Here is a 55,746-nt window from a genome sequence, read left to right as displayed (position 1 = left end):
GCGCCTCGCACCAGGTGCAGGTGATCGGGCTTGATGCCGTAGTGGCCGCCGAACGTCGCCATGCGCTCCCGCGCACGACCGGATATTTCCTCGACCAGTTTGTCAGTCCAGGCCACGGGGGCGGCGGCATAGGCGACGAAGCTGGCGCTGGGCTCGTAGGCCTGCAGTAGATGCAGTTGGGCCTTGCATCGCTGCGCCAGGGCTTGTGCCGACTGCAGGATGTGGTCATTGAGCTTGTCGATCACCGGGTCGTTCTCGACCAGATCCGCTGCGACAAGTATGCGCGCCGGCAACTTCGCTTCAGCCTGGGCCACCAGGTGCAGCGGGATCGGGCAACGGCGTAGCAATTGCCAGTCCAATGGCGTGAGCAGAGCACGGCTCAAGGCGGTTTCGTGCTTGATGTCCTTGATCACCATCTCCACCCGGTGCAGTTGGGCCAGCCGGATCAAGTCGTTGAGCGGGTCTTCATCGTCCAGCGTCTCGGCGTAGGCGGTAATGCCCAGTTCGCCCAGCGCCTTTACCTGGTCCGCGAGCCAGGCCTTGCGGTGCTCGGCGTCCTGCTTGCGGGCATTGCTGCGCAGTACCTGGTCGAGGGTGGCCAGGCGTGATGGCAGCTGGCTGAGCACCACCAGGTGCAAGGTGGCACCTGTCGCGCTGGCCAGCGCCTGTGCACGCGTCTGGGCAGGCGAGGGGTGCAGGTCTGGATGGCAGATCAGTAGCAGTCGCGAGTAAGCGTTCATGATGGCCTCCACGGCGATGGTAGCCTCGATGAAGGCCCACCGGTTCAGGCCAAGGGTGACGCAGTGGGGCTTGACGGCCTTGATATTTATCAAGATCGGCTGAGCGTCAGCTTCGATAATGACAGCGGTGCGGCACACCACATTCGTGCCCGGAGGTGGCTGATGAGCCTGTACCGACGAATTCTTCTGGTCATGACCAGGGTCGAAGCCCATGCCGCGCTGCGTCGGGCTATGGCATTGGCTCAAGCCTCAGGTGCTTCGTTACACGTACTGGGCATCCACACGCCCGCCGAACGTGGCTTGCCCGATCAAGGGCAGAAAGCTTCACAACCGTCAGCCGCTTTTGGGCATTTCAGTACCGGGCTCAAGGCATTGCTCGACGAGCAGGCCCCCACAGGGATGCACGCCACCTTCGAGGCGGTGGAAACCGCCACGGCGCGTGACCTCATACCGGCCTGTATCGCACGCTTTGCGCCTGACTTGGTGATCAAGGGGTGTTCCGCCAGTCCGGTACTTGGCCTGGTCGACAAGTCCTCGATCGAACATGTGTTGCTGCATACGTGCCAGGCGCCATTGCAGTTCGTGCCTGCCGACGCCCCGACCATGCCCGCGAACATTCTGGTCGCCGTGGATGTGGCCAGGGCGGAGCTTGCTCAGAAAACGCTGAACCATGCGCTGGTGGAGGCGGCGCGGCAACTGGCGAGCGCATGCAACGGCCAGGTCCACCTGCTGTCGGTCTACGATTTGCCCATCCCCATGCTGGCCAATCCCGACCTCGCAGCACCTTGGGTAGAGCAAGTGCGCGAGTCGCTCCAGGTACCGTTCGATGAACTGGCCGATATCCATGGCATCCCCTACGCCCAGCGCTACTTCATCGAAGGTGCGCCGCTGCGCATCATCCAGTCCCTCGTCGCCACGTTGAAGATGGATGTGGTGGTGGTAGGTGTAGTTCAGCCCAGACGCTGGGCCAAGCTTATCGGTGATACCACCGAACGGCTTGTCAACCATGCGCCGTGCAGCATTCTGGCGGTCAGGTGCGCGCCCGCAGACTGATTCAGGCGGTATCGCCGGCTCGGTCGTGGCGAAACGCTCGACAATTTCCTGTGCCGCGACTTGCACCACCAACGCGGTCCTACAGGTTAATTACCTCGACTGTTGACCTAGGATAACTTCTGCCGCCTTTCGGATCGCCACGCCACGAATGCAGTGGTAGCGTTTTTATACAGTCGTGTCGATCACGGTGGGTTGTCATGTATCAGAATCTGGCTGTTCTGGCTGCCTTGCTGGTGCTTTACGCCAACCTGGCCGGCGCGCTCGAGTCCAAACCCATCAACGGGCCCCTGTTGTTCCTGCTGGCGGGCCTGATAGCCGGGCCGGCTGGGTTCGGGTTGCTGAACCTTTCTTTGGATCGCCATGATCTTCGCCTACTGGCCGAGCTTACCCTGGCGATCGTGTTGTTCAGCGATGCTGCCCAGGCTGATCTGGCTCAGTTGCGCCTTCACCGCAGCCTGCCACTGCGTCTGCTGACGATTGGCTTGCCGCTGACCCTGATCGCCGGCTGGCTTGCGGCGTGGCTGATGTTCCCACGCATGCCCTGGCTGGAAATGGCCCTGTTGTCGACGATACTGGCCCCCACCGATGCCGCCCTTGGCAAGGCGGTTGTGACCAACCCCGGCGTGCCGGCCAATGTGCGTGAAAGCCTGAATGTCGAAAGCGGGCTGAACGATGGTATCTGCGTGCCGGTTCTGCTCCTGCTGCTGGTATTGCTGATGGAAAGCCGCTCGACGGTACCCTTTGCCTTGGCGGGTTATTTATTTTTGGAGGAACTGGGTATCGGCGTCCTGACGGGGGCTGTACTGGCGCTGATAGTGGGGAGACTGTTGCGTCTTTCCCAACGCCGCTGCCTGCAGATGGACTCATGGCAACAACTGGTGATGCCCGCCCTGGCGTTGCTGAGTTTCGCCAGCGCCCAGGCATTGGGCGGTAGCGGCTTTATCGCTGCGTTCTGCGCAGGTCTGCTGACGGGTTACCTGTTCAATCGGGAAACACAGCCGCTGCTCAAGACCGGCGAATCCTGCGGCGAAGCGCTTTCGCTGCTGACCTGGGTGGTGTTCGGTGCCTACGTGGCACCCAAGGCCACGCAAATCCTGTCGCCTTCGGTATGGTTCTATGCACTGCTGAGTCTGTCACTGGTGCGTATGGTGCCTGTCTGGGTCAGCCTGGCCGGGAGCGAGCTGGCTGCCGAGAGCCGTCTGTTCATTGGCTGGTTCGGGCCACGTGGTCTAGCTTCTATCGTTTTCGCTGTGCTGGTACTCGATGCGCCGTTGCAAGAGGGCAGCACGATCATCGCCACGACCATCGCTTGCGTCGTGCTAAGCGTGGTATTGCACGGCGTCAGCGCTGCACCGGGGGCTCGCCGGCTAGGGCGCAGCGTTTGAAAGTGAAGGCCTGGCTCGAACCGCTCGTGATACTCAGCTCTTCTTCAAAGGTCGATTGCTGCCGCTGCATCAGAAGAGTACAGATGTGCTCCTTGGTTGAGCAAAAACTCAGTTTAAAAAGACGCTTGTCGCTGCCAAGTCTGCGGCGACATCCCCTCGGCCTTCACGAATGCTCGACAGAAGTGGGACTGGTCGCAGAAACCGCACTCCAGTGCGATCTCCGCGAGCATCATTCCCGAGCCCCCCAGTAGCTCTTTGCTTTTGCGCAACCGTTGTTCACGCATCCACTGCTGCGGGGGCACATGCATGGTATCCCTGAACATTCGAGTGAAATGGCTGCGCGACAGCGAGCAGGCTTGGGCGAGTTCCGTAACCGTTATGCCGGTGTCCAGGTTCTCCAGCATCAACCGCTTGGCAGTCGTGACCTGCCAGGGCTTGAGGAGCCCGGTTGTTTTCAGTGCGACAGTCGCAAGAACAGTGCAGTGATCGCTGTTCATAAAAAATCCATTAATCAATGAAGTGGGCACGCACGTTTCGAGTGGGCAGAGCAGGCCACTGCAGCCTCGGCGCGGGCTACAGACGATAAACACTCGATTTGATGGCCTGGCTCAGCTAGCCGGCGTACCCATCAGCGGGTCAATGAACAGCCCCTGGAGGCAGGGGCTGGCAATGGTCAGACAGCGGCAGCAACCGGGGCCAGGGTTGGGCCGTGCTGAACGCGCTCTGGTGCTTTGTGCACCATGGTGTAGGCATAGTCGACCCCCATGCCGTAGGCACCGGAGTGTTCTTTCACCAGTTCCATGACGGCATCGTAGGTGTCGCGGTTTTTCCAGTCGCGCTGCCATTCCAGCAGTACTTGCTGCCAGGTCACCGGAATTACGCCTGCCTGAATCATGCGTTGCATGGCGTAGTCGTGGGCTTCCTTGGTGGTGCCACCGGATGCGTCAGCAACCATGTAGATTTCATAGCCGGCATCGTTCATCGCCGACAGAGCGAAGGTGGTGTTGCACACCTCCGTCCACAGGCCGGATACGATGATCTTGTTGCGACCGTTTTTCTTGAGTGCGTCTCGAACCTTCTGGTCATCCCAGGAGTTCATGGAGGTTCGCTCCAGCAGCGGAGCGTCGGGGAAGACGGCGAGCAGCTCGGGGTAGGTGTGCCCAGAGAAGCTTTCAGTCTCGACGGTCGTGATGATGGTGGGCACATTGAAGATCCTGGCTGCCTTGGCCAGGCCTACGGTGTTGTTTTTCAGCGTCTGGCGATCAATGCTCTGAACGCCGAAGGCCATCTGTGGCTGCTGATCGATGAAGATCAGTTGGCTGTTGAATGGGGTCAGGACTTCAGTTTTTGGATTGTTCATTTTGGTTCCCTGTCAGCTGGATGATGGTCATCGCACAAGTCACGGCGCCTGCCTTCTGCAGACTGTGCTGAGGCACTGGATGACGTCCTCAGTGATGCCCGTTGCTTGAGTTCGAGCACAAGATAGCGAAACGCAGAGCGAAGCGGTGGCTCACTTTTGCGCTCTCAGGGACGCATTAATGCGCCATTTGCTTGTTCATCCTGCTGCTAGGATTCGCACGCAAACGCGGATCTACCTGATCCGGTTTGCGCCAGGAGAAAGCGATGGCAGCTTCACAACCACTCAACAAACAAACCGCCTATTGGGGCGTTCCGTGGGAGAAGGCTTACGGGTATACGCAGGCACGGCGGGTAGGGAACGAGATCTACGTATCGGGCCAGTTCAATCATGACGAAGAAGGGAACCTGGTCGCGCCGGCACCCTTGGATCGTGACGGCAGGCCGTGTGATTTCTCTTCGATGGGGGATCAGATGCGCGCCTGCTACGACAATATCTCCAAGCTGCTCGCGCTGTACGGAGCGACGCTTGAAGATGTGGTGGAAGAGACGCTCTACGTACTGGACATGGACGCGGCCTTTGCCGTGGTCGGCACGGTTCGCAAGGCCGCTTACGGCACAGAGCGGCCTCAATGCGCCAGTAACATCATCGGCGTATCGAGGCTTGCCCAGCGCCCTCAGTTGATCGAAATCGCCTGCAAGGCGGTACTTGGCTCACGCGCTGAGTGACCCGCACTCCCGGTTTCGCTCTACGTGACCGGGAGTACCAATTGGCCCTCGATCAACGGCTTCTGGTTGGCAACGGCAGCTGCACAGAACGTCATGAAGGCCTTGACCCGCCACGATTTGCGGATGTCCTGGTGCGTCAGCAGCCACAGCTCATCCTGCAGCTCCGGCACCACCGGGCCGACGCGTACAAGCCCAGGCGTGATATCACCCAACATACAGGGCAAAAAACCCACCCCCAGGCCAGCCGCGATTGCAGCACTTGCCGCCGCAACCGAATCGGTGCGGTACGAGATGCACTCGGCAGCGACCCTGTTTTCGACATAGCTCGTTGCTTTGAGCCCGCGCAGCGCTGCGGAATAGGAAACCCATGCCTGGCCTTCAGTGAACAGAGGAGTGGGCGCTATGTGGTTGCTGCTACCGTAGGGAGCCCAGGCGATTGTGGCCAGTTTGCGACCCACCAGGCTTTCGGCGGGTTTCCTGGTCGCTCGAACCGCAATATCCGATTCGTCTCGCGCAAGGCTCAGTGATTCGTTGCCCACCAGCACCTCAATCGTGATGCCTTCGTTGAGGGCCTTGAAGTCCGCGATGATGGGGGTGAGGAAGTAAAGAAGCAGTGAGTCGCTGGTGGTGATACGAAGCTTGCCGAGCGGCCCTTGGCCGGCACGTGAGACACGCCGCGTCACGCTGACAATGTCCAGCTCCACGCGCTCGGCGAGTGCACGTAATTCCGCGCCCTCGATGGTGAGCAAATAGCCTGATTTGCGGTGATCAAACAAGGCTACGCCAAGTGTTTTTTCAACCTGGGAAACCCTGCGGGAGACGGTGGACACGTTGATGCCGAGCTTCTTGGCCGTGGCAGCGCGATTGCCACACTCACTGAGCGTTTTGATGATCCGCAGGTCGTCCCATGAGAGCTGGTTGGCAGCCTCACTCGCGTTCCATTTCACGTCCTTGGGGGCAGCGGGGGCAGTTGGGACATTTCCAGGTAACGACTTCACGAAATCCGTTCCAAATCAGATTGCGACGATCATACGAGAAGGGGCTGCATGAACCAAGCATGAGCATGAAGCCGAACGAGGGGCTTCGGCCGTCCCTTCATGCGCCCATCAACACTTGTCGGCGGTATCCTGAATAGTGAGCCCAGGAGCCTTTGGGGAACTACCATGCGCAAGCTGACACTGTTGCTCGCGATCGCTGCAATTGCTGGTTGTCAGGCGCCGATGCCCACTGCCAACCCACAGATGGCTTGGGTCGATCTCTCGATGCCATTCCCGAATGACCGTGTGCTGTTGGCCGAACGCCTGGATAAACAACGCCTGCGCGACGGTCGCTTCTTTGAGGTCAGCCCCGGCAGCCATGAATTGGTCGTCAGGTTCGACTACGAAGTCAATGGTGGTGGTGGCATCAGCCTGATGGGGGGCAGCACGGTAAGGCAATGCTACCTGACCATCGACTACGCGCATTTCGAGGCAGGGCACCGCTATGTACTCGAGGCCCGCTCCATGGCCATGACGCCAGAGGCGAGGCTCTATGATGCGAAGGGAGAGATTGTGGCGCAGGTCACCGAACTCTATTGCCTGATGTGATGGCGCTAAATACATCAATTCTCTGATTGCCTCGAAAAATCAGATTTTTTCGCTTTGATCTGGGCTGCGCATTACCTGAGCGCATTGGCCAAGGCGCTGATGGATGATGCCGAGCTGGGTATGATGCGCTGAGCTCATTCCACCCGTGGCGGTCCGCGAAACGCGGCCGCCTTCGCATCAGCTGCCGCCGTTCAGCGCTTGAAGAGTATTTATCCGCAACGGAAATCCGTACGATTCGAAAAGCTCCCAAACGTCCTCGCGATCGAAGAGCCGCCACCCCAGTGTCGTGAACTGCATCAGGTCATCCTCGCTGGGAAAGGAGTAGTAGGCCCCGGCAGATGGATCTTGAGACGTCCCCGGCATAGGCTCATTGCGCTCCAGGCGCCTGATTGCGTTCATGATGAGACGCGCGCCTGGTTGATAAAGTGAAAGGATGTGCCACAGCAAGGAGTGCTCCTTGTCGACTGCCACCCGGGCAGTCTCGATGATGCGACCAACATCGATGCCGGGACTGTCAATCCAGTGGAGAGTACAGCCGATCTCCGGGGCCCCGTTCAGCAGCGCCCGGAAGGTCGCGAGAACACCTCGATACTGAGGCAAGAGGCCAGAGTGAAGATTGAGGACGCCGCGTGACGGAATTGCCAACGCTTCATTCTTCAGGATTTGACCAAAGCGGATTGAGATGAACAGATCCGCTCCCGCATCCTGCAGCATTTGCAGGCCCGCAGGATCCCTCAAGCTGGGCAATACCTGTACAGGAACCCCAAAGCGTTGCTGCAGTTCTGCAAAACCGAATCGAAGCCCGCTGCTGACCTGGTCGCTCGATCTGGTTGACCCAGGGGGCAAGGCATTGAAGAAGTCCTGCTCGATCAATGCCAGTTGTCCGAGCATGCGTGGCACCTTCTTGCCCGATCCCACTCTCTCCGAGAGGAATATTCCCACTGTGCTCTCGTGAATCTCGGGTAACAGGTAATTGAGAGTGAGATTGCTCTCAACGTCCCGGTTCACCAGAAAAGCGATTCGCACTTTTAACCTCCGGCAGACCTGCCTTGAGAGGCAGCAATGGCCAATTCAACCCAAGCGGATCAATCCCATTACCATTGTTTTGCCATGACGTATGGACGGAAGGCTCGATCTGCTCAGTCCGTTCGGGTAGCAGACCTAGCATAGTTGCATTTATGCAAAAGGCTTGAGGAAGGCGGCAGATATCGAGGCTACCGGCAATGGCGGAGTGGGGTGCCTCGATCAGTGTGGTTGAGGTCAACCGTATTTTGTTCTGTGGGCGAGCAGCGAAGGCTGTGATAATGGAGGGGAATCACAAGGGCCATGCCATGCTGAGCATCTCTAATAACGTGCACCTGCCAGATGCCGACATCGAACTGACATACATCCGTGCGCAAGGCGCAGGTGGGCAGAATGTCAACAAGGTGTCCAGCGCCGTGCACCTGCGCTTCGACATTCCCGCCTCGTCGCTGCCCGAGTTTTACAAGGAGCGGCTGTTGGCGCTGCGTGACAGTCGCATCACCGGCGACGGCGTGTTGATCATCAAGGCACAACAATACCGCACACAGGAGCAGAACCGCGCTGATGCACTGGCGCGTCTTGCCGAGTTGATCATCGCCGCCGGCAAGACCGAGAAGAAACGCCGACCCACCAAGCCGACCCTCGGCTCGAAGACCCGCCGCCTTGAAGGCAAAGCCAGGCGCAGCACTGTCAAGGCGGGTCGGGGCAAGGTGGAGTTCTAGGCTCTGCGGTTCATTGATCAGGCTTGTACCGCGCTGACCCCGCCAGTAGGCATGGATTTTTTGCGCACCGCTTGATAGAGAAGGCTGGACACCATGAAGCCCGCAATGGCCAGCATGCTCATCAGGATGAACACATAGTTGTAGCCCTGTTGACCAGGGAAGTGGTCCAGGATCGCGCCATAAATGACGTAGGCAAACATGCCGGGTGCATAGCCGATCAGGCAACCGATGCCGAAGGCCGAGCCGGTGATGTGCTGCGGAATGCCGACTTCGCCCATGGGCGCCCAGAACACGCCGCGCATCGAGAACACAATCAGGGCGAAGGAGAGGGTGGCCGCCATCCCCGCATAGATGAAGCCCGGGCTTTTAGGAATCAGCATGATCACGCCCATCAGCGGCAATAGCGCCAGAAAGGCCCACTTCAGGTAACGGCTGGTGCTCTTGAACTGCTTGTCGGCAATGAAACCGCCGGCAGGCCCGCCGAGGATTTTCAGGAAGTATTGGTTGATGATGCCGTAGGCGCCTACCAACGCCACGGGCAACCCGTACATTTCCTTGAGGTAGGGAATGAAATAGGTCAGGCCGCAGTAGACGATGTAGACCATGAACACGTTGAGACTGACCAACCAGATACCGGGTACCTTGATCGCTTCCATCAGGTTCGCCAGACCGTTTTTCGGCCTGGCGGCCGATTGCACATTACCACCCTTGAGCAGGAGCCAGGTCAGGGTGCCCGCCACAATGTCGATGACCGAGTAGAACAGGATCGCCGACTTCAGGCCGGTTTCCCCCGAACCCATGGCGACGAACACGCCCAGTGCGGAAAAGGCCACCAGCGTATCAACCACGCCACGTCCGCCTTCCAGCAGGCCGAACAACCGGCCTTGTTCCTGATCGTCACCCAGATTACGGATGGCTTTGAGCAGCGATGGCCAAAACAGGCAGTCGGCACAGACGGCCAACAGACTGAACACGATCAGCAGGCTGCTGAAGGGCGGAAAGGTTGCCAGGTACAACCCAAGGCTTCCGGTCCCGATCAGCCCGAGGGGGATCAATTTGCGCGTGTCGTAGCGATCGGCGAGCAGGCCGCCAACCACAAACAGTGCAGTCGCGATGATCGCGTTGGCACTCAATAGCATGCCGATTTCAGTGTGATTGAGGCCCATGAATTCCTGCATGGGGACATAGAAGGCGTCCTTGAGGTTCGCCAACTTGTAAATGGTGCCGCCACCGAGGATGAGAATAAGGAATCTGAGCCATTTGGCCCTGTTTTGAGTTGTCATTATTGTTCTCCGGGCGTAATCGGGTCGTTAGGTTCAGGCGTTGGAAGGGGTGGCCAGGGTCAGTTCAGCCAAGATGCGCAGTTCGCCCAGCAAGCGTCGGACATAGGCCACCTGATTGTTCGCCCAGCGGGGTTCGTCGGCCAGCATGCGCTCGAGCGAGTAGCCTTTCGGGAGCGGCGTTTCGCTCATCTCCCGGTAGGCAATGAATGGATCGGCCGCTTCAAGGCGCTGGCGGAAGGCCGGGGCCACGTAGTGGTTTTCCTGCTCAAGAATGAACGCGATCACCTGTGGGGTTGCTTCGCCCAGCATCAGCAGCTCGAACAGCATGCGGGCGCTGGGCAAATCGTCTTCGTCGCTGCCTTGCAATACGCCGTAATGGCCGAAGCCGTTTTGTTCGGGGACGATGCGCACGCCCTTGAGGTGAACCTGGCGGATGTGCGGCGCCAGGTTGTGCAGGGCCTGCAGGGGCTGTTCGCAGGCATTGATCATGTTGCCGAAATCGAACAGGGCATGCAGGCGAGGGTGGTTGAGACGGTTGAGCAGTTGCGCGATCTCGCTGCTCTTGAGTTCTTCATGCTGCTCGAAGTCAAAGTACAGATCGTTGGCGTCGGCCTGTTGTGCGAGGTAGTGCAGGTCGCTCTCAATCACGTCCATGACCCGCGACAGCGTGCCCTCGTAACGTGAGTAGACACGGATGTTGCGTACCCCCAGGGCCTTGGCGATGGCGATCACTTGGTCGACATCCTTTTTCAGCGTGCTGCTGATTTCCAGGTGCACATCCAGCCCCAGCGCCTTGGCCTTGCTGGCAAACGCCTGGAGCTGCTCTGGCGACATCTGGCTCAGGCTGTTTTCCTCGCCGTCGAGCAAGTGCAGGCTCAGTCCTTGCAGCTCGTGGCGATAGGCGAAGTCCAGCAGGTCGGCGGGGGTGACACGACCGTGGGTGAGGTTGGTCAGTAGCGGGTAGGCGTGGGCAAACAGGCGCAATTGCCCGAGACGTTCAAGCAACCGCTGGGCCAGTGCCGCTGTCAGCACTGGAGCCGCCTCGTGTTCGACCACCTTATGGCTGAGCAAGGCGTTGAATCGTTCCTGGATCTTGTTGTTCATTAGCGTCGTTCCTGGTTCAGACACCGGGTCTACCGGCGCAGCCTTTATCGCGCCAGTCAGGAACGCTCGATAGATCCATTATCAATTAATTGATAAGGCCACTTGCCTCGCATCAAGTGGTCGGCGGGAGATAACCCAGCGTGCGCAAGGCCTGGGCCAGCTCCTCGACACGCTGCCGGGCCTGCTTTTCTGGCGTGCCAGCAAAGCCGATCAACAGGGCAGGCGGCAGGTCATGCTTGATGCGGTAGTCGCTCAAGGCATAGGTATGAATGTTGTGTTGGGCCAGTTGCCGGGCGATGTCCGTGTCACTGAGTTCGGGGGGCAGCCAGGCGATCAGGTGCATGCCAGCGTCGGTCGGAGTGATCCTGAAAAAGCTGCCGATCTGCTTTTCAAATTGTTCGATCAATGCCTGCTGGCGCGCCTTGTACAGTGCACGCATGCGGCGGATGTGCCCCAGGAAGTGGCCTTCGCGCATGAAGTCCGCCGTTGTGGCCTGAAGCAGTGTGGGCGGGCTGCGATCCATGACCGCGCGCAGGGTGCAAAAGGGCTCGACCAGAGCCTGCGGCAGGATCACGTAACCCAGCCGCAGTGACGGAAAGAGCACTTTGCTGAACGTGCCGACGTAGATCACCCGGGCCGCCTGGTCCAAGGCGTACAGTGCCGGGAGCAGTCGCCCTCTGTAACGAAACTCGCTGTCGCAATCGTCTTCGATGATCCAGCTCTGATGCTGCGTAGCCCAGTCGATGAGTGCCTGGCGCCGCTCATAACTCAGGGTGCCCCCCAAAGGATGCTGACGCGAAGGCGTACAAAATACCAGGCGCGCATCAGGGCACTCGGCAAGGCCTTGCTGCACATCGATCCCCTGTTCATCAACCCGCAATGGAATTATCCGAGCCCCCTGGGCTTGCAACGCAATCCGCGCGGCGATGTGCCCAGGGTCTTCCATCCAGGCACTGTCCTGCGGATTGAGCAGCAGCATGGCCAGCAGGTTGAACGCTTGCTGCGCGCCGGAAACGACCACCACTTGCCCGGCATCGCAGTCGATACCTCGCGCATCGAAGACGTATTCGGCAATCGCTGTGCGAAACGCCTGCAAGCCTTGTAGCTCGCCATAACCCAGAATCGCCTTGGTTGGCTTGAGCAAATGACGGTTCATCAGGCGCCGCCAGATGGCCTGCGGAAATTCTTCATAGGTGCTTTGACTAGGCAGGAAGGAGGTCGGCGTCGCCGGATCCCAGTCGGCATACGACACCCCGCGAAAATGATCGCTGCGCAGCGACAGCATCGACTGGCTCAGTTCGGAAAGCCGCGGTGGCTGGCGCGGTTGCTCGTCCTCGATACTCCGGCTTTCCCACTCAGTACCGACATACGTACCTGCACCCGTGCGCGAGGCCAGGAAACCTTCGGCAATCAACTGATCGAAAGCATTGAGAATGGTGATCCGCGACAGCCCCAACTCAATGCTCAAGGTTCGGGTCGACGGCAGGCGCACGCCCCCCTGAATTCTGCCGTTGAGTATCTGTTTGCGAATCTGCAGATACAGCTGGCGGTACAGGGGTATGGCACTGGCACGGTCCAGTTCGATAGCCGACAGCAGCAAACCTGTGGGGGATTTCATGACATGCTCGTCTGGGTGAAAGGGGATTTGAGCTGGAAACCATCAGGCGACGGGGAGGTCAGGGTAGCGAGCGATACCCGATAAGTCATCCGTTCGGCGTTTGTTGTCCAGCGAAGTTCAGTGGCTGGATACTCCAACCTGGCTTCCGATACAACAAGGCAGAAGTGCTGCTGATGGACCTACGGCAACCAGGGGATGTTTCGGAGGATCTGTTCGCGCTCAAACAGTCGGCGGTTTGTGGCCGATGTCGAGCTGCTCAACCAGGCCCGGGCATCAAACATCCCGTGCTTGATCTCCGCGGTGGGGTTCAATTGGCAACTCCAGCTCGCTTATCCATACTAGGGGTCTGTCCGGGGCGCTGCTGCCCATTCGGTCGAAAGTGACAGATTCGAGCATGTTTTTCGTCTGCGCGCCCAACCGTAATAGGTGTTCGGTAAAGCCGTCGCTGACGTCGCCGGTGTCCTCCAGGCAAACTCCACTCTGGTTGTGCTGGATGGCCAGATGGTAATGGCTGATCCCTTCACCTTTGCCGCTGCCGCCCAGTATCACGGTAAAGCGTGGGCCTAGCAGGCTGGCCAGGCGTTGCTGAACGAGGTCAAGCAGCGCAACCGGAACTTCATCATGGCGCAGCGTGGTGGGAAAGCATGGCGTGAACGGAGGCATTGGCGTGTCCTGCAGGTCGGGTTTGAGTGCCGGCCAGCTTAGGCAAGGCGACTGTCAACTTGGGTTAAGCGGGGGTAAAAGCGGGTAATACCTGGCTACGAGTTTCCATCTGGCGCGGCTGTCAGGTGCATTGATCCGCGATCAGAACGTTTGCCCCAACGAGAACTGGAAAATTTGAGTCTCAGCGTTATCCGGCTTCTTCAGGGGCGCCGCCAGGCTGAAACTCAGTGGTCCGATCGGGCTGTACCAGGTGACACCAATCCCAAGAGAGACGGCCATCTGCGTGAGGTCTACGCTGCCGCAGCCTTGGGTAGTCGACAGGTAGCAGGTGTCGGCATAGACGTTGCCCGCATCCAGGAATACCGAACTGCGCAGCTGGCTCTGGTTCTTGATGAAGGGCAGCGGAAAAATGTACTCGGCGCCACCGGTTAGCAGGAGGTTGCCGCCCAGCACGTCGGTATCGCGGTCGGAATAGTAGGCTTGCCCGGCGCTGGCATACGTGCCGGTGGCCGGCGTGCTGCGTGGGCCAAGGGTGCCGTCCTTGAAGCCGCGCACCGACCCTTGTCCCCCTGCGGTGTAGCTTTCATAGAAGGGCAGACTGTCGGTTGAGCCGTAACCGTCGCCGTATCCGAGGTTGGCGTGCAGCCGCAAGGTAGTGGTGTTGCTTACCGGGAGGAAAGTCTGGCCGTTGTAGTCGAGCTTGTAGAACGACAGATCGCTGCCCGGGGTTGTGGCCATCAGGGTCAGGCTTTGCGCGTGGCCGCGGGTCGCCAGCACGCCCTTGTTCAGTGTCGACTCCGACCAGCCGATCGAGGCCTTGAGGTTGTTGAAGCTTTTACCCTCACGCTGGATGAAGTCGTAGATCTCGTCGGCACTGTAAGTCCCAGGCGAAATGTCGTCGTGCTGCAGGGTCAGGCCGTAGGTCAGGCGCGAGGTCTCGTTGATCGGGTAGCCGAAGTTGACGCCCGCGCCGTAGCTGTTAATGGCGTAATAGGATACGCCGTCATCGTAATAGTCGCTGTAGTCGGTACTGCTGTAGAACAGGTTGTAACCCAGGCTGACGCCATCTTCGGTGAAATAGGGGTTGGTGAAGCCGAAGTTGTATTTGGTCTGGTATTCCGAACGGGTCAGGCCGATCGATACCTTGTTGCCGGTACCGAGGAAGTTGCTCTGGCTGATCGAACCACCGAGGATCAGGCCCGAGCTCTGGGCGAAACCGATGCTGGCGTTGATCGAACCGGAGGCCTGCTCCTCGACGCTGTAGTTGACGTCCACCTGGTCGTCGGTGCCTGGCACAGGCGGGGTCTCGACGTTGACTTCCTTGAAGAAGCCCAGGCGCTCCAGGCGGGCCTTGGACTGGTCGATCAGGTAGGTCGAGGCCCAGCCACCTTCCATCTGGCGCATCTCGCGGCGCAGCACCTGGTCTTCGGTCTTGGTGTTGCCGCGGTAGTTGATGCGGTTGACGTAGGCGCGCTTGCCCGGGTCGACCACGAACATGATGTCGACGGTGTGGTCCTGGTCGTTGGGCTGCGGCACACCGTTGACGTTGGCGAATGTGTAGCCCTCGTTGCCCAGGCGACGGGTGATCAGTTCGGACGTGGTGGTCATCACCTTGCGCGAGAACACCTGGCCAGGCTGCACCAATAGCAGCGACTTGACCTGGTCTTCCGGTACCTTCAGGTCACCGGACAGCTTCACGTCGCGAACGGTGTACTTCTCGCCTTCGTTGACGTTGACGGTGATGAAGACGTGCTTCTTGTCCGGGGTGATGGACACCTGGGTAGAAGCGATATCCATGTTGATGTAGCCGCGATCCAGGTAGTAGGAACGCAGGCGCTCCAGGTCACCGGACAGTTTTTCGCGGGCGTACTTGTCATCGTTCTTGAAGAACGACAGCCAGTTGGTGGTCTTCAGCTCGAACAGCTGCTGCAATTCTCCATCGCTGAACACGGTGTTGCCGACGATGTTGATGTGCTGGATGGCGGCGACGGTACCTTCGTTGATCTTGATCTTCAGGGCCACGCGGTTGCGCGGTTGCGGCACCACTTCGGCGTTGACCTCGGCCGAGTAGCGGCCCTGGGCCACGTACTGGCGCTGCAACTCGTTACGCACACCTTCGAGGGTGGCACGCTGGAAGATCTCGCCTTCGGCCAGGCCCGATTGCTTCAGGCCCTTCATCAGGTCTTCGGTGCTGATCGCCTTGTTGCCTTCGATCTCGATGCTCGACACCGACGGGCGCTCGACCACGTTGATGATCAGGACATTGCCATCGCGGTTCAGCTGGATGTCCTGGAAGAAGCCAGTCTTGAACAGCGAACGGGTCGACTCCACCAGGCGGCGGTCATCAGCCTGGTCGCCGACGTTCAGCGGCAAGGCGCCGAACACGCTGCCGGCGGATACCCGCTGCAGGCCGTTGACGCGTATGTCGGCGATCCTGAACGGTGTGGCCTGAGCCAGCGTGGCTTTGAGCAACAAGATGGAGATCAACAGGCGCGGGTAGTTCATCAGGGGTTCCAGACAAGCGGTTTCAAAGAAGCAAGCGCGGGCAACCCGCATGCTGCGGGCGATGAGGATACGGGCGGGCTGTGTTTGGCGCGGTTAGCCGAGGGTAAAGATGTGTAAAGTCTGACCGGTCGGCAGTGACAGTGTCGGCCCGCGAGGCGATCATTGGCGCCTCAGATATTGCAATAGATGGCCCTGATGATCCCTGTGCTGCTGGTCGACGATGATCGTGACCTCACCGAAATGCTCGCTCTCTACCTGGCGCGCGAAGGCTTCCAGGCTACCGCCGTCGGCACTGGCGAAGAAGGCGAGGACCAGGCGTTGTCCGGGCATTATCAGGTGGTGATACTGGACGTCATGCTGCCGGGCATTTCCGGTATCGAGGTGTTGCGCCGGGTGCGGGCGCGCAGCCAGGTACCGGTTTTATTGCTGACCGCCCGTGGCGACAACATCGATCGCATCGCCGGGCTGGAGCTGGGGGCCGATGACTATGTGCCCAAGCCGAGCTCTCCTGGCGAACTGGTGGCACGCCTGCGGGCGATATTGCGCCGTGTGCAGCCGCAACTGATGGGCGAGAGCACTGCGTCCGAACAGGTATCAAGCGGCGCCTTGAGACTGTGGCCCCGGCGCCGAGAAGCACACTGGGGTGCAGCAAACCTCGAGCTGACCGGCTCCGAGTTCAGCCTGCTCGAGGCGCTGGCCCGGCAGGCTGGCCACCTGGTCAGCAAGCAGGATCTGTCGCTTGAAGCGCTGGGCCGGCCTCTTGCTCGTTACGACCGGCGTGTCGATGTACATATCAGCAGCATCCGGCAGAAGCTCGGGCCACGCGCCGATGGCAGCAGCTGGATCCAGAGCGTGCGCGGCATGGGCTACATGCTGATCGTCGAATGATGCGCCGGCGCCTGTTCTGGAAGCTGTTCCTGGCCTTCTGGCTGGCCAACACCCTGACCTTCCTGGTGGGGGCGGGCGCCTTCATGCTCAATGACCTGCGCGGTGATACCCCCGCGCTGCGTTCGTTGCTGGCCAACGAAATGCAATTATTGCAACGTTACGGCGAGCAGGCTGGCCGACAGTTGCTGGAGGTGTCACCCCAGCCCCCGGATGTGCAGGTAGGCCTTTACGATAGCCGGGGCCAGTTACTGGGCGGCAGTGTTGTGCCAGTAGCGCGGTTCGAGCAGGCGCTGAGCGACAGCGACGGCCGCCAAATGGTGTTGCGTGCTTCGGTGGCTACCTCCATTGGCGAGCCACTGCGCCCGCTCGGCATGGGCCCGCTGTTGACCGGGACACTGCTGAGTGCGCTGTTCGCTTTCCTGTGCAGCCTGTACCTGACCCGCCCGCTGGCCTGGTTGCGCGAAGCCATGGGCCAGGTTGCTCAGGGCCGTTTCGAGGTGAGGGTCAAACCCCTGCTGGGCAATCGCCGCGACGAAATCGTCGAACTGGCTGAAGACTGCGACCGTATGACCGGGCAGCTTGAGGCGTTGGTGCAGGCGCAGCAGAATCTGCTGCATGACATATCCCATGAACTGCGGTCGCCATTGGCCCGCATGCATGCCGCCATCGGTCTGATGCGACAGCAACCGGACCGGCACGACATGCTGGAACGGGTGGAGCGTGAGTCGCGACGCATGGACGACCTGATCGAGCAGTTGCTGACGCTGGCTCGTGCCCAGTCCCGGCAGGGCAATAACGAATTGGTCACTTTCGATGTGGTCGAGCTGTTGGCGCAGATTGTCGGAGACGCCCGGTTCGAGGCCAGGATGAAACACTGCGTGGTAACCCTGCGAGGCCAGGTCAGATTTATCATGCTTGGCCATGAAGAGCTGCTGTACCGGGCGTTCGAGAACATCATTCGTAACGCCGTGCGCTACACCGCAACGGGTACCGAAGTGCTGGTAGAGGTCGCGCTGGCACCAGTTCAGCAATGGTTGCACGTCAGCATCAGTGATCATGGCCCAGGCGTCGAGCCGACGCGGCTGGAGCGTATTTTCGATCCGTTTGACCGCGGTACAGACAGTAACGGCGACGGCTTTGGTCTTGGCTTGGCAATCGCCCAGCGTTCCGTTGCGCTTCATGGCGGCGTCATTACCGCGCTGCCTGCGGCGAGCGGCGGCTTGCGGGTCCGCATCGAACTACCGCAAGCCAGAGCCACCTGAAACTTCTCGCGTGGCTTCGCTTAGCAATCGGAGAGGGCGCCCGATGCCATCGGGGCGTTGGGCAAGAGTGGCATCGATGACCAACCGCGAGTACGCACGGTAGGCGCACCAAACGCACTTCACAGTTATAAGCGTTGAAAGGGCTGCATTTCCTCCATTGGATGTTTCAGCGCTGGGCCCATTCGCCGCCAAGTGCCTTGTACAAGGTCACCCGGTTGGTCTGTTCGGTCAGCTTCAGGCTGATCAGCGACTGCTGCGCCGAATACAGCGAGCGCTGAGCGTCGAGCACATCCAGGAAGCTGTCCGAGCCCTGCTTGTAAAGCGCCAGCGAGAGCTGATAAGCAGTGTCGGTAGCTTCGGTCAGGCTGCGCTGGGCATCGAGCCGCTCATTGATATGGGCACGCACTGACAGCGCATCGGCCACTTCGCTGAACGCGGTCTGGATCGTCTTCTCGTAGGTCGCCACTTCGATTTCGCTGTTGACTTTGGTTGCATCCAGGCTGGCTCGATTGCTCCCTGCGTTGAAGATTGGCAGGTTGATCGAGGGGGCGAAGCTCCAGGCGCCACTGCCACCCTTGAATAGGCCGGACAGCTCGCTACTGGCGCTGCCACCGCTGGCGGTAAGGGTGATGCTCGGGAAGAATGCAGCCCGGGCCGCGCCGACGTCAGCATTGGCCGCCTTCAGGGTATGTTCGGCGGCCTGCACGTCCGGGCGACGCTGAAGCAGGCTGGATGGCAGGCCCTGCGGCACACTCACCAGCAGTGTGGTATCGAATGGCTGGTCGCCTGGCAGCAGAGAGTCGCTCAGACGTTGGCCTACCAGCAGTTCCAGGGCGTTACGGTCCTGCTCGACCTGGCTGGCATAATTGGCCGCATCGGCACGGGCGGACTCGACGGTGCTGCGCGCTTGCGCCAGGCTTACCCCGGACTCGCCGCCCAGCCCATGACTCTGTTGCACCAAGGTGTAGGTTTTCTGCTGGCTGGCATAGGTGTCATTGGCCAGCTTCAGCAATTGCTGGTCGGCGGCCAGGGTCATCCAGGCCGTGGCGACCTCGGCCACCAGGCTGAGCTGCGTGCTACGGCGGGTTTGTTCCAGCGAAAGGTACTGCTCCAGCGCAGCGTCTTTTAGGTTGCCCAGGCGACCAAACAAGTCCAGCTCGTAATTGCTGACGCCGAGGCCTACGCTGTACTGGCTGCTCACCGCTGAGCTGCCGTTGGTCACGCTGCGCTGCCGGGTGCCGTCGGCAGTTGCCGATACGGCCGGAAACAACTCGGCGCGCTGGATGCGGTACTGCGCCCGCTGGTACTCGACATTCAATGCCGCCACCCGCAGGTCGCGGTTGTTGGCCAACGCCAGCGCCACGGTGTCGCGCAGGCGGGCATCGGTGAACAGTGATTTCCAGCTTATATCGGCGCTCGTGGTGCTTGCGCCGCTGGTGGTTGGCCACTGCTCAGCTACCGGCGCTGCCGGGCGCTGGTAGTCAGGCGCGAGGTTGACGCAGCCGGCCAGGGCCAGCGCCAGCAAGAGGGGGGACAGACGCATCAGGCTTCTCCTGCAACAGTATCGACAGTGCTGGCATGTCGGCCGGCCAAGCGCTGCACCAGTACATAAAACAACGGGATGAAAAACAGGCCGAGCAGGGTGGCGGCGAGCATGCCACCCAGCACGCCGGTGCCGATCGCCTGTCGTCCACCGGCCCCGGCACCGCTACTCAAGGCCAGTGGCAGCACACCTAGGATGAACGCCAGCGACGTCATCAGTACCGGCCGCAAGCGGATGCGCACGACTTCCAAGGTAGCGGTAATCAGGTCCTGGCCACGCTCATATCCTTCTTTGGCGAATTCAACGATCAGGATCGCGTTCTTCGCCGCCAAACCCACCGTGGTCAGTAACCCGACCTGGAAGTACACGTCGTTGGCCAGCCCGCGAACGCCGGTCAGCAGCAGCGCGCCGAGGAGACCCACCGGCACAACCAGCATTACCGCAAATGGCACCGACCAGCTTTCGTACAGGGCCGCCAGGCACAAGAACACGAACAGAATCGAGATGGCGTACAGCAACGGTGCCTGGTTGCCAGCCAGGCGCTCCTGGTACGACTGACCAGCCCAGGCATAGCCGATACCTTCAGGCAATTGCGCCATGATCTGCTCGACCGCAGCCATCGCGTTGCCGGAGCTCACGCCGCGGGCAGGCTCACCCACCAGTTCGTAGGAGCCGAAGCCATTGAAGCGCTCCAGCAACGGCGAGGCGGTGCTCCAGGAGGTACTGGTGAACGCCGACATCGGCACCATGGCATCGCTGTCGTTGCGCACGTACCAGGCACCGATGTCCTCAGCCAGCATGCGCTTGTCGACCTCACCCTGCAGGTAGACTTTCTTCACCCGGCCGGCGTCAACGAAGTCGTTGACGTAGCTGCCGCCCATTACGGTGCTCAAAGTGTCATTGACGTCGCTGGCGGCAATACCCATTGCACCGGCCTTGCGGTCATCGATGGCGACGTTGAGCTGTGGCGTGTCCTCCAGGCCTTGGGCGCGCACATAGGCCAGCCGCGGGTCCTTGGCGGCAAGGGCGATGAACTGATTCCGCGCCTTCAGCAGCTCGGCGTGGCCGAGGCCAGCCAGGTCCTGCAACTGCACATCGAAGCCTGAGCTCTGGCCCAGGCCCTGGATAGCCGGTGGGGCGATGACGAACACATTGGCATCGAGGATCTTCGACAGCGCCATGTTGGCCCGACGTGCCACCGCTATGGCGCTGTGCTCGTCGCCCTGGCGTTCGCTCCAGTCCTTGAGCTTGATGAAACCGCGCCCCGAATTCTGTGCGTTACCACCGGTACCCAGGCCACGCACGGTGAGGATCGACGCCACCTCCGGTTGTTGCAGCATGTACTCCTGCACCTGGCGGTTGACCGCTTGCAAGCGCGCGTCGGTGCCGCCCACCGGCAGGGTCATCTGCATCATCAGCATGCCCTGGTCTTCCTCAGGAAGAAACGCCGTGGGAAGTTTCTCGAACATCAGCACCACGCCGCCCAGCACCAGCACGTACACCAGCAAGCCGCGCAGCGGACGCGTCAGTACCTTGCCGACACCACGTTGGTAGCGCTGCGAGGTACGTTCGAAGTGGCGGTTGAACCAGCCGAAAAAGCCGCGCTGGGGTGCGCCGTGGTTCGCTACCGGTTTGAGCAGGCTGGCGCACAATGCAGGCGTCAGGGTCATGGCCACCAGCACAGACAGGGCCATGGCTGCGACCAGGGTCACCGAGAACTGACGGTAGATCACCCCGGTGGAACCGCCGAAGAATGCCATGGGGATGAACACCGCCGAGAGCACCACCGCGATACCAATCAGCGCGCCGCTGATTTCTCCCATCGACTGACGGGTCGCTTCGCGGGGCGTCAGGCCTTTTTCGGCCATGATCCGCTCCACGTTCTCCACGACCACGATGGCATCGTCCACCAGCAAGCCGATGGCCAGCACCATGCCAAACATGGTCAGGGTATTGATCGAGTAGCCGAGCAGGGCCAGCACGCCGAAGGTACCGAGCAACACCACGGGCACTGCGATTGCCGGGATCAGGGTGGCGCGCAGGTTCTGCATGAACAGGTACATGATCAATACCACCAGGGCGATGGCCTCGAACAATGTCTTGACCACTTCCTCGATGGAAATCTTCACGAAGGGCGCGGTGTTGTAGGCTACCTCGCTGCGCAATTGCAGCTTGCTGGGGAAAAATTGTTCAAGCTCCGCCAGCTTGGCCTGGACAGCTTCCGAAACATCCAGCGCATTGGCGCCAGTTGCCAGGCTCACCGCCAGACCGCCGGCCGGCCGGCCGTTATGCTCGGCGACTACGTCGTAGCTCTCGCTGCCAAGCTCTACCCGGGCCACGTCGGCCAGGGTCACCACGGCGCCAGCGCTGTTGTGCTTGAGCACCAATTCGCGAAACTGTGCGGCGGTCTGCAATTTGCTGCGCGCATTGATGGTGGCGTTCAACTGCTGACCGGCACGCGCGGGCAGGGCGCCGAGTTGGCCGGCTGAGGTGTCTACGTTCTGCGCTTGAAGCGCGCTGCTCACGTCAGAAGGCATCAACCCGTACTGTTTCAGCTTGTCCGGGTCGAGCCATATACGCATCGCGTAGCTCGAACCCAGAGTGGTTACCTCGCCGACGCCGCTGACCCGGCTGATCTGGTCGTACAGCGTGCTGGAGATGAAATCGCTGATATCGGTGGCACTGACATCAGGGTTGTCCGAAACCAGGGCTACGATGATGAGGAAGTCGCTGGCCGAGTTGTGCACCTCGATGCCGTGCTGTTGCACCGAATCGGGCAGGCGCGCCTTGGCCTGCTCCAGCCTGGTCTGCACCAGCATTTGCGCAGTGTTGACGTCGGTGCCAGCCTCGAACGTCAGGGTGATCTTGGCGCTGCCCGACGAACTGCTGGACGACGACATGTAGGTGAGGCCGTCCAGGCCGGTCATCTGCTGCTCGATGACCTGGGTCACCGAGTCTTCCATGGTCTTGGCCGAGGCGCCGGTGTAGGTGGCGCTGAGGCTGACCTGCGGCGGGGCGATATTGGGGTACTGCGCCAGCGGCAGTTCGGAGATTGCCAGGCCGCCGCCGAGCATGATCAGGATGGCGATGACCCACGCGAAGATCGGCCGGTCGATGAAGAAACGTGCCATGGGGTGGGCCTCAGTTGCTGTCGTTGTGGGCGCTAAGGGTGTTGTTCTGCACCTGGACCTGTTGGCCAACGCGAACCTTCTGCAGGCCCTGCACGATGACCTGGTCGCCGGCGGCCAGGCCTTGGCTGACCCACCACCGATTGCCTACCGCGCGGGCCAGGGTCAGTTCACGCTGTTGCACCTTACCGTCAACCACTACCAGCGCTGTGGCGCCACCGCGCTCGTCACGGCTGACGGCCTGCTGCGGTACCAGGATGGCGTCGTTCTGCACGCCTTCCTGCAACGTCGCCTTGATGTACATGCCCGGCATCAGCAGGCCGTCGGGATTGGGCACTACTGCCCGGAACGTCACACTGCCGGTGCTTTCATCGACGCTCACACCGTTGAAGGTAAGGGTGCCGGCATGGGCATAGGTGCTGCCATCTTCGAGTTCCAGTGTGACGCGCGCGGCATCCGCATTGCCGCTGGGTGCCAGCTTGCCTTCGGCCAGCTCGCGCTTGAGGCGCAGCAGGGTGCTGCTCGGCTGGGTAAAGTCGACATAGATCGGGTCCAGCTGTTGCACGGTGGTCAGGGCCGTGGCCTGCTCGGCAGTGACTAGCGCCCCTGGGGTCACTGAGGAGGTGGCGGTACGGCCGTCGATCGGCGCGTTGATGCGGGTGTAATCAAGGTTGATCTGCGCCGTGCGCTGCTCGGCCAACGCAGATTGCAGGCTGGCACGCGCCTTAAGCAACGCAGACTGGGCGCTTTCGTTGTCTTCGGCACTGATGGCGTCGATCCTCACCAGTTGCGCATCGCGCTTGGCCTTCAGTTCAGCGGCCTTGAGTGTAGCTCGGGCTGAGCTGACAGTCGCTTTGGCTTGAGCCAGGCTTGCCTGGTAGGTCTGCGGGTCGATCTGGTAGAGCGCCTGGCCGGCCTTTACCGTGTCACCCTCGTTGAACAGGCGTTTCTGGATGATGCCGCCAACTTGCGGCCGGATCTCGGCAATCAGGTGAGCACTGGCGCGACCGGGCAGGGTGGTGGTCAGGGCCTGGGCGGCGGTGGTCACTTCGTAAACCGCGACTTCCTGCAGCGGAGCGGGCAGGGCAGCGGTTTCGGCTTCGCGGCAACCGCCTATGACGAGAAGGCCCGCACTAAGCAAAATGGCGCGGGCCAGGGGTGAGCGGGCAAACAACATAGAGTGGAACAAGGTAGGCATCGCAGGCTCCGAGCCATGAATTTCGATGGCTCAAGCGTGTGCGGCAATTGTGCAGCCAATATGCAGAAAGTGTGGAGATTGTCGGGCGTGCCTTGCGGCACATGGGGCTGCGCGCTTCAATAGCGGCTATTCCAGTATGCCGGCGGTGCCATGAAAGTCAGCCTTTCCCGCAAGTTCTTCTTCGCCATGCTGGCGGTCTGTGCCTTCGCTGTGCTGGGCATGGTTTTTGCCGCTTACCTCAGCCTTAAGTACGGCTTTCTCGGCTACCTCAACCAGCAGGCCGAGGAACGCATGGATCGCATCGTGCCACGGGTCGAGCAAGCGTACGCACGCAATGGCAGCTGGGACTTCATCCGCCGCGACAAGGACCAGTGGTTCGAGCTGCTGCGCCCGGACGATGCCCACCCGGACAAGACCTTCGACCCCAGCCTGCTGACGGTCTCCGACCTGACCGGCGCGTTCGTTCGATTCGCCCTGCTCGATGCTCAGCGCCAGCCCATCATCGGCTACCAGGCTGCCAGCAGCGACATGTTGCTGCGACCGATCCATCACCAGGGCCAGGTAGTCGGCTGGATGGCCCTGGCGCCGCTGCAGGCGGTCACCAGCGTCGGTGACCGGCGCTTCCAGTTGAACCAGTTGCGCTCCAGCCTGCTGATAGGTCTGGCTTGCCTGTTGGCCACAGGCGTGCTCGCCTGGTGGCTGAGCCGTGCCTTGCTGCGTCCGATCCGTGAAGTGGCCAGTGCCACGCATCGCCTGGCTGCTGGTGATTACGAAATCCAGCTGCCAGTACGTTCGGCAGACGAAGCCGGGCAATTGGCCGGTGATTTCAACCGCATGGCCGCCACGCTGGCGAGCAACGAGCGCCTGCGCCGCGACTTCATGGCCGATATTTCTCATGAACTACGCACGCCCCTGGCGGTGATGCGTGCCGAGCTGGAAGCCATGGAAGACGGCATTCGTCCGCTCGATGGCAACGCCCTGCGCTCGCTGCAAGGCGAGGTGGGGGCGCTGAGCAAGCTGGTCGACGACCTGTTTGACCTGTCACTGGCCGAAGTAGGCGGCCCGACCTATCGGCGTGAACGCATCGACCTGTGCGTGCTGCTACTGGTGGTGGCCGAAGCCTTCCAGGCCAGTTTTGCCGAGCGTGGCCTGCAACTGCGCCTGGAGCTACCTGGGCCGGTGTGGGTACTGGGCGACGAGGGACGCCTGGGCCAGTTGCTGCACAATCTTTTGGAAAACAGCCGCCGTTATACCGATGCAGGTGGCCATACCGTTTTGCGTGCATTCCGGGAGGGCGAGCAGGTGCTGGTGCAGTGTGAGGACACTGCGCCGGGAGTCGACAGCGCCTCGCTAACGCGCCTGTTCGAGCGTTTCTATCGCGCCGAGCGCTCGCGTAACCGGGCCAGTGGCGGCACCGGGCTGGGCCTGGCGATCTGCCGTGGCATTGCCGAAGTTCACGGCGGCAAGCTCACGGCCGAGGCTTCGGCCATGGGCGGATTGCTGCTGACGCTCATGCTCCCGATTGCTGGAGATCAGGCATGAGCCAGATCCTGCTGGTTGAAGATGAACCCAAGCTTGCCGCCCTGGTCGGGGACTACCTGCGCGCTGGCGGCTACCGTGTCGATCACCTGGACGAGGGCCTTGCGGTCATCCCGGCGATTCGCCAAGGCCAGTACGACCTGATTCTGCTTGACCTGATGCTGCCGGGGCGCGATGGCCTGGACATCTGCCGCGAATTGCGTGAGTTCAGCCAGATGCCGCTGATCATGATGACGGCCAGGGTCGATGAGATCGACCGCCTGCTGGGCCTGGAGCTGGGTGCGGATGACTACATCTGCAAGCCGTTTTCCCCGCGCGAGCTGGTCGCCCGGGTCAAGGCGGTGTTACGCCGTAGCGGGCAGCAGGCGCCTAGCTTGGGCCTTGCGCTCGACACCCGATCATTCCAGGCGCGCTACAAGGGGGTTGCGCTGGACCTGACGCCGGTAGAGTTCCGCATGCTTGCCGCACTGGCAGCACGCCCGGGGCAAGTGCTGTCGCGCGATCAACTGATGAACCATATCTACCAGGACCATCGCGTGGTCGCAGATCGTACCGTGGACAGCCACGTCAAGAATTTGCGGCGCAAACTGTCAGGGGTGACACCAGAACATGACCCGCTCAGGTCTGTATACGGGGTGGGTTACAGCCTGGAGCTTGAGTAGAACCAGGTTGCCAGCGGGGGCGCCAGGGCCAGGTGCTACGGGGGCGGCCACAAGGTACTCGAAATAAATGCTTAATTTAACATAATACTCATTATGCGCACTTTCGTATGAAGCTACCGGGACCGAGGGTGGGCAGATTTGAAGCCAGGTCGCTGGCCTCCATCACTGTGCTGCAGCTCTTGCTTGGACCTCTGCGATGTAACGCAGCACATACGGATCTTGCGAACCTCGCTCCCTGTAGTAGCCAACCACGTTGGCCAACGTCCACCGCCACAATCTCATCAGCACTGGATCGGAAAATTTCCAGCTGCTCGACTCGTACTGATACCGGCTATTGGTTAACACATCCCGATACCGTTCGAATGAACCTTCCTGGCTGTCCAGGGCCAGGGTTTGGCGAATCGCTGCGGGCATGGCATGAAACAACGTCAACAAGTCGTGAGCGTCACGCTTTTGTTTTGGTGGACTCTTACCGATTGACTGCAGGTGCTGGTGAGCCGCTTTGAGCGCTTCGACGTCGAGCTTGTAGGTTTCGCCGGACGTACCTTGGTGCTGATCTGGCACGGAAATAGAGCTATTCAGCAGGTTTTCCGTGCTGACCGCTGCATTGACCATGGCGATATCTGGGAGGTTTTGGGCCTACAGAAGCTCTGCAGTCTTAAGGCAGCTATGGGCGCTTTCAGGCATCCAACCAAGGAAATGACTCATTGAGCGGTACTGCTTGATGGCCCATGGCAGCCGTACATAGCCCGCCAATTGAGCGCCCCTAGCTCATTCTTGAAGGCTGGTGTGCAGGCGTGAGCGTTAGCGCTCACACGTGAGCTACCCTGCCTTCATAATATGATCAAAATGAATAACTATGCTAAATATTCATTTTGTTTAGTTATATAAATTACTCTTCCTATCCTCCTCTTGACAACTATCAACGCCACCGCAGAATCGGCCACCCCGTCGCGTCAGCATGCGCCCGCAGCACGGGATCTGGATTGACTGTATGCGGTTTGGCGACAAGCGAAAGCAACGGCAGGTCATTGCGCGAGTCCGAGTAGAAGTAGGCACCGTCCAACCCCTCGCCCTGCTCTTGCAGCCAGCTGTGAAGCCGCGCCACCTTGCCGTCCCGGTAGGTCAATATCCCGCTGGTATTGCCGGTATAGGCACCCTGCTGATGTTCAAGGTCAATCGCCAGCACTTCTTCTACGCCAAGCTGCTTGGCGATACGGCTCACCAGGAAGTGTGCAGACGCTGAAATGATCAGCAGGCGGTCCCCCTTTTCGCGATGTCGCGCCAGGCAGGCAATAGCGTCTTCATGGATGCGCGGGGTGATGACATCTTCCACGAAGGGAGCCACCGCCTCGGCCACCTCCTCTATCGTGCGGCCCACCAGGGGCGAGAGGCTGAAGGTCATGTACGCCTCCATGGCCAACTTGCCTTGCGCATAGAGCGCCATGAGTTCGCGGTCGCGCTCGATGAAGCTCGGCCCATCGACCCAGCCGAGCGCGGCCATATGGCTGCTCCACAGGCTGGCACAGTCGCCATCGATTAGGGTGTCGTCCAGATCAAACAGTGCGAGGGCCATCGGCCACCTCCAGGGTGAAAAGTCGAGGGGCGACGGCCTTTTCAGCCATCGCCGGGTGAAATGACAGTGGGATCAGCGAGTGGTTTGCGTGGATGTCGCGACACCGCCCGACGTCGTCTCGAGTTCGCTGATAGTCGCCTGACTTGCTGGGCGGGTGTTCCAGAACGGCACCAGCAGCAAACTGGCGAGCAACGCAGCGCCGGTGAAGACGAAGAACACAGTGATGGTGTCGAAGTAGCCAGGCAGCAGCCCACCGAGGATCGCACCTACCGAGCCGCACCCGTTGACGAAGCCTGTGGCGGTGCCCGCGGACTCGCTGGTGCCGAAATCAATGGCGGCGGCGCCGCTGATCATTGAGTCAGGGCCATACAGCGTGACACCCATCATGAACAGCAAGCCGACCACCAGGTAGATGTTGCCGCTTTGCATTGTCGGCACGAACAGTATCAGCCACAGGGTCAGAGCCATCAGGCTGATGACGCAGGCCGGCATGCGCCGAGCGCCAAACAGTTTGTCGGAGGCGATGCCGATCAGAATCGGGCCGACCAACCCTGCGACTTCGAACGCGGACGGCACAATGGCCGAAGCCACTTTGCCGATACTCGGCATGCGCTCGTAGACGATCACCGGCCCCCACATCAGGATTGCATAGCGAGCAGGCTTGAGCAGGAAATACGCTATCCCCAGCACCAGGACAGTACGGTTGGCGAGCACCTTGCGCAGCGCCGTCCGGTAGTTCTCCCGGGGAACGTCGGTTCGCCCGGCCAACTGGTCCTCGTCTTCGACGGCAGGCAATCCTACATCCTGCGGGCGATTGCGTTGCAACAGGAAGAACAGCACGGCAACCACGAGCACGACGCCCGCCGAAGAAATGAACGCCATGCGCCAATCATGGGAGATCTGGTACGCCCACCACCCGGCGAACGGCGTTGCGACCAGGCCGCCGAACGCGTAGCAGGTGCTCCAGTAACCCAGCACGCGGCCGCGCTCACGGGTAGCGAAGAAGCATCCGATGTTCTTGCACAGTCCTGACCAGCCCGTGGATTGTGCCAACCCCTGAATCACCATGCAGCTGGCGAAGATCGGTAAAGTCGCGAAGGTGCCCATGGCCAGCGCGGCCAGGGCTGACACCACGAGCCCGCCAAGCACGACGACGCGGGTACCGTAACGGTCAGCGAAGACACCCCATGCGAACTGGCCTACGGCGTAGGCGGCCAGATACAGCGCGTCGAGGTTGGCCATGGCCGCTTTGTCGAGCATAAAGCTGGGGTCTTCGGCGATTCCCAGCTTGGCAACCGAAAAGGCTTTGCGGGTGAAATAGAACGCGGCATAGGCCAGCCACGTGATGATGAATATCTGAACGCGCCAGTGTTGAAGGGATTTCCAGTCATGGCGTGCGTTCTCAGGACTCTTGTACATGTTGTTGTCCTCTGTTCATTACCGCGACGTAGGCCTGGCACCCCTGCTCTGCTCGATCAAGGCGCCTGCCGGTAGGTATCCGGAACTTGCGAACCTGATCTTATCGCCTGGTCTAGACCAAGACTTGACCCTGCACGGACGTGTTCAACATGCAAAGTCAATTTTCAGTTCAGCAGTCTTCGCTACGCCACTGCCGCGGGCTTACGCCAAACCAGCGGCGAAAAGCCCGGGAGAACGCACTGGTCTCGGAGTATCCGAGCAACCCCGCCAGGTCAGACACCGGCCGTTTGGGCTGTCGCAGGTAGTGCACCGCCAGATCCCGGCGGACCTTTTCGACAAGCTGGCTGAAGCTCATGCCTGCCTCGCGCAGGTGGCGTTGCAACCCGGCCGAACTGAGCTCCAGCGCCTGCGCGATCTTTTCCAGGCAAGGCTCTCCACAGCTCAGGGCAAGGCGCACCTGAGCGTCCGCCTCATCCAGCAGGTTGCGCCGCTGATCGTGCGCGCCCAGGCGCTGAAGCACGTCCTGGACCAGAAACAGCAAATTGGCATCGCGCTCTGGCATCCACTGATCTTTGAGGTCAGCCTTGGGGACGAGCATCGAGTTGCAACCGCGACCAAAATAGACAGGCGCGCCGAACGCCTGCTGATGCACTTGCCAGTCCTGTGGGCGAGCGTGCTCGAAGCTGACCGCGAACGGCGCCCAGTCCTTGCCCAGCACGTGGCGTATCAGGTTAAGCACCATGCCCATGGTCAGTTCGGCATCCTGCCGACGCTCCAGAATGGCGCTGTGCCGCACTTGGTAATCGAAGCGATAGCACTTGCCGCAGTCGACCAGCCGTATCAAGGTATCGTGCTGGTGGTAAGGAAACGCCGACGCGAAATTGCGCAGGGCGTCCTCCAGCATATTGGACAACAACCCGACATAGCCCAGCAGCCCAAGGGCTTGGGGCTGAAACTGCAGACCGTAGTGCAAACCGAAGTTATCGCAGTGCGACTGGCGGGCCGCCTCTTCCAGCACCTGGCAGTAATTGGTGAGCGGCAGGCTCAGCGTGGGTTGGCGCAGGCTTTCGGGATTGACCCCGGCCCGTCCCAGTATCAGGTCAATATCGCCTCCGACGCCTGTGACGAACCCCTCCAGCCCACTGGCAGCAGCCGACAGGACGCCGAGGTTGCCCGCAACTGGCGGGACGGTGCAGCAGAGCAGTGGAGAATGCATGGTCTAGTCCAGTTCAGGTTCGGTGTCTGAGCAATGCAAACACCATGCCCTGCCTTCACCCCTCAAAAAGGCGCTTTGCAGCCAGAACGCGGCAATGGAACTGGGGTAATGGGTAACACGCGTAACAATCAGCCACGCGACTGCAAAGTAAGCCAGAATACCTGCGGCGGGCAGGCATGGGTCGGTCTTTGGGCAGCAACCTGCCTGCGGATCCCTTGCGTCTGGATCCGCATAATCAACTGGGCTTGCTTGAACACCTGCGTGCTACTGGTCTAGACCTGTTGGCGAACTTTCATGCTTTTATGGTTGCCATTGAACCCAATCCTCAAACAAGCCCGCCAAAACGCCTGTAGAAGCCTTCATTCACATCAGGTAAAGGCCCATCAGCCGTCTCCAGCGCGGTATTCAGCCATTCTTCCGCCTTGGCAAACACCAGACGATAGAGGTTACGGCACAACTGTCGCGCAGCCCTTCCCTCCCAATCCCCTGGCAGCAGCTCGTCTGGCAGTTGCGGATCGCGCAGCAGCAGCCGGCGGTATTCGTGAATCAGCAGCGTGCGTGCCAGGAAGCAATCCTGGGCATCGAGCTGTTGCTGCTCTTTGAGGCCTTGCCATAGCGGCCTGAACAGCTGGATGAACTCGCTGTACTGCTGCCCCAGTTCGTCGATACGCCAGCTTTCCCGCACCTGGGCGCGCATGGCCTTGGAGGCAAGCACCTCCTGGGTGTGGGTTTCAAAGACGATGCTGTCGTCGCTGGCCTCCAGGTCACGCAAGGTGGCGGCCAGGTCGGCGCGGTCTGCCCGTGGGCAGCCCAGCAGGTTCGGCGCCATGGTCCCAAACCCCTGCCACTCCAGCTCCTCACGCAAAGCCTTGCGCTTGCCGGCCTCCAGTTGCGAGAGCAACACCAGCGTCCAGGCACCGTCCCAGGCAGGCTGGCTGGGGCTGTAGACCCGTTTGAAGGCTTTCTCGAACCGCCGGCGGCCCGTACCGGTCAGGCTGTAGTAGCTGCGCCGGCCAACCTTTTCGGCGGTGAGCCAGCCTTCCTTGGTAAGGCGGAAGATCGACGTGCGAATCAGGCGCTCGTTGATGCCGATCGGCTCCAGCAGGTTGATCAGGCTACCCAGCCAGACGGTTCCGCCGTGGGGCTCGATGGCGTCGCCGTACAAGGTGATGATCAGCGAACTGGCGCGGATCGGCGTCTGTTCCTGGAAGCGGGTGATCAGGTGATTCAGTGGGGCGAGATTGCTCATGGGCGAACTGTGCGCGGATAAAGCACCGACTATACCTGCGCGGCGGGCCGCCTGGCCATTGCGTGACGCAGCCAGGCTCATGCCGATGCCTGGCCTTTGGGCCTGACGCCGGAGTCCTCCATACGTGGGCGCGCGGGCTCGATCTCGGTCAGTGGTGGGCATTCGACCATGGTGTTCATGCAGCGTTGCGCCAGATGCTGGTACTCCGCTGTGCCGCGTTGCTTCCAGGCAAGCTCCTGTTCGGTCAGCGGGCGCTTGACCTGGGCTGGCGAACCCATCACCAGGCTTTGCGCAGCACATTCAAAACCCGCCTTGACAAAGGCCGTGGCTGCGACGATGCAGCGCGGTGCCACATGGGCGCCATCCATCACCACCGCGTTCATGCCGATCAAGGCGTCTTCGCCCACGCGGCAGCCGTGCAGCACGGCACCATGCCCGACATGCCCGTTGCGTTCGACCACCGTGTCGCCACCCGGGAAGCCATGCATCACGCAGGTGTCCTGCAGGTTGGCGCCCTCCTCCAGCACGATACGGCCGAAATCCCCCCGTAGCGATGCCAGTGGGCCGACGTAGCAACGAGGGCCGACGATGACATCACCGATCAGTACGGCACTGGGGTGCACGTAGGCTGTCGGGTGAACCACCGGCGTCAGGCCGTCCAGTCGATAGCAAGGCATGGCAAAGCTCCTGAAATGATTTGAGATGCACATTGATCTTGTATCACAAAGTAATTGAGCGTCAATTGCCAGGCTTGTGTATCGCTTTTGCTGGCGTGATTGCACTCGCGCAAATTCACCGAAATTCGCTGAAAAGCAGATGAATAAGCGATTCATCTGAAGTAAAAGCCAATCTGTCTAAACCGCAATCAACGCTAAAAGAGATACATGAAACAATTTTCAATGTTGCATTGATGTATCGCATGATGCATATACTGGTTCCACCTGGACGTGATCCCGCATCACGCCCCTGCAAACAATTCCAAGAAATGCCGGCCCCACGATGTGCCGTGCGTGCAGCCAGAGGAACCCGACATGCCGCGATATCTCGATGTGCAGGCGCCTGAACACGGCGTCCAGCTCATTACCCTGCAACGGCCCGAGGCACTCAACGCCCTGTGCACCGAGTTACTGGCAGAGCTGGCCGCTGCACTGGAAGCGGCCGGGCAAGACGAGCAGACCCGCGCGGTGGTCATCACCGGCAGCCGCAAGGCATTCGCCGCAGGCGCCGATATCCGCGAGATGGCCGAGCGCGACCTGGTCGGCATCCTCAACGACCCCCGGGTGGCCCACTGGCAAAGCATCGCCGCTTTCGCCAAGCCACTGATCGCCGCCGTCAACGGCTACGCCCTGGGTGGCGGCTGCGAACTGGTGATGTGTGCCGACATCGTCATCGCCGGCAGCGACGCCCGTTTCGGCCAGCCGGAAATCAACCTCGGCATCATCCCCGGCGCCGGTGGCACCCAGCGCCTGCTGCGGGCAGTAGGCAAGCCGCTGGCCATGCAAATGGTGCTGACCGGCGAAGCCATCACCGCCCGTCATGCCTTGCAGGCCGGGCTGGTCAGCGAAATCACCCAGCCGGAACTCACCGTAGAACGCGCCCTGCACATCGCCCGCAGCATCGCCGCCAAGGCCCCACTGGCGGTGCGCCTGGCCAAGGAAGCGCTGCTCAAGGCCGGCGATACCGACCTGGCCAGCGGCCTGCGCTTCGAACGCCATGCCTTCACCTTGCTGGCCGGCACCGCCGACCGCGACGAAGGTATCCGTGCCTTCCAGGAAAAACGCCAGGCCCGCTTCCAGGGCCGCTGATCATCTTTCCCTCGACTGACGGAGCGAGTCTGTCATGACTTTCCAGCACATCCTGTTTTCCATCGAGGACGGCGTCGCCCTCCTCTCGTTGAATCGCCCCGAGCAGCTGAACAGTTTCAATACCGCCATGCACCTGGAAGTGCGCGAGGCACTCAAGCAAGTACGCCAGAGCAGCGAAGCACGGGTGTTGTTGCTGACTGCCGAAGGCCGTGGTTTCTGCGCCGGCCAGGACCTGTCCGATCGCAACGTCGCCCCGGGCGCCGAGATGCCGGACCTGGGCGAATCGATCGACAAGTTCTACAACCCGCTGGTGCGCACCCTGCGCGACCTGCCGCTGCCGGTGATCTGCGCGGTCAACGGCGTGGCTGCCGGCGCCGGCGCCAACATCCCGCTGGCCTGCGACCTGGTGCTGGCCGCCCGCTCGGCCAGCTTCATCCAGGCCTTCTGCAAGATCGGCCTGGTGCCCGACTCCGGCGGTACCTGGTTGCTGCCGCGCCTGGTCGGCATGGCGCGGGCCAAGGCCCTGGCCATGCTGGGCGAGCGCCTGGGCGCCGAACAGGCCCAGCAATGGGGGCTGATCCACCGCGTGGTGGACGATGCCGCACTGCGCGACGAGGCCCTCACCCTCGCCCGCCAGCTCGCCACCCAGCCCACTTACGGCCTGGCCCTGATCAAGCGCAGCCTGAACGCCAGTTTCGACAACGGTTTTGATGAACAGCTGGAACTGGAGCGCGACCTGCAGCGCCTGGCCGGGCGCAGCGAGGACTATCGCGAAGGCGTGAGTGCCTTCATGAACAAGCGCACGCCGGCATTCAAGGGGCGTTGATCATGAGCGCACTCGCAAGCAATGCCCAGGTGGCGGTGATCGGTGCAGGCGCCATGGGCGCAGGCATCGCCCAGGTTGCGGCCCAGGCCGGCCACCCGGTAAAGCTCTACGACAACCGCCCGGGCGCTGCAGCCCAGGCGGTGGCCGGCATAGACCGGCAACTTGCCCGCCTGGTGGAAAAAGGCAAGTTGCAGGCTGCCGAGCGGGAAGCCATCAGCGTCCGGCTGTGCCCGGTAGACGACCTCGAAGCCTTGGCCGATGCCCGCCTGGTGATCGAGGCTATAGTCGAGAACCTGCAGGTCAAGCAGGCGCTGTTCAGCCAGCTGGAAACCTTGTGCGCCGCCGACTGCATCCTCGCCAGCAACACCTCGTCGCTGTCGATCACTAGCCTGGCTGCCGGGCTGCAACGCCCGCAGCAGGTGGTCGGCATGCACTTCTTCAACCCGGCACCGTTGATGGCCCTGGTCGAAGTGGTCTCAGGCCTGGCCACCGCCCCGGCCGTTGCCGCGTGCATTCATGCCACCGCCCAGGCTTGGGGCAAGCAGCCGGTGCACACGCGCTCCACACCTGGCTTCATTGTCAACCGCGTGGCGCGGCCGTTCTACGCAGAAAGCCTGCGATTGCTGCAGGAAGGCGCAGCCGATTGCGCCAGCCTCGATGCGCTGCTGCGTGATGCCGGCGGTTTCCGCATGGGCGCGTTCGAACTCACCGACCTGATTGGCCACGATGTCAATTACGCCGTTACCTGTTCGGTCTTCGATGCGTTCTATGGCGACTTCCGCTTCCAGCCTTCGCTGGTGCAAAAAGAACTAGTGGACGCAGGCCGCCTCGGGCGCAAGACCGGCCAAGGCTTCTATAGCTATGCCGAAGGCACCGAACGCCCGCAGCCAGTCGAAATACATGGCGCTGCCATCGTCGATGCCTGCGTCGTCGAAGGCGACCTGGGGGTGATGCAGCCGCTGGTCCAGCGCTTGCGCCAAAGTGGCGTCGCCGTGACCCAGCGCGCCGGCGGTGGCCTGATCCAGGTGGGCGATGCCACCCTCGCGCTGTCCGATGGCCGCCTGGCCAGCCAGCGCGCCCGGGAAGACGGCCTGCGCAATCTGGTGCTGCTCGACCTGGCCCTGGACTACGCCACCGCCACCCGTCTCGCCATCAGTTGGTCGGCCGACACCAGCGACAATGCCCGCGACCAGGCAGTGGCCTTGCTGCAGCACGCCGGCCTGAAGGTAACGCCGGTCGCCGACCTGCCCGGCCTGGTGGTGCTACGTACCGTGGCGATGCTCGCCAACGAGGCCGCCGATGCCGTGCTGCAAGGTGTCGGCAGTGCCGCTGACATCGACCTGGCCATGCGCGCCGGCGTCAATTACCCCCGCGGCCCGCTGGCCTGGGCCGCGAACATCGGCATCCCCCACACCCTGCGCGTGCTCGACAACCTGCAGCGCAGCTACGGCGAGAGCCGCTACCGCCCTTCCCTGCTGTTACGCCGCTGCGAAGCCAAAGGAGGCACCCTGCATGACTGAAGTCGAACTGGCACAAGCCTGTGCCGAGGCCATGTACGCCCGCGACCAGGCCACCCAGGGCCTGGGCATCCGCCTGCTGGAAGCCGGCCCGGGCCAGGCATGCCTGCGCATGCCGGTACGCGCCGACATGATCCAGGGCCATGGCACCTGCCATGGTGGGTTCATGTTCGCCCTGGCCGATTCGGCGTTTGCCTTTGCCTGCAACAGTTACAACCAAGCCACTGTCGCCCTGGGCTGCAACATCGACTACCTGGCTCCGGCGCTGCGCGATGACGTGCTCACTGCCCGCGCAAGCGAGGTCAGCCGCAAGGGCCGCACCGGCCTGTACGAGGTCCGCATCGAAAACCAGCGCGGTGAGCTGGTGGCGATGTTCCATGGCAAATCCTACAAAGTGCGCGGCACTGTGCTGGCGCAGGAGACGCAAGATGACTGAACACACCCTGGCCGACGCCTTGATCATCGATGCCGTGCGCACACCCATTGGTCGTTATGCCGGGGCCTTGAGCGGCGTGCGCGCCGATGACCTGGCCGCCATCCCGCTCAAGGCCCTGATCCAGCGTCACCCCGAACTGGACTGGAAAGCCATCGACGACGTCGTCCTCGGCTGTGCCAACCAGGCTGGTGAAGACAACCGCAACGTGGCGCACATGGCCAGCTTGTTGGCCGGGCTGCCTATCGAAGTGCCCGGCACTACCATCAACCGCCTGTGCGGTTCCGGCCTGGACGCCATTGGCTATGCGGCCCGCGCCCTGCGCTGCGGTGAAGCCGGGCTGATGCTGGCCGGCGGCGTGGAATCGATGTCTCGCGCGCCGTTCGTCATGGGCAAGTCGGAGCAGGCGTTCGGCCGCGCAGCCGAGCTGTTCGATACCACCATCGGCTGGCGTTTCGTCAACCCGCTGATGAAGGCGGCCTTTGGTACCGATTCGATGCCGGAAACGGCCGAGAACGTTGCCGAACAGTTCGGTATTTCCCGCGCCGACCAGGACGCCTTCGCCCTGCGCAGCCAGCACAAGGCCGCAGCCGCCCAGGCACGCGGGCGCCTGGTACGGGAAATCGTGCCGGTCGAGATCCCTCAGCGCAAAGGCCCGGCCATAGTGGTCGAGCACGACGAACATCCCCGCGGCGACACCACCCTGGAGCAACTGGCCAGGCTTGGTACCCCGTTCCGTGATGGCGGCAGCGTCACCGCCGGCAATGCCTCCGGGGTCAATGACGGTGCCTGTGCCCTGCTGCTGGCTAGCAGCGCAGCCGCCCGCCGTCATGGCCTGAAGGCCCGTGGCCGCATTGTCGGCATGGCGGTGGCCGGGGTCGAACCACGGCTGATGGGCATCGGCCCGGTCCCGGCTACCCGTAAGGTGCTGGAGCTTACAGGGCTGTCGCTGGCCGACATGGATGTCATCGAACTCAACGAGGCCTTTGCCGCCCAGGGCCTCGCGGTATTGCGCGAGCTCGGCCTGGCCGACGACGACGAGCGGGTCAACCGCAACGGCGGTGCCATCGCCCTGGGCCACCCGCTGGGCATGAGCGGTGCACGCCTGGTCACCACCGCGCTGCACGAACTGGAAGAAACCGCCGGCCGCTACGCCCTGTGCACCATGTGCATCGGCGTTGGCCAGGGCATCGCGATGGTCATTGAACGCCTCTGAGCGGTTCAGACCATCGGCTTGTTACCGAACCGAACGCAGCCGTATATGCTGCGCTCATGACACTCACCACGCGGCCTGCAACCGGTACCGCGCGGCGTACAAGAACAATTCGAGTGAAGCCATGAACATGTACCATGATGCCGATCGTGCCCTGTTGGACCCGATGGAAACCGCCAGCGTCGACGCCCTGCGCCAGCACCAACTTGAGCGCCTGCGCTGGAGCCTTAAGCACGCCTATGACAACGTGCCGCTGTACCGCCAGCGCTTTGCCGAATGCGGCGCCCACCCCGACGATCTCAAGTGCCTCGAAGACCTGGCGAAGTTCCCCTTCACCGGCAAGAACGACCTGCGCGACAACTACCCCTACGGCATGTTCGCCGTTCCCCAGCAAGAGGTGGTGCGCCTGCACGCCTCCAGCGGCACGACCGGCAAGCCGACGGTGGTCGGCTACACCCAGAACGACATCGACACCTGGGCCAATGTGGTCGCCCGCTCGATCCGCGCCGCTGGTGGGCGCAAGGGTGACAAAGTGCATGTCTCCTACGGCTACGGCCTGTTCACCGGCGGGCTTGGTGCGCATTACGGTGCCGAGCGCCTGGGCTGCACGGTGATCCCCATGTCCGGCGGCCAGACCGAGAAGCAGGTGCAGCTGATTCGCGACTTCCAGCCCGACATCATCATGGTCACCCCCTCCTACATGCTGAACCTGGCCGATGAGATAGAGCGCCAGGGTATCGACCCGCACGATCTCAAGCTGCGCCTGGGCATATTCGGCGCCGAGCCATGGACCGATGAGCTGCGCCGCTCGATCGAGCAACGGCTGGGCATCGATGCCCTCGACATTTATGGCCTTTCGGAAATCATGGGGCCTGGGGTGGCGATGGAATGCATCGAAACCAAGGATGGCCCGACCATCTGGGAAGACCATTTCTACCCCGAGATCATCGACCCGATCACCGGCGAGGTGTTGCCGGACGGCCAGTTGGGCGAACTGGTGTTCACCTCGCTGAGCAAGGAAGCGCTGCCAATGGTGCGCTACCGCACCCGCGACCTGACCCGGCTGTTGCCCGGCACCGCCCGACCGATGCGGCGGATCGGCAAGATCACTGGCCGCAGCGATGACATGCTGATCATTCGCGGGGTCAACGTGTTCCCGACCCAGATCGAGGAGCAGGTGCTAAAAATAAAACAGCTTTCAGAAATGTATGAGATTCATCTGTATCGCAATGGAAACCTGGACAGCGTCGAGGTGCATGTGGAATTGCGCGCAGAGTGCCAGCACCTTGATGAAGGCCAGCGCAAGCTGTTGACCGCGGAACTGACTAGGCAGATCAAGACCTATATCGGCATCAGCACCCAAGTGCGCCTGCAGCCCTGCGGCACGCTCAAGCGTTCCGAGGGCAAGGCCTGCCACGTGTTCGACAAACGGTTGGCCAGCTGATTCATTCGGCTGCCTTTTCTGCCCCGGCATCGTCCGGGGCTTTTTTTTTTGCGTTTTTCCGGCTGGCCTCTTCGCGGGTAAACCCGCTCCCACAGGAATCGCATCATGCCTGGGGCTGCACATGACCTGTGGGAGCGGGTTTACCCGCGAAAGGGCCATCAATGTGATACACAAATCTTATTTGATACACACAAATGTGTTTGACGTTATGTTTTGTATCGCTTACAAATGACTCATGCCTTAGCAGGAGTCGGAACACATGTACGCACAGCTAGTGGAAACCGGAGTCAAGCGCGTCAAGTCGCTGGAGGAGATGTCGCCCGAAGAGCGCAACTTCCAGGAAAAGATCGACGCCGAAATCAAGATCGAAGCCAAGAACTGGATGCCCGAGGCCTACCGCCAAACCCTGATCCGGCAGATCTCCCAGCACGCCCATTCGGAAATCGTCGGCATGCTGCCCGAAGGCAACTGGGTCACCCGTGCCCCCAGCCTCAAGCGCAAACTGCAACTGATGGCCAAGATCCAGGACGAAGCCGGCCACGGCCTGTACCTGTACAGCGCCATGGAAACCCTGGGCGCCGACCGTGACGAAGAAATCGCCAAGCTGCACAGCGGCAAGGCCAAGTACTCGAGCATCTTCAACTACCCCACCCTCAGTTGGGCCGACATGGGCGCAGTGGGCTGGCTGGTGGATGGCGCCGCCATCGTCAACCAGGTGGTGCTGCAGCGCACCTCATACGGCCCCTACTCCCGCGCCATGATCCGCATCTGCAAGGAAGAAAGCTTTCACCAGCGCCAGGGCTACGAAATCCTCCTGACCATGATGCGCCACGGTACCCAGGCTCAGAAGGACATGGTCCAGGACGCCATCAACCGCCTATGGTGGCCAGCTCTGATGATGTTCGGCCCAAGCGACGAGCATTCCCCCAACAGCGCTCAGTCCATGGCATGGAAGATCAAGCGCCAGACCAACGATGAACTGCGCCAGCGCTTCATCGACCAGACCGTGCCGCAACTCGAACTGCTCGGCTGCACCGCCCCCGACCCCGAACTGAAGTGGAACGCAGAGCGCGGTCACTACGACTTCGGCGAAATCCAGTGGGACGAGTTCTACGAAGTGATCAAGGGCAATGGCCCATGCAACCAGGAACGCGTCGCCACCCGGCGCAAGGCCATCGAGGACGGCGCCTGGGTACGCGAGGCCGCCGTGGCCTACGCGCGCAAGCAACAGAACAAGAACGCCGCCTGAGCGGCGAATGATGCGGAGATCGAAAATGTCTGTCTGGACCCTCTACGAAGTGTTCGTGCGCAGCAAGCACGGCCTTAACCACAAGCATGTCGGCAGCGTGCACGCCGCCGATGCCGCCATGGCCATCGAAAACGCCCGCGAGCTGTACACCCGCCGCAGCGAAGGCGTCAGCCTGTGGGTGGTGCCCTCGGCACTGATCACCGCCTCTTCCCCCGACGAGAAAGACCCGCTGTTCGCCCCGGCGGACGACAAGGTCTACCGCCATGCCAGCTTCTACGAGCTGCCCGACGAAGTCGGACACATGTGAGGTTGGCCATGCACAACGAAACCCTTATCCCCTACCTGCTGCTGCTCGGTGACAGTGCCGTGGTGCAGGGCCAGCGCCTTTGCGAATGGTGTGGCCGCGCCCCGGCCATCGAAGAAGAGCTGGCCCTGATGAACGTCGGCCTCGACCTGGTCGGCCAGGCGCGCAACTGGCTGGAGTACGCCGCCGAGCTGCTCGATGACGGCCGTGACGCCGACGCCCTGGCCTTCCGCCGTGACGAGCGGGCCTATCGCAACCTGCTGCTGGTCGAGCAGCCCAACGGCGATTTCGCCGTGACCATGACCAAGCAGTTTTTCTATGACGCCTGGCATTTCGCCGTGCTTCAGGGCCTGGTCAGCTCGAACGACGAACGTATCGCCGGTATCGCCGCCAAGGCCCTGAAGGAAGTCACCTACCACCTGCGTCGCTCCAGCGAGTGGGTGCAACGCCTGGGCGGTGGCACCGAAGAAAGCCGCCAACGCATGCTCGCGGCCATCCCTGCACTGTGGCGCTTCACCGTCGAGTTGGCCGCCGGCAGCGACAATGAAGTGCACCTGGCGCAAGCGGGTGTCGCCGCCGACCCGGCTGCCGTCGGCGCTGCCTGGCTCAAGCAGGTTGGCGAGACGTTCTCTTCGGTCGAGCTGCCGCTGCCCAAGGCCGCCGGCCACTTTTACCTGGACGGTCGCAAAGGCCTGCACACCGAACACCTGGGCCTGCTGCTGGCCGAAATGCAGTTCCTGCCAAGGGCTTACCCCGATGCAACCTGGTGAGCTGATTGCCGGCGACCGTGGCGCCCGCGCGCAACAAAGCGAGGACCTGGCCCGGGCCTGGGCGGTACTGGCCCAGGTCATGGACCCGGAAGTGCCCGTGGTCAGCGTGGTCGACCTGGGAATCGTCCGAGACCTCGACTGGCGCGCCGGGCACCTGCACCTGGTGGTCACCCCGACCTACTCCGGGTGCCCGGCCACCGAGGTGATCGAGGGGGATATCCGCCAGGCGCTGGAACAGGCCGGTTTTCCCGCACCGGATCTTGAGCGCCGGCTGACCCCGGCCTGGAGCACTGACTGGATCAGCGAGCTGGGCCGCGAGCGCCTGCGCGCCTATGGCATCGCCCCGCCACAGGGCAGCGCCAGCAAGCGTAGCCTGCTCGGCGAGGTGCCCCAGGTGTGCTGCCCGCAGTGCGGCAGCGCCCAAACCGAACTGCTCAGCCAGTTCGGCTCAACGGCCTGCAAGGCGCTTTACCGCTGCCGCCAGTGCCTGGAGCCGTTCGACTATTTCAAATGCATTTGAGCCGTGGAGAACGCCATGAGCCAGTTTCACAGCCTGACCATCAAGCAAGTGCGCAACGAGACCCGCGATGCGGTGTCGATTGCCTTCGACGTGCCCGAGCACTTGCAGGCGCAGTTCCGTTTCATCCAGGGCCAGTACCTTGTCATGCGTACCCGGCTGGACAACGAAGAAGTCCGCCGTTCCTACTCCATCTGCAGCGCCGTGCAGGACGGCGAGCTGCGTGTGGCGGTAAAGCGCGTGCCTGGCGGGCGCTTCTCGGCATTTGCCAATGACGTGCTCAAGGCCGGCCAGCAGCTGGAAGTTATGCCGCCGTCGGGCAGCTTCTTCGTGCCACTGGAGCCGGCCCGCCAGGGCAACTACCTGGGCGTGGCCGCCGGCAGCGGCATCACGCCGATCCTGTCGATCATCGCCACTACCCTGGCCAGCGAGCCGCACAGCCGCTTCACCCTGCTGTATGGCAACCGCTCCAGCTCTGGCGCACTGTTCCGCGACAAGCTGGAGGACCTGAAGAACCGTTACCTCGACCGCCTGAACCTGATTTTCGTGTTCAGCCGCGAGCAGCAGGATGTCGACCTGTACAACGGCCGCATCGATGCCGGCAAGTGCGGCCAGTTATTCTCGCGCTGGATGGACGTTGCCAGCCTGGACGCCGCGTTCATCTGCGGCCCACAGGCGATGACCGAGACGGTGCGCGACAGCCTGCAGGCCAATGGCCTGGCCAAGGAACGCATCCATTTCGAGCTGTTCGCCGCTGCTGGCAGCGAAGCCCGGCGTGAAGCCCGCGAGGCGGCGCGCCAGGTGGACTCGGCGCTCAGCCATATCACCGTGATCAGCGACGGCCGCGCCCTCACCTTCGACCTGCCACGCAACACCCAAAACGTGCTGGACGCCGGCAATGCCATCGGCGCCGAGCTGCCGTACTCGTGCAAGGCCGGCGTGTGCTCGACCTGCAAGTGCCGGGTCATCGAGGGCGAAGTGGAAATGGACAGCAACCATGCCCTGGAGGACTACGAAGTGGCGGCCGGGTATGTGCTGTCGTGCCAGACCTACCCGGTGAGCGACAAGGTGGTGCTCGATTTCGATCAGCTCTGAAACCGCGTCGCCGTCTTCGCGGGTTCACCCGCGAAGAGGCCATCAGCAACACCGCAACACCCGCGTGACCTCAACAAAACAATTACAACACCCAGAGATCGCAACCCATGACACCCGAACGCATAGAAAGCATCGCCAACCACCCCGACTTCCAGCACCTGGTGCAGCGCAAACGCCGTCTCAACGGCAGCCTGACCCTGGCCATGCTGGTGATCTACTACGGCTTCGTCCTGCTGGTGGCGTTTTCCCCCAGCACCCTCGGCCAGTCCCTCAGCGGTGGCGTCACCACCGTCGGCATGCTGGTGGGCGTGCTGATGGTACTGCTGTCCTTCGCCCTGACCGGCATCTATGTGCACCGCGCCAACAACGCGCTCGACCCGCTCAACGACAAGGTCAAGCAGGAGTGCGCACAATGAACTGGACCGCCATCTCGATGTTCATGGTGTTCGTCTGCTTCACCCTGCTGGTCACCCGCTGGGCTGCCATGCGCACCCGCTCGGCCAGCGACTTCTACACCGCCGGCGGGGGCCTGACCGGCATGCAGAACGGCCTGGCGATCGCCGGCGACATGATCAGCGCCGCCTCGTTCCTGGGCATTTCGGCAATGATGTTCATGAACGGTTACGACGGCCTGCTGTATGCCCTTGGCGTACTGGCCGGCTGGCCGATCATCCTGTTCCTGATCGCCGAACGCCTGCGCAACCTGGGCAAGTACACCTTTGCCGACGTGGTCAGCTACCGCCTGGCGCAAACCCCGGTGCGCCTGACCTCGGCCTTCGGCACCCTGGTGGTGGCGCTGATGTACCTGGTGGCGCAGATGGTCGGTGCCGGCAAGCTGATCGAACTGCTGTTCGGCATCAGCTACCTGTACGCGGTGATGCTGGTGGGCGTGCTGATGGTCGCCTACGTCACCTTCGGCGGCATGCTTGCCACCACCTGGGTGCAGATCATCAAGGCGGTGATGCTGCTGTCGGGTACCAGCTTCATGGCCTTCATGGTGCTCAAGCATTTCGGCTTCAGCACCGAGGCGATGTTCGCCAGCGCCGTGGCCGTACATGCCAAGGGCCAGGCGATCATGGCCCCCGGCGGCCTGCTGTCCAACCCGGTGGACGCTATTTCCCTGGGCCTGGGCATGATGTTCGGTACCGCCGGCCTGCCGCATATCCTGATGCGCTTCTTCACCGTCAGCGATGCCAAGGAAGCGCGCAAGAGCGTGTTCTATGCCACCGGGTTCATCGGCTACTTCTACCTGCTGCTGATCGTCATCGGCTTTGGTGCCATCGTCATGGTCGGTACCGAACCGTCCTACCGTGACGCCACCGGCGCGATCATCGGCGGCGGCAACATGGTCGCCGTGCACCTGGCCCAGGCGGTAGGTGGCAATCTGTTCCTCGGCTTCATCTCCGCCGTGGCCTTCGCCACCATCCTGGCGGTGGTCGCCGGCCTGGCGCTGTCCGGCGCTTCGGCGGTTTCCCACGACCTGTATGCCTGCGTGGTGCGCCAGGGCAAGGCCAGCGAACAGGAAGAAATGCGCGTGTCGCGTATCGCCACCCTGCTGATCGGCCTGCTGGCGGTCATCCTCGGCCTGATGTTCGAATCGCAGAACATCGCCTTCCTCTCCGGCCTGGTGCTGGCCGTGGCCGCCTCGGTCAACTTCCCGGTACTGCTGCTCTCGATGTTCTGGAAAGGCCTGACCACCCGCGGCGCGGTATGCGGCAGCATGGCTGGCCTGGTCTCGGCGGTGCTGCTGGTGGTTCTGGGCCCGGCGGTGTGGGTCAACGTGCTGCATAACGAAAAGGCGCTGTTCCCCTACAGCAACCCGGCGCTGTTCTCCATGAGCCTGGCCTTCCTCGGCGCCTGGGTGTTCTCCGTCACCGACAGCTCCGAACGCGCCAATCAGGAACGTGGCCGCTACCTGGCCCAGTTCATCCGCTCCATGACCGGAATCGGCGCTGCCGGCGCCAGCAAGCACTGACTATCAGGGAAGAACAACCATGTCGGGTAAAACAACAACAATGAACCGCACGCACTTCATTTCGGCCGCCTGGCTGGCCACCCTCGCCCTGCCGATGCCGGCCATGGCGGATTTCATCGGCGACAGCCACGCCCGGCTGGAGCTGCGCAACCACTACCTCAACCGCGACTTCCGCCAGAGCAATGCACCGCAGGCCAAGGCCGAGGAATGGGGCCAGGGCTTTACCGCCAAGCTGGAGTCGGGCTTCACCGAAGGCCCGGTCGGTTTTGGTGTCGACGCCATGGGCCAACTGGGCATCAAGCTCGACTCCAGCCGCGACCGCCGCAATACCGGCCTGCTTCCCTTCGGCCCGAACAGCCATGAACCGGTCGATGACTACAGCGAACTGGGCCTGACCGGCAAGGTGCGGGTGTCCAAGAGCACCCTGCGCCTGGGCACCTTGCAACCGATCCTGCCGGTGGTGGTGTACAACGACACCCGCCTGCTCGCCTCCACCTTCCAGGGCGGCCTGCTCACCAGCCAGGACCTGGCCGGCCTGACCTTCAACGCCGGCCGCCTGACCAAGGCCAACCTGCGTGATTCCTCGGGCCGCGACGACATCGGCTACGGCGCCGCCAGCAGCGACCACCTGGACTTCGGCGGCGGCAGCTACGCCCTCACCCCGCAAACCAGCGTCAGCTACTACTACGCCAAGCTCGAGGACATCTACCGCCAGCAGTTCGTCGGCCTGATCGATACCCGCCCGCTGGGCGAAGGCCTGAGCCTGCGCACCGACCTGCGCTACTTCGACAGCCGCAACGACGGTGCCGAACGCGCCGGCAACATCGACAACCGCAACTTCAACGCCATGTTCACCCTCGGCGTACGGGCCCACAAGTTCACCGCCACCTGGCAGCAGATGTCCGGCGACAGCGCCTTCCCGTTCGTCAATGGCGGCGACCCGTTCACCGTCAACCTGGTCACCTACAACACCTTCACCCGCGCCGGGCTGGACTCCTGGCAGGTGCGCTACGACTACGACTTCGTTGCCATGGGCATCCCCGGCCTGAGCTTCATGACCCGCTACACCGATGGCCGCCACGCCGAAACCGCCACCGTCAGCAATGGCCGTGAACGTGAGCGCGACACCGACATCACCTATGTCATCCAGAGTGGCCCGTTCAAGGACGTCAGCCTGCGCTGGCGCAACGTCACCTTCCGTTCCGGCAATGGCCTGACCAACGCCGTGGACGAAAACCGCCTGATCATCGGCTACACCGTGGCGCTGTGGTAACAGCGCCCCTCTACCTTGGAGAACAGCATGTCTGCCGCCCCTACCCTGCAAAGCTTCATCGCCGGCCGCTGGCTTGGCCAGCACGGCGCCCAGGCCCTGCGCAGCGCCCTGGACGGCCACGTCCTGGCCTACAGCCACGAAGAACGCCCGGATTTCGCCGAAGCCGTGGACTTTGCCCGCGCCCGCGGCCTTGCCGCGCTGATGGCCATGGACTTCCAGCAACGCGCCGCCCGCCTGAAGGCGCTGGCCCTGTACCTGGCCGAACGCAAAGAGCAGCTTTACGCCCTGTCCCATCACAGCGGCGCCACCCGTGCCGATAGCTGGATCGACATCGAAGGCGGCAACGCCACGCTGTTCTCCTATGCGGGCATTGGCAGCCGTGAGTTGCCGTCGGGCAACCTGGTACACGAAGGCCCGGCCATCGCGCTGGGCAAGCAAGGCCATTTCGCCGGCAGCCACATCCTGGTACCGCGCGCCGGCGTGGCGGTGCACATCAACGCCTTCAACTTCCCCATCTGGGGCATGCTGGAGAAGTTCGCCCCAACCTTCCTGGCCGGCATGCCGTGCATCGTCAAACCGGCAACTTCGACCAGCTACCTGACCGAGGCGGTGGTGCGCCTGATGAATGCATCCGGCCTGTTGCCCGAAGGCAGCCTGCAACTGGTGATCGGCAGTACCGGTGATCTGCTCGATCGCCTGCAAGGCCAGGACGTGGTGACCTTCACCGGTTCCGCCGACACTGCCGCCAAGTTGCGCATCACGCCGAACCTGGTGCGTAACTCGGTGCCATTCACCGCCGAAGCCGATTCGCTGAACTGCGCCATCCTCGGCCCGGACGTAACCCCGGACAGCGAAGAGTTCGATCTGTACATCAAGGAGGTGGTCCGCGAAATGACCACCAAAGCCGGGCAGAAATGCACCGCCATCCGCCGCGCCATCGTACCGGCCAGGCACATCGACGCCGTTGCCACGCGCTTGCGCGAGCGGCTGGGCAAGGTGGTGGTCGGTGACCCGTCACTGGAAGGTGTGCGCATGGGCGCCCTCGCCTCCCACGACCAACAGCGCGATGTGGCGGAACGGGTGCGCAGCCTGCTGCAGAGCTGCGACCAGCTGTTCGGCGCCAGCGATGGCTTCGCGCCGCGTGGCGAGGGTGTGGCCGAAGGCGCGTTCTTTGCCCCGACCCTGCTGCTGGCCCGTGACCCGCATGGCGAAGGCGGTGCCCATGATATCGAAGCGTTCGGCCCGGTCAGCACGCTGATGGCCTATGACGACCTCGACGAAGCCTTGGCCCTGGCCGCACGTGGCAAAGGCAGTCTGGTGGCAACCTTGGTCACCGGCGACCGTGGCGTAGCAGCCAAAGCCATCCCGGTGGCCGCCGCCTGGCACGGCCGCCTGCTGGTACTCGATAGCGAGGCGGCCAAGGAATCCACTGGCCATGGCTCGCCATTGCCGCAGCTCAAGCACGGCGGCCCTGGCCGCGCCGGTGGCGGCGAAGAGCTGGGTGGCCTGCGGGCGGTCAAACACTACCTGCAACGCGCTGCAGTACAGGGTTCGCCGAGCATGCTGACGGCGGTAACCGGCGAGTATGTGCGCGGTGGCGAAGTGATCAAGAGCGAAGTGCACCCGTTCCGTCGCTACTTCGAGCAACTGCGCATTGGCGAGTCGCTGCTTACCCACCGCCGCACCGTGACCGAAGCCGACCTGGTCAACTTCGGCTGCCTGTCTGGCGACCATTTCTACATGCACTTCGACGAGATCGCGGCCAAGGAATCGCAATTCGGCAAGCGCATCGCCCACGGCTACTTCGTGTTGTCGGCAGCGGCCGGGCTGTTCGTTTCCCCAGGTGCAGGCCCGGTACTGGCCAACTACGGCCTGGATACCCTGCGCTTCATCAACCCGGTGGGTATCGGCGACACCATCCAGGCACGCCTCACCTGCAAACGCAAGATCGACCAGGGCAAGACCAGCCCGCTGGGCCAGCCGCAGGGCGTGGTGGCGTGGGATGTGGAGGTGACCAACCAGTTGGGTGAGCTGGTCGCCAGCTACGACATTCTCACACTGGTGCTGAAAAAAAACGGATGATGCCGTTGGTCAGGGGCGGTGGGCATCCAACCGACCTCCGGCGGCCGTTGCTGCTCTCAATCAATGAGGGGTGGTTAATGGCCACGCCTCTCACTCCTGTATTGGGCCCGCCTGATAGCGGGCCGTTTTTTCATCGAGAGCGAGGGTTGCAAGATGAATGAATTACTTGGGATGGGCGGCGGCAGCGTGCAGGATGACTGGCCAGAACTCGACCCGGACCGGCGCAGTGACCGGGCAGATGACCCGGATACCGACCCCGATGTGACCGATGATGAAGAAAACCGGCCGGGCGTACCGGCCAGCGACCCCGAGTCTGGCGCCTGACGTTGTACAAAACTTGAAGGCACGTGCTATCCCTTGTGGGAGCAGGCGTGCCCGCGAACACGGGCGAAGCTCGTGCCAGGCACGGACCTGCCTGCTTCGCGGGTAGGCCCGCTCCCACAGGGAATGCGCAAGCCTCGGGTTTCATGCAATGTGTGTGGACTTCACCCCATCGTCGCCGTCCCACCCGCCGACTGATTCGGTTTGCCTCCCGACACCCGCCACGTCACTGCGGTGATCCCGTAACGCTCGGCCATCGGCCTGCTGACTTTCCTGATCTTCTCCCGCCCGAACTTGGGAATGATGCCGATACCCGCATCGCAGCTTGCCCAATGCCAGGCCTCGGCATTGTCCAGCTGCTCCAGACGAATAATGAAGCTGCGCGGCTGGCCATGCAGTTGGTAATCGATGATGTACAGCTGTGGGCTAGGCATCGCAGGGGCCTCCTCTTCTCCATGGATGACACCCTGATTGATCGGGGCATGGCCAGAAGATTCAAAAAAATTGTCGAACAATGGGTACCAGAGGCTATCGCAGCCTCGGTACGCAGAGCTTGGCCGGCACCCGGCAACCTGCCATGCCTAGGTTCCGAGCCGCCGATCACAGACTCTGCTCAATAGTTTTGCCGCGAACTGACCAGTGGCACCAAACACACGCCAGCAAAAGGTTGCGGCTCGGTGCCGTGCTGACCGTTTATCAGTTTCAACGCAACGTTTATTGCTGCCGGGAGCCAAAACTTCATGGAATAAGGGATTCGCCCTGGAGTTTGAATGAAGCCCGTCAAGCATCGCGCCACCATCATCTGCCGGCATGGCAAGCAAACCCATAAATGGTTGTGGGTAAGAAAGCCCAACGCCGCCTGGACCCTGCCTGGCGGCAAGATCGAGCCCGGCGAGACGCCGGTACAGGCAGCGGAGCGTGAATTGCTCGAGGAAACCGGGTTACAGGCCGAATCGCTGACCCTGTTGATGCGCCACGAAGCGGCAGAGCGTGTGCATTACGTGTTCGAGGCGGAGTTCGCCGATGCGCCGCACCCCAAGGCCCTGCATGAGATTGCCGATTGCCGGTTCGCCCATCTGGACCAGGTGCCGGTGCTCAAGGACGAGATCAAGCTGCTTATCCGCTCGTTGCTGGCCTGTGATCGCACTACGGCAGCATCAGTGAATCAGTAAGATCGCTTTTCTGCTCCTGTGCCAGTCCCTTCGTTGGCTTGCCCGCTCCCGCCTGTTCCAGCGTTCTTGAAGCATGTGCTGACCTGTCTTAGGCATGCACACTCCAATGACAGGCCTCCGCCTCGATCGGCATTTCGTCGATGGTATGGATCATCCCGCTCTCCAGAGCCTCCCGTGGCCCAAGTATCCGCGGGTAGGCCATCAGGTATCGCGGCACATCCAGCACCTCGGTCGCCCCCTCGGTCCGCTCGGCGACGATCTGTGCATACAGCCGCAGGTCATAGTCCAGGCTCATCGCATATTCGGCCATGCGTGAATGGTCCACCGAGCCATGCAAGGTCCAATGGAACGGGTGGAACAGAAACTTGCTGTGACTGCATGCCGTGCGCCGTTCCCCGGCCAGGAACAGGATGTTGCCCATGGACTCCACCGTGCCCAGGTTATGAGTATGCACCTCGACCGGTAATGCCCGCAGAAAGTTGTACAAGGTGAACCCGTAACTGCACTCGCCGCCCATGGTGGCGATGTTCAGTTGCAAGACCTCGGCCCCCTGTTGCAACGCCCGTGAACAGCTGTTGATCAGGTTGCCGCAAGTCGATGAATTGATCGGACCGGTGAAGTGGATGATATGTCTGGCCATGCTTGCCTCCAGTATCGGCAGGTCATTCCTTGGTCTTCTGCGCATCGCCGCCCTGCCCGGCCATCTGCCGGTACTGCTTGCGCAACGCATGCAGCTCGGCCGGATCCATGTCTTCAAGGTCCAGCAACGCCTTGTGCGCCTGTTGTGTGGTGCGCAGCAGTTCGTCGATCTTGATGTGCAGTTCGTCGTTGTCGCGGTTCTGGGTGTTCTGGATCAGGAACACCATGAGAAAGGTGATGATGGTGGTCGAGGTGTTGATCACCAGTTGCCAGGTGTCGTTGAAATCGAACAGTGGCCCGGTGGCTGCCCAGGTCAGAATCAGCAGGCAGGCGATGCCAAAGGTCAGCGGACGGCCGGCCCAGTTGGCCAGCCACTGGGAAAAACGGTCGAATTTCATCCTGGCGCCCTTCCTCGTAGCAGGTATGCGGTGGAAACGTCCGCAGCCGCAAAGTTCAACGCCGTATCGACCTTTCCCGTTGGTCAACCGCGCTGAACCCTGGCCGCTCTCACCAGTCGCACCTTCAGAGTGACCGAACAAGGACCCGGCAATGAGGAAGGCAGCGTGAGCGATATCCGCATCGGCATCTCCGGCTGGCGCTACGGCCCGTGGCGCAAAGATTTCTACCCGAAGGGCCTGCCCCAGGACGACGAACTGGCGTTCGCTTCGCGAGCGGTCAACAGCATTGAAATCAACGGCTCGTTCTACAGCCTGCAAACCCCCGAACGCTATCTGCGCTGGCGTGACGAAACGCCTGTCGGCTTCGTATTCGCGGTCAAGGCCCCGCGTTACATAACCCACGTGCGCCGGCTAAAGGACATCGAAGAACCTGTGGCCAATTTCTTCGCTTCCGGGCCGCTGCTGCTCGGCAAGAAACTAGGGCCGTTCCTGTGGCAGTTTCCACCGAACATGAAGTTCGACGAGGCCCGCTTCACCCGTTTTCTCGAACTGCTGCCGCACAGCCGCAAGGCCGCCCGCGAATGCGCACTAGGGTGTGCGCAGCACCTGAGGGACAACGGCGGTACCGACATCAAGGGCAATGCACGGCTGCGCCACGCCGTGGAAATCCGCAATGAAAGTTTCTTGTGCGAAGCTTTCATCAAGCTGCTGCGCAAGCACCAGGTGGCGCTGGTGGTGGCCGACAGTGCCGGGAAATGGCCTTATGTCGAGGACCTTACCGCCGACTTCGTTTACATGCGCCTGCATGGGGATGTCGAGCTGTACAGCAGTGGCTATACCGCGCAGGCGCTACGGCGCTGGAAGCAGCGCATCCAGCACTGGAGCGAGGGCCGCCAGGCCGTGGATGCCCAGTTGATCGTTCCAGGGCCGCCACCCCGGCGCACCACCCGTGACGTCTACTGCTATTTCGACAACGACCAGAAAGTCCACGCGCCTTATGATGCCAGGCGCCTGTTGCAGAAGCTGTCGCTGGACCATGAGCTGATGACCGAGCCTGGCGTGGTGCCGGAGGTGGCCCTGTGAACAGGACACTGCCAGCCCCACATTGCATCATCGACAAGGTCACCGCCGTGCATCGGCTGAATGTATTGACGTTGAACGTGCACAAGGGCTTCACCTTCTTCAACCGGCGCTTCATTCTGCCAGAGCTGCGCGAAGCCGTGCGCGCCACCGGCGCCGACCTTGTGTTCTTGCAGGAAGTGCACGGCAGCCACCAGCAGCATGCCCTGCGCCACCCGGCCTGGCCAGATACACCACAGTATGAGTTCCTGGCCGACAGCATGTGGCCGCAGTTCGCCTATGGCCGCAATGCCGTATACCCCCATGGTGACCATGGCAACGCGCTGTTGTCGAAATTCCCCATCAGCCGCTTCGACAACCTGGACGTCTCGGTGCAGGGAAACGAGCAGCGCGGCCTGTTGCATTGCCAGCTGGAGGTGCCCGGCCATGACCAGGTGCATGCGGTGTGCGTGCACCTGGGCCTGCGCGAGGCCCACCGGCAAAGCCAGGTGAGGCTGCTGCTGGACCTGCTCGACAACCTGCCGCCCAAGGCCCCGGTGATCGTTGCCGGCGATTTCAACGATTGGCGGCTGAAGGCCGATGCGGTGCTGAGCGAACACCTGGTAGAAGCCTTCGGCGAGCATTTCGGCACCCCGGCGCGCAGCTTTCCGGCGCGATTGCCGCTGTTGCGTCTGGACCGCATCTATCTGCGCAACGCCATGCCCGGGGTTGCCAGGGTGCTGTCGAAATACCCGTGGTCGCACCTTTCCGACCACGCCCCTTTGGCTGCGGAGATCAAGCTGTGAACCGACCCTGGGTAGACGGCAACCGCGTGCAGTTGCTGATCAACGGCGAGCAATACTACCCCCGCGTTTTCGAGGCCATGGCCCAGGCACGGGAGGAAATCCTGCTGGAGACTTTCATCATCTTCGATGACAAGGTCGGCCAGCAACTGCAGCAGGTACTGATCGATGCCGCCAACCGCGGCGTGCGTGTCGAAGTGGCCGTGGATGGCTACGGCACGGCCGACCTGCCTGCGCCGTTCATTGCGGCCATGACCGATGCCGGGGTCAACTTCCACGCTTTCGACCCGCAGCCGCGACTGGTGGGCATGCGTACCAACCTGTTCCGGCGCCTGCACCGCAAGATCGTTGTGGTCGACGGCGAGCGGGCATTCATCGGCGGTATCAACTACAGCGCCGACCACCTGGGCGATTTTGGTGCCATGGCCAAGCAGGACTATGCTGTCGAAGTCACCGGTCCTGTGGTGGCGCAGGTGCATGCCGCCAGCAAGCGCCTGATGTCGCCGGTGCTGCAGCCGCCCAGCGCAGTACGACCGCTGACCGAACCTGCCGGTACCTGCAGCGCCGTACTGGTCGAGCGCGACAACGGGGTGCGCAGTACCGACATCGAGGCCCACTACCTGCAGGCGTTTCGCAGTGCCCGGCAACGCATCGTGGTGGCCAATGCCTATTTCTTCCCGGGCTACCGGCTGTTGCGCGAACTGCGCAATGCGTCCCGACGTGGCGTGGAGGTGCAGCTGATCCTGCAGGGCCAACCGGACATGCGCTGGGTACGTGCGCTGTCGCGGCTGCTGTACAACTACCTGCTGCGCGACGGTGTGGTCATTCACGAATACTGCCAACGGCCCTTGCACGGCAAGGTGGCGCTGGTGGACGACCAATGGGCCACCGTAGGTTCCAGCAACCTGGACCCGTTGAGCCTGTCGCTCAACCTTGAAGCCAACCTGTTCATCCGTGATCGCGCCTTCAACCAGCAGCTCAACCAGCATCTGGAGGTGCTGGCCAGCGAACAATGCAAACCGGTCACCCTGGAGCGCATGGTCCGTGGCTACTGGTGGCGCGCGCCGCTTATCTTTTTGTGCTTCCACGTGATCCGTCAGTTCCCGCGGATTGCCGGCTGGTTCCCTGCGCACCGTCAGCGCTTGCGCTCGGTGCAGCCTGAGGCCGAGGCACAGGGTAACTATCACGAGGGCAAGACCTGATGGCGCGAAAACACTGGCAAACCTGGGGCCGAAGGCTGTTCACCCTGGCATTCCTGATCCTGATCCCTGCACTGCTGTACGTACTGGCGCGCAACCTGGACTGGAACGAGGTGCGCCAGTCGCTACTGGCCTACAAGCCAGGCACCCTGGCCATCGGCCTGGCGCTGGCCGCGTGCAGCTACCTGACGTTCGCCAGTTACGACCTGCTGGCGCGGGCTTACACCGGGCATCATCTACCGGCTCGCCAGGTTTTGCCGGTAGCCTTCGTGTGCTACGCCTTCAACCTCAATTTCACCACCTGGGTGGGGGGTGTTGCGTTGCGCTACCGGCTATACAGCCGCCTTGGCCTCGACACGGCAACCATCACGCGCATCCTCACCTTAGGCCTGTTGACCAACTGGACCGGCTACATGCTGCTGGCCGGCACAGTGTTCGCCTTGCGCCTGGTCGAGCTGCCGGCCAACTGGACGGTCGGCGCCAGCGGCCTGCAACTGATCGGCCTGGTATTGCTGGCGATTGTCGCAGGCTACCTGCTGGCCTGTGGTTTCGCCAAAAAGCGCACCTGGCGCTGGCGTGACCATGAGGTGACGCTGCCGTCACTGCGCCTGGCGCTGTGCCAGGTAGTGTTGGGTGCGAGCAACTGGGCCCTGATGGCTCTGCTGATCTTCTGGTTGCTGCCAGGCGAAGCCTTCTACCCGTCGATACTTGGCATCCTGCTGATCAGCTGTGTGGCCGGCGTGGTCGCACATATCCCGGCCGGGCTGGGTGTGCTGGAAGCGGTGTTCCTGGCACTGCTGCACGGGCAGCTTGCCCAGGGCACATTGGTGGCGGCCCTGCTGGGCTATCGCACGCTGTACTATCTGGTGCCGCTGTTGTTGGCGGTGCTTACCTACCTGATCCTGGAGAAACGCGCCAAGACCATGCGTCGGCGCGACAAGCCTGCCTAAACCTGGCAAGGGCCATTGGCCCGGAGGTGGCAAATGAATGTCGCTGTCTTGAAGTCGATGTTGATATTGATAGCCAGCCTGGTCAGCGGCCAGGCCCTGGCCGAAGCCTGCAACGTGTTTACCCGTTCCTCCAGCGAGGCGGTCAAGCCGGTGGAGCGGCACAGCTGCTACAGCTACAGCAACCTGCCCGCCGAAGCGATCAACTGGTCGTGCAGCAACGAGAGCAAGGACATGCTCAACAGCGAAAAGCACAAGGTCGCCCGTTGCGCGGATGGCAGCGTTGGCAGTTGCATCGCACCATTGACCCAGGAGGCATTGGCCAATCCCAAGGCCTCCGGCGGTGACGAGCCGGCGTTGCCCAAGGATGCACGGGTGATCACCTACTACTACGACACCCCCAGCCTGGGCCAGGCCCGCGCCGATTGCGAGCGCAGCAACGGCATTTGGCAGACTCACTGAACCGACCGTTTTGCCTGGCCTGCCCTATCGCCGGCAAGAACAGCCATCCGAGACGGCAGGATCAGACATCAGGGTGAAATCGGGTCACTGGCCGGGAAAGTCTCATCCAGCGCATTGTCCACCGCGCTTTCCCCAGGTTTTTCGCCACAGTGGCAATCCGGCATCCGGCACGGCTCGCCATTGCGATGCCCGCTGGCACAGGCCTCGCAACAATACACCTTGCCTTCAAGCTGCAAGGCATTGGCATCCACGGTGCAGGAACAATGTGCACAGGCACAACGCAGCTCGTTCATGGCTTGCTCTCCTCGTTATCGATCACATCATCGGTCCACGGTTCGCCATCCAGCGGCGCGGAGCATCAGGTGGCTTCATTCGGTCGACTGCGCCTGCTGGTGGAAGATTCAGAGTTTTTTTGAACTACCCTCCGGGCAGCTGCCTCCCACTTTAGAGACTTCGAACCGCCCGGAGCCCGTCATGGCCAAGCCCCTGCAGGAATATGCGCGCAAGCGCGACTTCAACGCCACGCCCGAGCCCAGCGGCAAGCGCAGCCGTGGCAAGCGGGCCCACGCGCTGCAGTTCTGCATCCAGAAGCACGACGCCAGCCACCTGCACTACGACTTCCGCCTGGAACTCGATGGCACGCTGAAAAGCTGGGCCATCCCCAAAGGGCCGTCGCTGGACCCCAAGGTGCGCCGCCTGGCCGTGCACGTGGAGGACCACCCGCTGGACTACGCCGACTTCGAAGGCCATATCCCGGAAGGCCATTACGGCGCAGGCGACGTGATCGTCTGGGACC

At 62.0% G+C, this 55,746-nt stretch carries 55 protein-coding genes and 1 pseudogene (2 of these 56 cut by a window edge); 33 read left to right on the top strand and 23 right to left on the bottom strand.

The genetic code is table 11. From position 1 onward, the window contains the following. Positions 1-833, bottom strand: the 5' portion of a protein-coding gene (locus tag CAY82_RS16745) for a universal stress protein (protein WP_087502297.1). The gene continues 157 nt to the left of window position 1, outside the view; 833 of the gene's 990 nt are visible here — the first part of the coding sequence; the start codon lies at positions 831-833; its stop codon lies off the left edge, out of view. Here CAY82_RS16745 and CAY82_RS16740 point away from each other — a divergent pair. Further along, positions 804-1,793 (top strand): universal stress protein, encoded by a 990-nt coding sequence (locus tag CAY82_RS16740; protein ID WP_256576292.1) that lies wholly within the window; start codon positions 804-806, stop codon positions 1,791-1,793. The two genes, CAY82_RS16745 and CAY82_RS16740, sit on opposite strands and share 30 nt — an antisense overlap. A 197-nt stretch (positions 1,794-1,990) precedes the next feature. Continuing rightward, positions 1,991-3,178 (top strand): sodium:proton antiporter, encoded by a 1,188-nt coding sequence (locus CAY82_RS16735; RefSeq protein ID WP_087502210.1) that lies wholly within the window; start codon positions 1,991-1,993, stop codon positions 3,176-3,178. Between the two features lie 113 nt (positions 3,179-3,291). On the opposite strand, the gene CAY82_RS16730 is transcribed toward CAY82_RS16735, so the two are convergent. Together CAY82_RS16730 and CAY82_RS16725 are read right to left on the bottom strand one after the other, a co-directional pair. Continuing rightward, complete coding sequence (locus tag CAY82_RS16730; RefSeq protein WP_087502209.1) at positions 3,292-3,675, bottom strand: helix-turn-helix domain-containing protein; 384 nt, start codon at positions 3,673-3,675, stop codon at positions 3,292-3,294. Positions 3,676-3,851: 176 nt separating this feature from the next. Beyond that, complete coding sequence (locus tag CAY82_RS16725; RefSeq protein ID WP_087502208.1) at positions 3,852-4,538, bottom strand: hydrolase; 687 nt, start codon at positions 4,536-4,538, stop codon at positions 3,852-3,854. Positions 4,539-4,801: 263 nt separating this feature from the next. On the opposite strand from CAY82_RS16725, the gene CAY82_RS16720 reads away from it, so the two are divergent. Continuing rightward, the gene (locus CAY82_RS16720) at positions 4,802-5,263 is read left to right on the top strand and encodes a RidA family protein (RefSeq protein WP_087502207.1); all 462 of its coding nucleotides are present in this window, start codon (positions 4,802-4,804) and stop codon (positions 5,261-5,263) included. 20 nt (positions 5,264-5,283) lie between these two features. On the opposite strand, the gene CAY82_RS16715 is transcribed toward CAY82_RS16720, so the two are convergent. After that, complete coding sequence (locus tag CAY82_RS16715; RefSeq protein ID WP_087502206.1) at positions 5,284-6,210, bottom strand: LysR family transcriptional regulator; 927 nt, start codon at positions 6,208-6,210, stop codon at positions 5,284-5,286. Positions 6,211-6,426: 216 nt separating this feature from the next. Between CAY82_RS16715 and CAY82_RS16710 the strand changes: the two genes are divergently transcribed. Both CAY82_RS16710 and CAY82_RS26170 read left to right on the top strand, forming a co-directional pair. Continuing rightward, the gene (locus tag CAY82_RS16710) at positions 6,427-6,849 is read left to right on the top strand and encodes a hypothetical protein (protein WP_087502205.1); all 423 of its coding nucleotides are present in this window, start codon (positions 6,427-6,429) and stop codon (positions 6,847-6,849) included. 54 nt (positions 6,850-6,903) lie between these two features. Next, positions 6,904-6,981 (top strand): annotated as a pseudogene (locus CAY82_RS26170) (DUF3077 domain-containing protein); the annotation flags it as partial. Between the two features lie 45 nt (positions 6,982-7,026). Here the strand turns inward: CAY82_RS26170 and CAY82_RS16705 are convergent. Then, positions 7,027-7,740 (bottom strand): formyl transferase, encoded by a 714-nt coding sequence (locus CAY82_RS16705; RefSeq protein ID WP_256576291.1) that lies wholly within the window; start codon positions 7,738-7,740, stop codon positions 7,027-7,029. Between the two features lie 440 nt (positions 7,741-8,180). Here CAY82_RS16705 and arfB point away from each other — a divergent pair, with 440 nt between their 5' ends. Further along, entirely contained in the window at positions 8,181-8,594 is a 414-nt protein-coding gene (arfB, locus tag CAY82_RS16700) for an alternative ribosome rescue aminoacyl-tRNA hydrolase ArfB (RefSeq protein ID WP_087502296.1), read from the top strand. Between the two features lie 17 nt (positions 8,595-8,611). Here the strand turns inward: arfB and CAY82_RS16695 are convergent, their stop codons facing one another. The 5 genes from CAY82_RS16695 to bamA all read right to left on the bottom strand — a co-directional run bounded on the left by CAY82_RS16695 (position 8,612) and on the right by bamA (position 15,767). Continuing rightward, positions 8,612-9,877 (bottom strand): MFS transporter, encoded by a 1,266-nt coding sequence (locus CAY82_RS16695; RefSeq protein ID WP_087502203.1) that lies wholly within the window; start codon positions 9,875-9,877, stop codon positions 8,612-8,614. Positions 9,878-9,910: 33 nt separating this feature from the next. Continuing rightward, complete coding sequence (locus CAY82_RS16690) at positions 9,911-10,981, bottom strand: sugar phosphate isomerase/epimerase (protein ID WP_087502202.1); 1,071 nt, start codon at positions 10,979-10,981, stop codon at positions 9,911-9,913. Positions 10,982-11,093: 112 nt separating this feature from the next. Beyond that, positions 11,094-12,599, bottom strand: a complete 1,506-nt coding sequence (locus tag CAY82_RS16685; RefSeq protein WP_087502201.1) for a PLP-dependent aminotransferase family protein — start codon at positions 12,597-12,599, stop codon at positions 11,094-11,096. Positions 12,600-12,872: 273 nt separating this feature from the next. Next, positions 12,873-13,262 carry a hypothetical protein gene (locus CAY82_RS16680; RefSeq protein WP_087502200.1) on the bottom strand — a complete coding sequence of 130 codons (390 nt, stop codon included), beginning with the start codon at positions 13,260-13,262 and terminating at the stop codon, positions 12,873-12,875. Positions 13,263-13,403: 141 nt separating this feature from the next. Then, on the bottom strand, positions 13,404-15,767 hold the full coding sequence (bamA, locus tag CAY82_RS16675; RefSeq protein WP_087502199.1) for an outer membrane protein assembly factor BamA: 2,364 nt from the start codon (positions 15,765-15,767) through the stop codon (positions 13,404-13,406). A 195-nt stretch (positions 15,768-15,962) separates the two neighbouring features. Here bamA and CAY82_RS16670 point away from each other — a divergent pair, with 195 nt between their 5' ends. Together CAY82_RS16670 and CAY82_RS16665 are read left to right on the top strand one after the other, a co-directional pair. Continuing rightward, positions 15,963-16,655, top strand: coding sequence for a response regulator transcription factor (locus CAY82_RS16670; RefSeq protein ID WP_087502295.1), 693 nt, complete (start codon positions 15,963-15,965; stop codon positions 16,653-16,655). Continuing rightward, positions 16,652-17,917: an ATP-binding protein gene (locus CAY82_RS16665; protein ID WP_087502198.1), complete on the top strand. Its 1,266-nt coding sequence runs from the start codon at positions 16,652-16,654 to the stop codon at positions 17,915-17,917. The genes CAY82_RS16670 and CAY82_RS16665 overlap by 4 nt, the downstream gene beginning before the upstream one ends. A 166-nt stretch (positions 17,918-18,083) precedes the next feature. On the opposite strand, the gene CAY82_RS16660 is transcribed toward CAY82_RS16665, so the two are convergent. Genes CAY82_RS16660 through CAY82_RS16650 form a run of 3 tightly spaced genes read right to left on the bottom strand, consistent with a single transcriptional unit; the run spans position 18,084 to position 23,786 of the window. Further along, on the bottom strand, positions 18,084-19,460 hold the full coding sequence (locus tag CAY82_RS16660) for an efflux transporter outer membrane subunit (RefSeq protein ID WP_087502197.1): 1,377 nt from the start codon (positions 19,458-19,460) through the stop codon (positions 18,084-18,086). Further along, positions 19,460-22,591 (bottom strand): efflux RND transporter permease subunit, encoded by a 3,132-nt coding sequence (locus CAY82_RS16655; RefSeq protein WP_087502196.1) that lies wholly within the window; start codon positions 22,589-22,591, stop codon positions 19,460-19,462. The genes CAY82_RS16660 and CAY82_RS16655 overlap by 1 nt, the downstream gene beginning before the upstream one ends. Positions 22,592-22,601: 10 nt before the next feature. Then, positions 22,602-23,786, bottom strand: coding sequence for an efflux RND transporter periplasmic adaptor subunit (locus tag CAY82_RS16650; RefSeq protein WP_087502195.1), 1,185 nt, complete (start codon positions 23,784-23,786; stop codon positions 22,602-22,604). Between the two features lie 150 nt (positions 23,787-23,936). Between CAY82_RS16650 and CAY82_RS16645 the strand changes: the two genes are divergently transcribed. Continuing rightward, positions 23,937-25,328 carry an ATP-binding protein gene (locus tag CAY82_RS16645; RefSeq protein WP_087502194.1) on the top strand — a complete coding sequence of 464 codons (1,392 nt, stop codon included), beginning with the start codon at positions 23,937-23,939 and terminating at the stop codon, positions 25,326-25,328. Beyond that, a complete protein-coding gene (locus tag CAY82_RS16640; RefSeq protein WP_087502193.1) occupies positions 25,325-25,987 on the top strand; it encodes a response regulator in 663 nt (220 codons plus the stop codon). Before CAY82_RS16645 ends, CAY82_RS16640 begins: the two co-directional genes overlap by 4 nt. A gap of 162 nt (positions 25,988-26,149) precedes the next feature. Here the strand turns inward: CAY82_RS16640 and CAY82_RS16635 are convergent, their stop codons facing one another. From CAY82_RS16635 to paaY, 6 genes are all read right to left on the bottom strand, one after another. Further along, positions 26,150-26,602, bottom strand: a complete 453-nt coding sequence (locus CAY82_RS16635) for a hypothetical protein (protein WP_256576290.1) — start codon at positions 26,600-26,602, stop codon at positions 26,150-26,152. 307 nt (positions 26,603-26,909) lie between these two features. Continuing rightward, positions 26,910-27,563, bottom strand: a complete 654-nt coding sequence (locus CAY82_RS16630; protein ID WP_087502192.1) for an HAD family phosphatase — start codon at positions 27,561-27,563, stop codon at positions 26,910-26,912. A gap of 72 nt (positions 27,564-27,635) precedes the next feature. Next, positions 27,636-28,982, bottom strand: a complete 1,347-nt coding sequence (locus tag CAY82_RS16625; protein WP_087502191.1) for an MFS transporter — start codon at positions 28,980-28,982, stop codon at positions 27,636-27,638. Between the two features lie 169 nt (positions 28,983-29,151). Then, on the bottom strand, positions 29,152-30,198 hold the full coding sequence (locus CAY82_RS16620) for an AraC family transcriptional regulator (RefSeq protein WP_087502190.1): 1,047 nt from the start codon (positions 30,196-30,198) through the stop codon (positions 29,152-29,154). 325 nt (positions 30,199-30,523) lie between these two features. After that, the gene (gene paaX, locus CAY82_RS16615) at positions 30,524-31,447 is read right to left on the bottom strand and encodes a phenylacetic acid degradation operon negative regulatory protein PaaX (RefSeq protein ID WP_177408884.1); all 924 of its coding nucleotides are present in this window, start codon (positions 31,445-31,447) and stop codon (positions 30,524-30,526) included. A gap of 77 nt (positions 31,448-31,524) precedes the next feature. Then, the gene (paaY, locus tag CAY82_RS16610) at positions 31,525-32,124 is read right to left on the bottom strand and encodes a phenylacetic acid degradation protein PaaY (RefSeq protein WP_087502188.1); all 600 of its coding nucleotides are present in this window, start codon (positions 32,122-32,124) and stop codon (positions 31,525-31,527) included. Between the two features lie 354 nt (positions 32,125-32,478). Between paaY and paaF the strand changes: the two genes are divergently transcribed. The 16 genes from paaF to CAY82_RS26720 all read left to right on the top strand — a co-directional run bounded on the left by paaF (position 32,479) and on the right by CAY82_RS26720 (position 48,274). After that, the gene (gene paaF, locus CAY82_RS16605) at positions 32,479-33,252 is read left to right on the top strand and encodes a 2,3-dehydroadipyl-CoA hydratase PaaF (protein ID WP_061551210.1); all 774 of its coding nucleotides are present in this window, start codon (positions 32,479-32,481) and stop codon (positions 33,250-33,252) included. A 34-nt stretch (positions 33,253-33,286) separates the two neighbouring features. Beyond that, positions 33,287-34,078: a 2-(1,2-epoxy-1,2-dihydrophenyl)acetyl-CoA isomerase PaaG gene (gene paaG, locus CAY82_RS16600; protein ID WP_015270321.1), complete on the top strand. Its 792-nt coding sequence runs from the start codon at positions 33,287-33,289 to the stop codon at positions 34,076-34,078. Positions 34,079-34,080: 2 nt separating this feature from the next. After that, a complete protein-coding gene (gene paaH / locus CAY82_RS16595; protein WP_087502187.1) occupies positions 34,081-35,598 on the top strand; it encodes a 3-hydroxyacyl-CoA dehydrogenase PaaH in 1,518 nt (505 codons plus the stop codon). Continuing rightward, complete coding sequence (gene paaI / locus CAY82_RS16590; RefSeq protein WP_087502186.1) at positions 35,591-36,031, top strand: hydroxyphenylacetyl-CoA thioesterase PaaI; 441 nt, start codon at positions 35,591-35,593, stop codon at positions 36,029-36,031. Before paaH ends, paaI begins: the two co-directional genes overlap by 8 nt. Further along, positions 36,024-37,244, top strand: coding sequence for a 3-oxoadipyl-CoA thiolase (gene pcaF / locus CAY82_RS16585; protein ID WP_087502185.1), 1,221 nt, complete (start codon positions 36,024-36,026; stop codon positions 37,242-37,244). Before paaI ends, pcaF begins: the two co-directional genes overlap by 8 nt. A gap of 121 nt (positions 37,245-37,365) precedes the next feature. Next, a complete protein-coding gene (paaK, locus tag CAY82_RS16580) occupies positions 37,366-38,685 on the top strand; it encodes a phenylacetate--CoA ligase PaaK (protein WP_087502184.1) in 1,320 nt (439 codons plus the stop codon). A gap of 259 nt (positions 38,686-38,944) precedes the next feature. After that, complete coding sequence (gene paaA, locus CAY82_RS16575; RefSeq protein ID WP_087502183.1) at positions 38,945-39,934, top strand: 1,2-phenylacetyl-CoA epoxidase subunit PaaA; 990 nt, start codon at positions 38,945-38,947, stop codon at positions 39,932-39,934. Between the two features lie 25 nt (positions 39,935-39,959). Then, positions 39,960-40,241: a 1,2-phenylacetyl-CoA epoxidase subunit PaaB gene (gene paaB / locus CAY82_RS16570; RefSeq protein ID WP_013972614.1), complete on the top strand. Its 282-nt coding sequence runs from the start codon at positions 39,960-39,962 to the stop codon at positions 40,239-40,241. Positions 40,242-40,249: 8 nt separating this feature from the next. Beyond that, a complete protein-coding gene (gene paaC, locus CAY82_RS16565; RefSeq protein ID WP_087502182.1) occupies positions 40,250-41,008 on the top strand; it encodes a 1,2-phenylacetyl-CoA epoxidase subunit PaaC in 759 nt (252 codons plus the stop codon). Beyond that, complete coding sequence (paaD, locus tag CAY82_RS16560; protein ID WP_087502181.1) at positions 40,995-41,528, top strand: 1,2-phenylacetyl-CoA epoxidase subunit PaaD; 534 nt, start codon at positions 40,995-40,997, stop codon at positions 41,526-41,528. Before paaC ends, paaD begins: the two co-directional genes overlap by 14 nt. Before the next feature lie 15 nt (positions 41,529-41,543). Next, positions 41,544-42,620, top strand: coding sequence for a 1,2-phenylacetyl-CoA epoxidase subunit PaaE (gene paaE / locus CAY82_RS16555; RefSeq protein WP_087502180.1), 1,077 nt, complete (start codon positions 41,544-41,546; stop codon positions 42,618-42,620). Positions 42,621-42,727: 107 nt separating this feature from the next. Next, complete coding sequence (locus CAY82_RS16550) at positions 42,728-43,036, top strand: DUF485 domain-containing protein (protein WP_087502179.1); 309 nt, start codon at positions 42,728-42,730, stop codon at positions 43,034-43,036. Further along, positions 43,033-44,595, top strand: coding sequence for a cation acetate symporter (locus CAY82_RS16545; RefSeq protein WP_087502178.1), 1,563 nt, complete (start codon positions 43,033-43,035; stop codon positions 44,593-44,595). The genes CAY82_RS16550 and CAY82_RS16545 overlap by 4 nt, the downstream gene beginning before the upstream one ends. Before the next feature lie 40 nt (positions 44,596-44,635). Then, positions 44,636-45,868: an OprD family porin gene (locus tag CAY82_RS16540; RefSeq protein ID WP_087502177.1), complete on the top strand. Its 1,233-nt coding sequence runs from the start codon at positions 44,636-44,638 to the stop codon at positions 45,866-45,868. Positions 45,869-45,895: 27 nt separating this feature from the next. Beyond that, on the top strand, positions 45,896-47,950 hold the full coding sequence (gene paaZ, locus CAY82_RS16535) for a phenylacetic acid degradation bifunctional protein PaaZ (RefSeq protein WP_087502176.1): 2,055 nt from the start codon (positions 45,896-45,898) through the stop codon (positions 47,948-47,950). A 153-nt stretch (positions 47,951-48,103) separates the two neighbouring features. Further along, entirely contained in the window at positions 48,104-48,274 is a 171-nt protein-coding gene (locus CAY82_RS26720) for a hypothetical protein (protein ID WP_170931087.1), read from the top strand. A gap of 161 nt (positions 48,275-48,435) precedes the next feature. Here the strand turns inward: CAY82_RS26720 and CAY82_RS16530 are convergent, their stop codons facing one another. Beyond that, complete coding sequence (locus CAY82_RS16530; protein ID WP_087502175.1) at positions 48,436-48,705, bottom strand: DUF6555 family protein; 270 nt, start codon at positions 48,703-48,705, stop codon at positions 48,436-48,438. A 336-nt stretch (positions 48,706-49,041) separates the two neighbouring features. On the opposite strand from CAY82_RS16530, the gene CAY82_RS16525 reads away from it, so the two are divergent. Next, positions 49,042-49,443: an NUDIX hydrolase gene (locus CAY82_RS16525; RefSeq protein WP_087502174.1), complete on the top strand. Its 402-nt coding sequence runs from the start codon at positions 49,042-49,044 to the stop codon at positions 49,441-49,443. 88 nt (positions 49,444-49,531) lie between these two features. On the opposite strand, the gene CAY82_RS16520 is transcribed toward CAY82_RS16525, so the two are convergent. Continuing rightward, entirely contained in the window at positions 49,532-50,083 is a 552-nt protein-coding gene (locus tag CAY82_RS16520; protein WP_087502173.1) for an ATP-dependent Clp protease proteolytic subunit, read from the bottom strand. A gap of 22 nt (positions 50,084-50,105) precedes the next feature. Next, positions 50,106-50,480, bottom strand: a complete 375-nt coding sequence (locus tag CAY82_RS16515; RefSeq protein WP_087502172.1) for a low affinity iron permease family protein — start codon at positions 50,478-50,480, stop codon at positions 50,106-50,108. A 165-nt stretch (positions 50,481-50,645) separates the two neighbouring features. Between CAY82_RS16515 and CAY82_RS16510 the strand changes: the two genes are divergently transcribed. Genes CAY82_RS16510 through CAY82_RS16490 form a run of 5 tightly spaced genes read left to right on the top strand, consistent with a single transcriptional unit; the run spans position 50,646 to position 54,950 of the window. Next, a complete protein-coding gene (locus CAY82_RS16510; protein WP_087502171.1) occupies positions 50,646-51,563 on the top strand; it encodes a DUF72 domain-containing protein in 918 nt (305 codons plus the stop codon). After that, positions 51,560-52,345 (top strand): endonuclease/exonuclease/phosphatase family protein, encoded by a 786-nt coding sequence (locus CAY82_RS16505; RefSeq protein ID WP_087502170.1) that lies wholly within the window; start codon positions 51,560-51,562, stop codon positions 52,343-52,345. Before CAY82_RS16510 ends, CAY82_RS16505 begins: the two co-directional genes overlap by 4 nt. Continuing rightward, the gene (gene clsB, locus CAY82_RS16500) at positions 52,342-53,544 is read left to right on the top strand and encodes a cardiolipin synthase ClsB (protein ID WP_087502169.1); all 1,203 of its coding nucleotides are present in this window, start codon (positions 52,342-52,344) and stop codon (positions 53,542-53,544) included. Before CAY82_RS16505 ends, clsB begins: the two co-directional genes overlap by 4 nt. Beyond that, positions 53,544-54,491, top strand: coding sequence for a lysylphosphatidylglycerol synthase domain-containing protein (locus CAY82_RS16495; protein WP_087502168.1), 948 nt, complete (start codon positions 53,544-53,546; stop codon positions 54,489-54,491). The genes clsB and CAY82_RS16495 overlap by 1 nt, the downstream gene beginning before the upstream one ends. Before the next feature lie 33 nt (positions 54,492-54,524). Continuing rightward, on the top strand, positions 54,525-54,950 hold the full coding sequence (locus CAY82_RS16490; RefSeq protein WP_087502167.1) for a hypothetical protein: 426 nt from the start codon (positions 54,525-54,527) through the stop codon (positions 54,948-54,950). A 68-nt stretch (positions 54,951-55,018) separates the two neighbouring features. On the opposite strand, the gene CAY82_RS16485 is transcribed toward CAY82_RS16490, so the two are convergent. Continuing rightward, the gene (locus CAY82_RS16485) at positions 55,019-55,243 is read right to left on the bottom strand and encodes a metallothionein (protein ID WP_087502166.1); all 225 of its coding nucleotides are present in this window, start codon (positions 55,241-55,243) and stop codon (positions 55,019-55,021) included. A gap of 181 nt (positions 55,244-55,424) precedes the next feature. Here CAY82_RS16485 and ligD point away from each other — a divergent pair, with 181 nt between their 5' ends. Then, positions 55,425-55,746 carry the 5' end (the start) of a DNA ligase D gene (gene ligD / locus CAY82_RS16480; protein ID WP_087502165.1) on the top strand. It continues 2,180 nt past the right edge of the window, so only the first 322 of its 2,502 coding nucleotides appear in the window; its start codon is at positions 55,425-55,427; its stop codon lies beyond the right edge, outside the window.

It is taken from the genome of Pseudomonas sp. SID14000, from assembly GCF_002165135.1.
GTDB lineage: Bacteria > Pseudomonadota > Gammaproteobacteria > Pseudomonadales > Pseudomonadaceae > Aquipseudomonas.
The sequence above is the reverse complement of the archived record's forward strand: the minus strand, read 5'-3'. Positions and strand labels throughout refer to the sequence as shown.

Excerpts from the sequence above, each read along its gene's own strand:
- CAY82_RS16660 (WP_087502197.1), bottom strand. The coding sequence starts at position 19,460 with ATGCGTCTGTCCCCCCTCTTGCTGGCGCTGGCCCTGGCCGGCTGCGTC.
- CAY82_RS16650 (WP_087502195.1), bottom strand. The coding sequence starts at position 23,786 with ATGCCTACCTTGTTCCACTCTATGTTGTTTGCCCGCTCACCCCTGGCC.
- CAY82_RS16710 (WP_087502205.1), top strand. The coding sequence starts at position 6,427 with ATGCGCAAGCTGACACTGTTGCTCGCGATCGCTGCAATTGCTGGTTGT.
- CAY82_RS16495 (WP_087502168.1), top strand. The coding sequence starts at position 53,544 with ATGGCGCGAAAACACTGGCAAACCTGGGGCCGAAGGCTGTTCACCCTG.
- CAY82_RS16690 (WP_087502202.1), bottom strand. The coding sequence starts at position 10,981 with ATGAACAACAAGATCCAGGAACGATTCAACGCCTTGCTCAGCCATAAG.
- CAY82_RS16665 (WP_087502198.1), top strand. The coding sequence starts at position 16,652 with ATGATGCGCCGGCGCCTGTTCTGGAAGCTGTTCCTGGCCTTCTGGCTG.
- CAY82_RS16725 (WP_087502208.1), bottom strand. The coding sequence starts at position 4,538 with ATGAACAATCCAAAAACTGAAGTCCTGACCCCATTCAACAGCCAACTG.
- CAY82_RS16640 (WP_087502193.1), top strand. The coding sequence starts at position 25,325 with ATGAGCCAGATCCTGCTGGTTGAAGATGAACCCAAGCTTGCCGCCCTG.
- CAY82_RS16515 (WP_087502172.1), bottom strand. The coding sequence starts at position 50,480 with ATGAAATTCGACCGTTTTTCCCAGTGGCTGGCCAACTGGGCCGGCCGT.
- CAY82_RS16625 (WP_087502191.1), bottom strand. The coding sequence starts at position 28,982 with ATGTACAAGAGTCCTGAGAACGCACGCCATGACTGGAAATCCCTTCAA.
- CAY82_RS16530 (WP_087502175.1), bottom strand. The coding sequence starts at position 48,705 with ATGCCTAGCCCACAGCTGTACATCATCGATTACCAACTGCATGGCCAG.
- CAY82_RS16490 (WP_087502167.1), top strand. The coding sequence starts at position 54,525 with ATGAATGTCGCTGTCTTGAAGTCGATGTTGATATTGATAGCCAGCCTG.
- CAY82_RS16630 (WP_087502192.1), bottom strand. The coding sequence starts at position 27,563 with ATGGCCCTCGCACTGTTTGATCTGGACGACACCCTAATCGATGGCGAC.
- CAY82_RS16485 (WP_087502166.1), bottom strand. The coding sequence starts at position 55,243 with ATGAACGAGCTGCGTTGTGCCTGTGCACATTGTTCCTGCACCGTGGAT.
- CAY82_RS16620 (WP_087502190.1), bottom strand. The coding sequence starts at position 30,198 with ATGCATTCTCCACTGCTCTGCTGCACCGTCCCGCCAGTTGCGGGCAAC.
- CAY82_RS26720 (WP_170931087.1), top strand. The coding sequence starts at position 48,104 with ATGAATGAATTACTTGGGATGGGCGGCGGCAGCGTGCAGGATGACTGG.
- CAY82_RS16685 (WP_087502201.1), bottom strand. The coding sequence starts at position 12,599 with ATGAAATCCCCCACAGGTTTGCTGCTGTCGGCTATCGAACTGGACCGT.
- CAY82_RS16695 (WP_087502203.1), bottom strand. The coding sequence starts at position 9,877 with ATGACAACTCAAAACAGGGCCAAATGGCTCAGATTCCTTATTCTCATC.
- paaK (WP_087502184.1), top strand. The coding sequence starts at position 37,366 with ATGAACATGTACCATGATGCCGATCGTGCCCTGTTGGACCCGATGGAA.
- CAY82_RS16525 (WP_087502174.1), top strand. The coding sequence starts at position 49,042 with ATGAAGCCCGTCAAGCATCGCGCCACCATCATCTGCCGGCATGGCAAG.
- CAY82_RS16730 (WP_087502209.1), bottom strand. The coding sequence starts at position 3,675 with ATGAACAGCGATCACTGCACTGTTCTTGCGACTGTCGCACTGAAAACA.
- CAY82_RS16545 (WP_087502178.1), top strand. The coding sequence starts at position 43,033 with ATGAACTGGACCGCCATCTCGATGTTCATGGTGTTCGTCTGCTTCACC.
- paaZ (WP_087502176.1), top strand. The coding sequence starts at position 45,896 with ATGTCTGCCGCCCCTACCCTGCAAAGCTTCATCGCCGGCCGCTGGCTT.
- CAY82_RS16635 (WP_256576290.1), bottom strand. The coding sequence starts at position 26,602 with ATGGTCAATGCAGCGGTCAGCACGGAAAACCTGCTGAATAGCTCTATT.
- paaA (WP_087502183.1), top strand. The coding sequence starts at position 38,945 with ATGTACGCACAGCTAGTGGAAACCGGAGTCAAGCGCGTCAAGTCGCTG.
- CAY82_RS16705 (WP_256576291.1), bottom strand. The coding sequence starts at position 7,740 with ATGCTCGGACAACTGGCATTGATCGAGCAGGACTTCTTCAATGCCTTG.
- paaI (WP_087502186.1), top strand. The coding sequence starts at position 35,591 with ATGACTGAAGTCGAACTGGCACAAGCCTGTGCCGAGGCCATGTACGCC.
- paaD (WP_087502181.1), top strand. The coding sequence starts at position 40,995 with ATGCAACCTGGTGAGCTGATTGCCGGCGACCGTGGCGCCCGCGCGCAA.
- CAY82_RS16735 (WP_087502210.1), top strand. The coding sequence starts at position 1,991 with ATGTATCAGAATCTGGCTGTTCTGGCTGCCTTGCTGGTGCTTTACGCC.
- paaE (WP_087502180.1), top strand. The coding sequence starts at position 41,544 with ATGAGCCAGTTTCACAGCCTGACCATCAAGCAAGTGCGCAACGAGACC.
- pcaF (WP_087502185.1), top strand. The coding sequence starts at position 36,024 with ATGACTGAACACACCCTGGCCGACGCCTTGATCATCGATGCCGTGCGC.
- CAY82_RS16550 (WP_087502179.1), top strand. The coding sequence starts at position 42,728 with ATGACACCCGAACGCATAGAAAGCATCGCCAACCACCCCGACTTCCAG.
- CAY82_RS16680 (WP_087502200.1), bottom strand. The coding sequence starts at position 13,262 with ATGCCTCCGTTCACGCCATGCTTTCCCACCACGCTGCGCCATGATGAA.
- paaG (WP_015270321.1), top strand. The coding sequence starts at position 33,287 with ATGACTTTCCAGCACATCCTGTTTTCCATCGAGGACGGCGTCGCCCTC.
- paaF (WP_061551210.1), top strand. The coding sequence starts at position 32,479 with ATGCCGCGATATCTCGATGTGCAGGCGCCTGAACACGGCGTCCAGCTC.
- CAY82_RS16655 (WP_087502196.1), bottom strand. The coding sequence starts at position 22,591 with ATGGCACGTTTCTTCATCGACCGGCCGATCTTCGCGTGGGTCATCGCC.
- CAY82_RS16540 (WP_087502177.1), top strand. The coding sequence starts at position 44,636 with ATGAACCGCACGCACTTCATTTCGGCCGCCTGGCTGGCCACCCTCGCC.
- paaC (WP_087502182.1), top strand. The coding sequence starts at position 40,250 with ATGCACAACGAAACCCTTATCCCCTACCTGCTGCTGCTCGGTGACAGT.
- CAY82_RS16520 (WP_087502173.1), bottom strand. The coding sequence starts at position 50,083 with ATGGCCAGACATATCATCCACTTCACCGGTCCGATCAATTCATCGACT.
- CAY82_RS16645 (WP_087502194.1), top strand. The coding sequence starts at position 23,937 with ATGAAAGTCAGCCTTTCCCGCAAGTTCTTCTTCGCCATGCTGGCGGTC.
- paaH (WP_087502187.1), top strand. The coding sequence starts at position 34,081 with ATGAGCGCACTCGCAAGCAATGCCCAGGTGGCGGTGATCGGTGCAGGC.
- bamA (WP_087502199.1), bottom strand. The coding sequence starts at position 15,767 with ATGAACTACCCGCGCCTGTTGATCTCCATCTTGTTGCTCAAAGCCACG.
- paaX (WP_177408884.1), bottom strand. The coding sequence starts at position 31,447 with ATGAGCAATCTCGCCCCACTGAATCACCTGATCACCCGCTTCCAGGAA.
- paaB (WP_013972614.1), top strand. The coding sequence starts at position 39,960 with ATGTCTGTCTGGACCCTCTACGAAGTGTTCGTGCGCAGCAAGCACGGC.
- paaY (WP_087502188.1), bottom strand. The coding sequence starts at position 32,124 with ATGCCTTGCTATCGACTGGACGGCCTGACGCCGGTGGTTCACCCGACA.
- arfB (WP_087502296.1), top strand. The coding sequence starts at position 8,181 with ATGCTGAGCATCTCTAATAACGTGCACCTGCCAGATGCCGACATCGAA.
- CAY82_RS16720 (WP_087502207.1), top strand. The coding sequence starts at position 4,802 with ATGGCAGCTTCACAACCACTCAACAAACAAACCGCCTATTGGGGCGTT.
- CAY82_RS16670 (WP_087502295.1), top strand. The coding sequence starts at position 15,963 with ATGATCCCTGTGCTGCTGGTCGACGATGATCGTGACCTCACCGAAATG.